Origin of the sequence: Photorhabdus sp. S10-54 (assembly GCF_963878145.1) — a bacterium.
GTDB classification, from domain to species: domain Bacteria; phylum Pseudomonadota; class Gammaproteobacteria; order Enterobacterales; family Enterobacteriaceae; genus Photorhabdus; species Photorhabdus kayaii.
Map to the genome: position 1 here is coordinate 1 of NZ_CAWNXG010000011.1, position 57671 is coordinate 57671.

47 protein-coding genes and 5 pseudogenes (1 of these 52 running past the window's edge) are annotated in these 57671 nt (G+C 43.3%); 34 read left to right on the forward strand and 18 right to left on the reverse strand.

Features of this window, described 5'->3' with window-relative positions; translation table 11 throughout:
• The 7 genes and pseudogenes from AACQ83_RS08165 to AACQ83_RS08195 all read left to right on the forward strand — a co-directional run.
• Window positions 1-378 (forward strand): annotated as a pseudogene (locus AACQ83_RS08165) (transposase); the annotation flags it as partial.
• 1133 nt (window positions 379-1511) lie between these two features.
• Window positions 1512-2660, forward strand: coding sequence for an ATP-grasp domain-containing protein (locus tag AACQ83_RS08170; protein ID WP_240000739.1), 1149 nt, complete (start codon window positions 1512-1514; stop codon window positions 2658-2660).
• An 18-nt stretch (window positions 2661-2678) separates the two neighbouring features.
• Window positions 2679-3698, forward strand: a complete 1020-nt coding sequence (locus tag AACQ83_RS08175; protein WP_112878123.1) for an ATP-binding cassette domain-containing protein — start codon at window positions 2679-2681, stop codon at window positions 3696-3698.
• Complete coding sequence (locus AACQ83_RS08180) at window positions 3673-4506, forward strand: ABC-2 family transporter protein (protein ID WP_240000740.1); 834 nt, start codon at window positions 3673-3675, stop codon at window positions 4504-4506. The genes AACQ83_RS08175 and AACQ83_RS08180 overlap by 26 nt, the downstream gene beginning before the upstream one ends.
• Window position 4507: 1 nt before the next feature.
• The gene (locus AACQ83_RS08185; RefSeq protein ID WP_112878124.1) at window positions 4508-5278 is read left to right on the forward strand and encodes an ABC-2 family transporter protein; all 771 of its coding nucleotides are present in this window, start codon (window positions 4508-4510) and stop codon (window positions 5276-5278) included.
• A 1-nt stretch (window position 5279) separates the two neighbouring features.
• Entirely contained in the window at window positions 5280-5723 is a 444-nt protein-coding gene (locus AACQ83_RS08190) for a fatty acid desaturase (RefSeq protein ID WP_112878125.1), read from the forward strand.
• 71 nt (window positions 5724-5794) lie between these two features.
• Window positions 5795-6666, forward strand: a pseudogene (locus tag AACQ83_RS08195) (IS982 family transposase).
• A 7-nt stretch (window positions 6667-6673) separates the two neighbouring features.
• On the opposite strand, the gene AACQ83_RS08200 reads toward AACQ83_RS08195, so the two are convergent.
• On the reverse strand, window positions 6674-7282 hold the full coding sequence (locus tag AACQ83_RS08200; RefSeq protein WP_112878126.1) for a LysE family translocator: 609 nt from the start codon (window positions 7280-7282) through the stop codon (window positions 6674-6676).
• A 104-nt stretch (window positions 7283-7386) separates the two neighbouring features.
• On the opposite strand from AACQ83_RS08200, the gene AACQ83_RS08205 reads away from it, so the two are divergent.
• From AACQ83_RS08205 to AACQ83_RS08215, 3 genes are read left to right on the forward strand one after another with little or no spacing between them, the layout of a single operon-like run.
• Window positions 7387-8367, forward strand: a complete 981-nt coding sequence (locus AACQ83_RS08205) for a hydrolase (protein ID WP_112878127.1) — start codon at window positions 7387-7389, stop codon at window positions 8365-8367.
• Window positions 8364-8582, forward strand: coding sequence for a YheU family protein (locus AACQ83_RS08210; RefSeq protein WP_112878128.1), 219 nt, complete (start codon window positions 8364-8366; stop codon window positions 8580-8582). Before AACQ83_RS08205 ends, AACQ83_RS08210 begins: the two co-directional genes overlap by 4 nt.
• An 18-nt stretch (window positions 8583-8600) precedes the next feature.
• Entirely contained in the window at window positions 8601-9470 is an 870-nt protein-coding gene (locus AACQ83_RS08215; RefSeq protein WP_112878129.1) for a phosphoribulokinase, read from the forward strand.
• 125 nt (window positions 9471-9595) lie between these two features.
• On the opposite strand, the gene AACQ83_RS08220 is transcribed toward AACQ83_RS08215, so the two are convergent.
• On the reverse strand, window positions 9596-10003 hold the full coding sequence (locus tag AACQ83_RS08220) for an OsmC family protein (protein ID WP_112878130.1): 408 nt from the start codon (window positions 10001-10003) through the stop codon (window positions 9596-9598).
• A 319-nt stretch (window positions 10004-10322) separates the two neighbouring features.
• Between AACQ83_RS08220 and crp the strand changes: the two genes are divergently transcribed.
• Window positions 10323-10955 (forward strand): cAMP-activated global transcriptional regulator CRP, encoded by a 633-nt coding sequence (gene crp / locus AACQ83_RS08225; protein ID WP_010848517.1) that lies wholly within the window; start codon window positions 10323-10325, stop codon window positions 10953-10955.
• Window positions 10956-11004: 49 nt separating this feature from the next.
• On the opposite strand, the gene argD is transcribed toward crp, so the two are convergent.
• The gene (argD, locus tag AACQ83_RS08230; protein ID WP_112878131.1) at window positions 11005-12216 is read right to left on the reverse strand and encodes a bifunctional acetylornithine/succinyldiaminopimelate transaminase; all 1212 of its coding nucleotides are present in this window, start codon (window positions 12214-12216) and stop codon (window positions 11005-11007) included.
• A 123-nt stretch (window positions 12217-12339) separates the two neighbouring features.
• On the reverse strand, window positions 12340-12915 hold the full coding sequence (locus AACQ83_RS08235) for an aminodeoxychorismate synthase component II (protein ID WP_112878132.1): 576 nt from the start codon (window positions 12913-12915) through the stop codon (window positions 12340-12342).
• Between the two features lie 243 nt (window positions 12916-13158).
• Here AACQ83_RS08235 and AACQ83_RS08240 point away from each other — a divergent pair, with 243 nt between their 5' ends.
• Window positions 13159-13509: a YcgJ family protein gene (locus AACQ83_RS08240; protein WP_112878133.1), complete on the forward strand. Its 351-nt coding sequence runs from the start codon at window positions 13159-13161 to the stop codon at window positions 13507-13509.
• Window positions 13510-13607: 98 nt separating this feature from the next.
• On the opposite strand, the gene ppiA is transcribed toward AACQ83_RS08240, so the two are convergent.
• A complete protein-coding gene (ppiA, locus tag AACQ83_RS08245) occupies window positions 13608-14177 on the reverse strand; it encodes a peptidylprolyl isomerase A (RefSeq protein WP_112878134.1) in 570 nt (189 codons plus the stop codon).
• Between the two features lie 306 nt (window positions 14178-14483).
• On the opposite strand from ppiA, the gene yihA reads away from it, so the two are divergent.
• On the forward strand, window positions 14484-15116 hold the full coding sequence (gene yihA / locus AACQ83_RS08250; RefSeq protein ID WP_112878135.1) for a ribosome biogenesis GTP-binding protein YihA/YsxC: 633 nt from the start codon (window positions 14484-14486) through the stop codon (window positions 15114-15116).
• A 78-nt stretch (window positions 15117-15194) separates the two neighbouring features.
• Here yihA and AACQ83_RS24595 read toward each other — a convergent pair whose 3' ends face one another.
• Window positions 15195-15242: a hypothetical protein gene (locus AACQ83_RS24595; protein ID WP_438361642.1), complete on the reverse strand. Its 48-nt coding sequence runs from the start codon at window positions 15240-15242 to the stop codon at window positions 15195-15197.
• A gap of 340 nt (window positions 15243-15582) precedes the next feature.
• Here AACQ83_RS24595 and AACQ83_RS08255 point away from each other — a divergent pair, with 340 nt between their 5' ends.
• Window positions 15583-16875, forward strand: coding sequence for a hypothetical protein (locus tag AACQ83_RS08255; RefSeq protein WP_112878136.1), 1293 nt, complete (start codon window positions 15583-15585; stop codon window positions 16873-16875).
• A 161-nt stretch (window positions 16876-17036) separates the two neighbouring features.
• Here AACQ83_RS08255 and polA read toward each other — a convergent pair whose 3' ends face one another.
• Window positions 17037-19826, reverse strand: a complete 2790-nt coding sequence (gene polA, locus AACQ83_RS08260) for a DNA polymerase I (protein ID WP_112878137.1) — start codon at window positions 19824-19826, stop codon at window positions 17037-17039.
• Window positions 19827-20545: 719 nt separating this feature from the next.
• Here polA and AACQ83_RS08265 point away from each other — a divergent pair.
• Genes AACQ83_RS08265 through AACQ83_RS08275 form a run of 3 tightly spaced genes read left to right on the forward strand, consistent with a single transcriptional unit; the run spans window position 20546 to window position 24581 of the window.
• On the forward strand, window positions 20546-20785 hold the full coding sequence (locus AACQ83_RS08265) for an HTH-like domain-containing protein (RefSeq protein WP_112878139.1): 240 nt from the start codon (window positions 20546-20548) through the stop codon (window positions 20783-20785).
• Window positions 20786-20811: 26 nt separating this feature from the next.
• On the forward strand, window positions 20812-23439 hold the full coding sequence (locus AACQ83_RS08270; protein WP_112878140.1) for a TrlF family AAA-like ATPase: 2628 nt from the start codon (window positions 20812-20814) through the stop codon (window positions 23437-23439).
• Window positions 23418-24581 carry an RNA-binding domain-containing protein gene (locus AACQ83_RS08275; protein ID WP_112878141.1) on the forward strand — a complete coding sequence of 388 codons (1164 nt, stop codon included), beginning with the start codon at window positions 23418-23420 and terminating at the stop codon, window positions 24579-24581. The genes AACQ83_RS08270 and AACQ83_RS08275 overlap by 22 nt, the downstream gene beginning before the upstream one ends.
• 167 nt (window positions 24582-24748) lie before the next feature.
• Here AACQ83_RS08275 and dsbA read toward each other — a convergent pair whose 3' ends face one another.
• Both dsbA and AACQ83_RS08285 read right to left on the reverse strand, forming a co-directional pair.
• Window positions 24749-25372 carry a thiol:disulfide interchange protein DsbA gene (gene dsbA / locus AACQ83_RS08280; protein ID WP_112878142.1) on the reverse strand — a complete coding sequence of 208 codons (624 nt, stop codon included), beginning with the start codon at window positions 25370-25372 and terminating at the stop codon, window positions 24749-24751.
• 20 nt (window positions 25373-25392) lie between these two features.
• The gene (locus AACQ83_RS08285) at window positions 25393-26385 is read right to left on the reverse strand and encodes a serine/threonine protein kinase (RefSeq protein ID WP_112878143.1); all 993 of its coding nucleotides are present in this window, start codon (window positions 26383-26385) and stop codon (window positions 25393-25395) included.
• A gap of 220 nt (window positions 26386-26605) precedes the next feature.
• Between AACQ83_RS08285 and mobA the strand changes: the two genes are divergently transcribed.
• Both mobA and mobB read left to right on the forward strand, forming a co-directional pair.
• Complete coding sequence (gene mobA, locus AACQ83_RS08290; protein ID WP_192881026.1) at window positions 26606-27196, forward strand: molybdenum cofactor guanylyltransferase MobA; 591 nt, start codon at window positions 26606-26608, stop codon at window positions 27194-27196.
• Window positions 27193-27711: a molybdopterin-guanine dinucleotide biosynthesis protein MobB gene (gene mobB, locus AACQ83_RS08295; RefSeq protein WP_112878144.1), complete on the forward strand. Its 519-nt coding sequence runs from the start codon at window positions 27193-27195 to the stop codon at window positions 27709-27711. The genes mobA and mobB overlap by 4 nt, the downstream gene beginning before the upstream one ends.
• A 106-nt stretch (window positions 27712-27817) precedes the next feature.
• Here mobB and AACQ83_RS08300 read toward each other — a convergent pair.
• The 6 genes and pseudogenes from AACQ83_RS08300 to AACQ83_RS08325 all read right to left on the reverse strand — a co-directional run bounded on the left by AACQ83_RS08300 (window position 27818) and on the right by AACQ83_RS08325 (window position 36250).
• A pseudogene (locus AACQ83_RS08300) lies at window positions 27818-29213 on the reverse strand (amidohydrolase family protein).
• A 587-nt stretch (window positions 29214-29800) separates the two neighbouring features.
• Window positions 29801-29959: pseudogene (locus AACQ83_RS08305) on the reverse strand (IS982 family transposase); the annotation flags it as partial.
• Window positions 29960-30047: 88 nt separating this feature from the next.
• On the reverse strand, window positions 30048-31208 hold the full coding sequence (gene ltrA, locus AACQ83_RS08310) for a group II intron reverse transcriptase/maturase (protein ID WP_240000741.1): 1161 nt from the start codon (window positions 31206-31208) through the stop codon (window positions 30048-30050).
• Between the two features lie 631 nt (window positions 31209-31839).
• Window positions 31840-32574 (reverse strand): annotated as a pseudogene (locus tag AACQ83_RS08315) (IS982 family transposase); the annotation flags it as partial.
• 346 nt (window positions 32575-32920) lie between these two features.
• Complete coding sequence (locus AACQ83_RS08320; RefSeq protein ID WP_112878146.1) at window positions 32921-35125, reverse strand: S8 family peptidase; 2205 nt, start codon at window positions 35123-35125, stop codon at window positions 32921-32923.
• Window positions 35126-35146: 21 nt separating this feature from the next.
• Complete coding sequence (locus AACQ83_RS08325; protein WP_112878147.1) at window positions 35147-36250, reverse strand: AAA family ATPase; 1104 nt, start codon at window positions 36248-36250, stop codon at window positions 35147-35149.
• A gap of 396 nt (window positions 36251-36646) precedes the next feature.
• Between AACQ83_RS08325 and AACQ83_RS08330 the strand changes: the two genes are divergently transcribed.
• Window positions 36647-36808 (forward strand): hypothetical protein, encoded by a 162-nt coding sequence (locus AACQ83_RS08330; RefSeq protein WP_205068647.1) that lies wholly within the window; start codon window positions 36647-36649, stop codon window positions 36806-36808.
• 664 nt (window positions 36809-37472) lie between these two features.
• Here the strand turns inward: AACQ83_RS08330 and gorA are convergent.
• The 3 genes from gorA to AACQ83_RS08345 form a co-directional block, all read right to left on the reverse strand.
• Window positions 37473-38828, reverse strand: coding sequence for a glutathione-disulfide reductase (gene gorA, locus AACQ83_RS08335; protein ID WP_112878148.1), 1356 nt, complete (start codon window positions 38826-38828; stop codon window positions 37473-37475).
• A 110-nt stretch (window positions 38829-38938) separates the two neighbouring features.
• Entirely contained in the window at window positions 38939-39781 is an 843-nt protein-coding gene (locus AACQ83_RS08340) for a 23S rRNA (adenine(2030)-N(6))-methyltransferase RlmJ (RefSeq protein ID WP_112878149.1), read from the reverse strand.
• Window positions 39782-40421: 640 nt separating this feature from the next.
• Window positions 40422-40940, reverse strand: coding sequence for an Hcp family type VI secretion system effector (locus AACQ83_RS08345; protein WP_112878150.1), 519 nt, complete (start codon window positions 40938-40940; stop codon window positions 40422-40424).
• A gap of 934 nt (window positions 40941-41874) precedes the next feature.
• On the opposite strand from AACQ83_RS08345, the gene tssB reads away from it, so the two are divergent.
• The 14 genes in view from tssB to tssM are tightly spaced (at most 23 nt apart) and all read left to right on the forward strand, a layout consistent with a single transcriptional unit that may run on beyond the window.
• On the forward strand, window positions 41875-42372 hold the full coding sequence (gene tssB, locus AACQ83_RS08350; RefSeq protein WP_112878151.1) for a type VI secretion system contractile sheath small subunit: 498 nt from the start codon (window positions 41875-41877) through the stop codon (window positions 42370-42372).
• A 23-nt stretch (window positions 42373-42395) separates the two neighbouring features.
• Window positions 42396-43874: a type VI secretion system contractile sheath large subunit gene (gene tssC / locus AACQ83_RS08355; protein WP_112878152.1), complete on the forward strand. Its 1479-nt coding sequence runs from the start codon at window positions 42396-42398 to the stop codon at window positions 43872-43874.
• A gap of 6 nt (window positions 43875-43880) precedes the next feature.
• Entirely contained in the window at window positions 43881-44321 is a 441-nt protein-coding gene (gene tssE, locus AACQ83_RS08360) for a type VI secretion system baseplate subunit TssE (protein WP_112878153.1), read from the forward strand.
• A 1-nt stretch (window position 44322) separates the two neighbouring features.
• Window positions 44323-46167: a type VI secretion system baseplate subunit TssF gene (gene tssF / locus AACQ83_RS08365; RefSeq protein WP_112878154.1), complete on the forward strand. Its 1845-nt coding sequence runs from the start codon at window positions 44323-44325 to the stop codon at window positions 46165-46167.
• Window positions 46131-47183 (forward strand): type VI secretion system baseplate subunit TssG, encoded by a 1053-nt coding sequence (gene tssG / locus AACQ83_RS08370; RefSeq protein WP_112878155.1) that lies wholly within the window; start codon window positions 46131-46133, stop codon window positions 47181-47183. Before tssF ends, tssG begins: the two co-directional genes overlap by 37 nt.
• Window positions 47184-47188: 5 nt before the next feature.
• On the forward strand, window positions 47189-48475 hold the full coding sequence (tagH, locus tag AACQ83_RS08375; RefSeq protein WP_112878156.1) for a type VI secretion system-associated FHA domain protein TagH: 1287 nt from the start codon (window positions 47189-47191) through the stop codon (window positions 48473-48475).
• Window positions 48475-49041: a type VI secretion system lipoprotein TssJ gene (gene tssJ, locus AACQ83_RS08380; protein WP_112878157.1), complete on the forward strand. Its 567-nt coding sequence runs from the start codon at window positions 48475-48477 to the stop codon at window positions 49039-49041. The genes tagH and tssJ overlap by 1 nt, the downstream gene beginning before the upstream one ends.
• Window positions 49042-49043: 2 nt before the next feature.
• Window positions 49044-50396 (forward strand): type VI secretion system baseplate subunit TssK, encoded by a 1353-nt coding sequence (gene tssK / locus AACQ83_RS08385; RefSeq protein WP_112878158.1) that lies wholly within the window; start codon window positions 49044-49046, stop codon window positions 50394-50396.
• Complete coding sequence (icmH, locus tag AACQ83_RS08390) at window positions 50396-51166, forward strand: type IVB secretion system protein IcmH/DotU (protein ID WP_112878159.1); 771 nt, start codon at window positions 50396-50398, stop codon at window positions 51164-51166. The genes tssK and icmH overlap by 1 nt, the downstream gene beginning before the upstream one ends.
• Window positions 51167-51176: 10 nt before the next feature.
• On the forward strand, window positions 51177-53804 hold the full coding sequence (gene tssH / locus AACQ83_RS08395) for a type VI secretion system ATPase TssH (protein WP_112878160.1): 2628 nt from the start codon (window positions 51177-51179) through the stop codon (window positions 53802-53804).
• Entirely contained in the window at window positions 53801-54601 is an 801-nt protein-coding gene (locus tag AACQ83_RS08400) for a helix-turn-helix domain-containing protein (RefSeq protein WP_112878161.1), read from the forward strand. The genes tssH and AACQ83_RS08400 overlap by 4 nt, the downstream gene beginning before the upstream one ends.
• Window positions 54598-55245 carry a type VI secretion system-associated protein VasI gene (gene vasI / locus AACQ83_RS08405; RefSeq protein ID WP_112878162.1) on the forward strand — a complete coding sequence of 216 codons (648 nt, stop codon included), beginning with the start codon at window positions 54598-54600 and terminating at the stop codon, window positions 55243-55245. Before AACQ83_RS08400 ends, vasI begins: the two co-directional genes overlap by 4 nt.
• Window positions 55246-55250: 5 nt before the next feature.
• Window positions 55251-56684 (forward strand): type VI secretion system protein TssA, encoded by a 1434-nt coding sequence (gene tssA, locus AACQ83_RS08410; RefSeq protein WP_112878163.1) that lies wholly within the window; start codon window positions 55251-55253, stop codon window positions 56682-56684.
• Window positions 56681-57671, forward strand: partial view of a type VI secretion system membrane subunit TssM gene (gene tssM / locus AACQ83_RS08415; RefSeq protein ID WP_112878164.1) — the start only. 2549 nt of this gene lie beyond the right edge of the window; the window shows 991 of its 3540 coding nt (coding positions 1-991); it begins with the start codon at window positions 56681-56683; the stop codon falls past the right edge of the window. Before tssA ends, tssM begins: the two co-directional genes overlap by 4 nt.

The following is a 57671-nucleotide window of genomic DNA, read 5'->3' on the forward strand; positions in this document are numbered from 1 at the left end:
TTAACGCCGGGAAATACAGATGATCGCCATCCGGTTAAGGAATGGGTAAAAGGATTAACAGGACATCTGTATGGCGACAAAGGGTATTTATCACAAGCTTTAAGTGATGAACTGGAGGCAGAAGGGAGAACACTTATCACAAGTGTTCGTCGCAATATGAAAGCCAAGTTTTTATCGCTTTGGGATAAAATTATGTTAAGAAAGCGTTTTTTGATAGAGACCGTGAATGACAAATTGAAAAATATTTCTCAGATAGAACATTCACGACATCGGAGTATAGTCGGCTTTTTGTTGGAGGTAGTATCGGGCTTAATTGCATATACATTCCAACCGAAAAAACCGAGCTTAAATTTACGTGATTCTGAAATCGCTATCCTTAGGTTAATTAATAATTTTCCGCTGGGTATGCCTTCTCAGCGGTATGATCCGAAAAAATGCCGCTGGATGAGCAGTTCTGGCTCGTCAGGAAAACAGGTGCAAATCATCTTGCCGCAAAAGCGCGCGAATTTGGACATATTATTCAAGTACCGTATGTTTGAGTTTATGTCTGGTAAGAAAATTGATCCAGCTCGCTGGATTTATAATATTCATTATTGCATGTGGTGGCATAGCTCGGTTCTTGGCGAATACCGTGTTTTTACTTTAAGTCAAGACTGTCCGGAATTTTATGCTTTGAATCATATAAAAGCTATGCGTCCTCAGATTATATCATCCATTGGCAGCTATCTTGGGAAATTGGCAGCACTGGGTGAACGATTAGATATATATGGTGTAGAACTAATTTCGACAAATTCAGAAACAACTACTCAGGAAGAGCGCTATCGCTATGAGGCGATCTTCAAAGTACCAGTACGCGACGAGTATTCTTCTGAAGAGCTTGATATTATGGCGATGCAATGTGTGGATAAGCATTATCATCTCGTTGAGGACGACGTGCACCTTGAGGTGATTAACCGCGATGCTCAAGGTGTCGGCGATATTATAGGTACCGATTTGTGGAACGATGCTATGCCGATGATCCGTTATCAGCAAGGTGACTTATGTGAGCTTGATGATAGTCGAGAAGTATGTTCATGCGGCAGTCATTTTAGGAAAATCAGAAAGCTACATGGCCGTGCTGATCAGGGATTAACCACCTTATATGGGAATACAATATCTCCCGGAAGTATTCTGGACGCAGTAGAGCGTTTTTTCTGTCGGGATGAAACTAACATTGCTGAGTTTCGCGTGGTACAGCTAGCTCCAGATCGTATAAATGTACTTTATGTGATCAAAAACGACGCCGTACAGCATGATGTCGGAGTTTTTGACGCATTTCAGCACCATTTGAGCAATTTATTTTCCCATAAAGTTTATGTTCATCCGATCCGAATGAAGCAGATCCCTAGGGAAAAAAGCTATAAAAGAAGGACGGTTATCAACAAATGCAAGACGTAAAGTTAAATACAATCCTGATTGTTTCCTGTGAACCGGATATAACGGAGAAAACTACCGAGTTAGCAGAACAATTTGTGCTGTCAGATATCCGTTTTATTTTTCTTATAGAGGATTTTACTCAAACTACACCTAATTATCGAAGTGAAGAACACTATATAGTGCGTGATTTTTCCGTACATTCTGATGTTATGGATGCTATTGATAAGATTATTATTCGTCATAAAATATCAGCCGTAATTTCCAGCGATGAATTCTCCGTTTTTGTCGCCGCCAGTGCTAGGGAGAAGATGAAAATACCTGGAATGACATGTACCCAAGCCAGGAGATTTCGTGATAAAAAAATGATGAAGCAAGTGGCTGAACAGGGTGGGATCTCTACTCCAAAGGAGTTTACTCTCGATAATATCAGGGATGACAGCACGATTTTCCCTATAGTGATAAAACCGCGCTCTCTGGCGGGGTCGGTTGGTGTTGAAATTATTGCTACTGCTGAATGCCTTGTCAACTTAACACACCCTTGGAATGACAGCTACCATGATATGGATGCGGGGCAGTTTATTATTGAGAAATACAACCCACAGGATATTTTCCATATTGACTGTATAGTTTTATCCGGCTGCATTAACTTCATTTCGGTAAGCGAATATCAAGGCAAACCTATTGACTTTCTACAAGGACAACCACTAGGAAGTTTCTCGGTAGAAGAAAGTTACATAGAGAAATATTGGCACCCTTTTACAGAGAGAGTGCTTTCAGCATTTGTTGCTCCAGATGGAGTTTATCACATTGAGGCTTTTGGCAATTCAGGTAATGTCCCTGAATTGCTTGAAATAGCATATAGGCCCGGAGGAGCAGGGATTGTTGACATTATTCAGAAAGTTTATGGATTGGATCTTCGTCTGATTCATTTAGCTGCTCAACTTGGGATTATTAACGGGATAAATTACCAGTCAAGAGCAGATGCGTTTGCATACCTTATTTTCCCTAAAGAACACACAGCTGTAGAGACTAAATTTGTGACTCGCCTTATTTTGCCTAACTTGGAAAGTTTACCGACTCTGATTAAATATATGATCCCCTCAGTGGGCGATGTTGCCACAGGAGAATTCTATTGCCACAAAGATTGCCTAGGTATGTTCATTTTTAGTGGGGATCGGGAAATGGTCTATCAAGATTTTCAATGTGTGATTAATAATTACACAGTACAAACAGGATTTAAATGACAAACAGGATTTAAATGAATGAATAGCCTTCTTATCGAAGTTAATAACGTTTCGAAAATATATCGGTCAAAAGAAAGTGGCTATGGTGTAAAGGAGAAATTAATTGGGATTTTTAAACCAACTTTTAGTGATTATCAAGCATTAAGCGACATTAGCTTTACCCTATTAGCGGGGAAATCGTTGGCTATACTTGGTCCAAATGGTGCTGGTAAATCAAGCTTGATAAAAATTCTTGCCGGAGTACAGGCTCCTGATCAAGGAAAAGTTAGCGTATTGGGAGTGGATCCTTATAAAGTAAAAGGAAAATTATTTAGGCAACTGGGTGTTGTCTTTGGTCATAAGAATTGTTTGTGGTGGGATTTACCATTAATAAATAGCTTAGATATGGTTAGTAAAATTTACCGTATTGAAAGTTCTTCATTCAAAAAAGAACAAGCCAAGATTTTTGAGTTGCTAAACATCCACCATATCATTAATAAGCCTGTTCGTCTTTTAAGTTTGGGGGAAAGAGTTAAGGGTGAGTTGGCTTTTAATCTGCTTTTTAAACCTCGTGTTCTCTTTCTTGATGAACCAACCATTGGGTTAGATATCAATGCTAAACATGAGATCCGCGAATTGTTGAGCACACTCAAAAGTGAAGATAATATAGGCTTTATTATCACTAGCCATGATATGGGAGATATTGAGGGATATGTGGATAACATCTCCTTGTTACACCGAGGAAAACAAAAATTTTACGGGGATCTTGCTTCACTTAAAACAATTTCTACTCCATTAATAAAAGTGAATATTAACTGTGATAGTAAAACACAGGCTAAAGCTCTGATTGAAAAAGTAACATCACTCTCTATAAGATCAGGAGTTTTAATTGAGCACATCCGATTCAATGAAGAAGCAGAAAATGTTGAGATCTCAGTTTCGCAAGATCAATATACCATATTTATTAAAGCATTAGTTGTAGATGTTCAGTGTGCTTTTTCGGTTTCAACCCCATCATTGGAGGAGATACTACGTGCACGATTTAAAGAATTTTCATAATTATCTTTTGGCGATGATCCCATTTTCTAAGAATGGTATGCTAACTATAATTAATGATAGATCGATGTTTTTTACTGATTTTGTAATGGGAACTCTGTCGCCATTTATTATTCAATATCTTTTATGGAGTAATATTTTTTCGCAACAATCTGAAAGTATTAATGGGTTTACTTTAAACGACATGATGTATTACTACGGTTTTGCGCTAGTTATTTCAAGGCTTAATAATGGATATGATTTAATCCAAACTTTTTCACGACATGTACAAAATGGTGAGCTTGAAGTATATATAACAAAACCTTATAGCTATCTTTCACAAAGATTATTTACATTTTTCGGCGAGAGTATTTTATATCTTCTTCCATTGTTTATTGTTTTCTTAATTAAATTTATAACAGATTACCCGGTTGAAAAAGGTCTGTCCGTATTTATTATATCTGTGTTGATGATCATATCAGTTATTGTTCTTTCTCAATTGCTATGTTTTTTTCTTTCATTCAGTATTGCAATTATGAGTTTTTGGGTTATTGAATATAATATCCTGCTTTCATTTATCATTCTTAGCTCATCATTGTTTGGCGGAGTTCTTTTACCCCCCTCATTTTGGCCTGATTGGATACTACCACTTATGAAATATAATCCATTTCGCTTTATTATATCTGCCCCAGCAGAGTTTTTTGTGAAAATGAATTCTTCCCTTTTCAAAGAGATAATCATTGGTGGAGTATGCTACCTTTTATTTTTTTATGCGTTTATTAATTCAATGTGGAAAAAAGGTATAAAGAATTATAACGGAGCAGGAGGATAATATGAAAACTATTTCTCTTTTTATTAAAATGAATATCAAGCGGCAACTTGCCTATAAAAAAAACCTTTTTGGGGAATTTATACTTTCATCATCATATTACTTAATCCAATTCATATTTATTGATCAAATTTCCTCTCTATCTGAAGGTATTGGAGGCTATAAAAACGAAGATTTTCATCTCATATTCTTGGTTTTTATCCTACTTGGAGTTGCAATAAGTATATTTACTCATTCTATTGAGGAGTTTTTCAACAAGGTAGCCAGTGGAAGAATAGAGCCTTATTTAGTTAAACCTATATCTATCTGGGTATTGATATTGTTTGGTTGGTCAAAACCCTTAAATATAATTATGTTTGTTTTCTTGGCATTTTTTGCATTATCTTTCTCTTCCTTACCTATGGTAACAAAAGATGCTATTCAATGGGCAGAGTTCATTGTCTCTATTATATGCATGTTCATCATTAACTTATCCTTTTTCATTATTTTTAATTTTTTTACATTCATAAGTCATAGGAAAATGCCAGTGGATTATTTTCATGAGATGATATATGAACTTTCCATTGTTCCTGTCAATTTTTTTCCTCATGGTTTAGTTAAATACTTCCTTTTTGCATTGCCGATGGCATTCTCTGCTTCATTGCCGGTGTCATTCTTCTTGGGAAGGAACGACTGGAATATAGGTTATTTAATTATTAGTACAGTTTTTTTTATGTTGGGAACTTTGTTTTTTTATCGATGGGGAATTAGAAAGTTCAATGGATTAGGAGGGTAACATGAACACTTATTTGATTTCTAAAATCAAGGAAGAAAACAGTCGGAAAGGTTTTCTTAGGGCTTTATTGGTTTTTTTTAATAATATTGTTTTTCCATGGATTTTAGTTTTTATCTTTACTTGGTTAGTTTCCATTAGCATTTGGTTCTTTATTACTTTTCCTTTACTATCTTTTTTTATTGGCACTAGGTTCAGAGCAGTGAATAACATGTCGCATGAGTGTTTTCATTATTCATTTTGTCGTTCAAAAAAGGTGAATGACATTTTTGGGGAGTTATTTTCCATAATTGAGTTTTCAAAATTTAAATCAATAAGGAAGGAACATCTTAGTCACCATAAATTTTTAGGTGATATGGATAAAGATCTTGATTTTATTGGCATAAGAAATTATGGATTACATAAAAAACTTTGTCGCAAGAGATTAATTAACCTGAGGTTTGCTTAAGAAGGGAACTAAGTGCCTGAGGCACGATCAAATTTTTTGTTAAAGAAAAAAAATCGTGGAGATCCTCAGGCATGTTTAATTTAGAAGAACTTTACTGCTGCGTCGATGACTTTTGCCAAAAATTTATTCCTCTCTGGCATCAACAGTTAATTGAAAATGGTTTGTTCAAACGTCGCCGCGAAGCTTCCCTTTCTCTCAGTGAAGTGATGACGCTCCTCATTTTATTCCACATGAGCCGTTATCGTGATTTTAAAACGTTTTATATTCAGCATATTAAACACTATCTTCAGGCCGATTTTCCCCGGTTGGTCAGCTACACCCGGATGTTAACCTTAAAGCAAAGGGAGCTCATTCCTCTCTGTGCTTTTCTTTCGTCACGCAAGGCTGAAACCCAGAGGAGCGCTTTTATTGATTCAACTAAAATTGCCGTTTGTCACAACCTCCGTATTCTCCGTCATCGCGTATTTCAGGGCGTCGCACAGCGAGGGAAAACCCGTACCGGCTGGTTTTATGGCTTTAAACTTCATCTGGTTATTAATGATTGTGGTGAACTTTTGGCGGTTAAGTTGACCTCAGGAAATAAAGATGATCGTCATCCCGTCAAAGCGCGGGTACAAAGGTTAACAGGGTGTTTGTGGCGATAAAGGGTATTTGTCACAGGCCTCTGGAAGCAGAAGGAATAACGTTAATCACTCATGTCCGTAGTAACATGAAGGCAAAAGCGTTATCTCTCTGGGATAAGCTGATGTTAAGAAGGCGATTTTTGATAGAAACGGTCGTGGATCAGCTCAAAAATATTTCTCAGATAGCGCATTCAAGACACCGCAGTCAGCTCGGTTTTTTATTGGAAATCGTCGCTGGCTTAATTGTTTATACATTCCAACCTAAAAAACCGAGCTTGAATTTACGGGATTGTGATATCGCTATTTTTAAACGAAGCTGAGGTTAAATTACCCAATCCAGATTAATGGCACACAAGTTGCCGTTAATACGCCCATCGTAATATTGAACAGAAACCAAGCATTGCGACTACGGAGTAACGTCCCTATCAGCGAACCAAAACCCGCCCACACCAGGCCGCACAAGAAATTAATAAACATCACCACGACACTGATCACGATGATGGAATAGAGGTAATGATCACCAGCAATACTGTAGCTGCCAACCGCACCCAACCCCATCAGCCAGGCCTTCGGATTCAAAAACTGCAATAACCAACCTTGATACCACCGCACTGGCTTAATAACAGCGCTATCTTTGGTATCCAGACGTCGGTAACTGGCTGTTGCTGTTTTCCATGCCAACCACAGCAAATAGAGGCTACCTGCAATTTTCATAACCGTGTGAATAGCAGGATAGACCAACAGCAACGCCGCTATTCCGAAAGCAGCCAGATATAAAATCGTCTGCATGCCCAGAACAACGCCAAAGAGCAATCCCAAAGAGCGGATAAAGCCGAAGTTAGCGCCTGATGACGTCAGCAACATGTTGTTTGGCCCCGGCGTAATGGAAGAAATAAACAAAAAAGCTGTTAATGAAAAAATTAGGCTTGCTGTCATGAAGAGTTACCTTTCATCCTGAATAATGGCGTTTCCCTTTCACAGAAAATATCAGTATGTTATTCACCATACAAGATAACTAATCAATTTAACTCGAAACCATTATGACTGATATCTTTCGTCCTCTCACCGGAGCCAGTAATCCGCATTTGCAGACACTACTCCCGCGTCTGGTGCGGCGGTATCCTGAACTGCAACCCTATTGGCAACGACTTAATTTACCGGATAACGATTTTGTTGATCTGGCGTGGAGTGAAGATCCCGCCACCGCAGCACATAAGCCACGACTGATCCTGTTTCATGGTCTGGAAGGCAGTTTTCACAGCCCTTATGCCCACGGTTTACTTCATGTCTGCCAGAAAAAAGGCTGGCTTGGTGTTGTCATGCATTTCCGCGGATGCAGTGGCGAACCAAACCGCCAAAAACGCCTCTATCATTCTGGCGAAACAAGCGATGCCCGTTATTTTCTAAGCTGGTTAAAACAGACCTACGGTGATGCCCCCACATCAGCCGTAGGTTATTCAGTCGGCGGTAATATGCTGGCCTGCTATCTGGCAGAAGAAAAAACAGATGCTCAGATCAATGCTGCCGTTATTGTTTCTGCTCCTCTGATGCTGGCAGCCTGTTCCCTGCGGATAGAAAAAGGATTTTCTCAGGTTTATGAACGCTATTTACTTAATAGCCTGAAACGTAATGCCACCCGTAAATTGTTACGCTACCCCGGTTCACTCCCCATTAATCTGTCTCAGGTAAAAAGATTGAAACATATTCGAGAATTTGATGAAATTGTAACCGCAAAAATCCACGGCTTTAAAAATGCAGCGGACTACTACCGCCAGTGCAGTGCTCTGCCGCGTCTGCCTGATATTACTGTGCCACTGCTGATTATTCATGCTAAAGATGATCCTTTTATGGCGCCGGAAGTTGTCCCTGATCTCAAAATGTTACCCAAAAATATTGAATATCAAATGACAGAATATGGTGGACATGTCGGCTTTGTCAGTGGTTCGTTGAAGAAACCACAAATGTGGCTGGAACAACGCATCCCAAATTGGCTGTCATCTTATCTGGAGCAACCACAATGATTATTCCGTGGCAACAACTGGAACCAGAAACTCTGCTAAATTTGATAGAGAGTTTTATCTTGCGGGAAGGCACTGATTATGGCGAAGATGAAAAATCGCTGGAGCAGAAGGTCGCTGACATTCGCCGTCAGTTGAAACGGGGAGATGTTATGCTGGTGTGGTCTGAACTGCATGAGAGCATCAATATTGTGCCAAAAGAAATGTTCCATTCTTAACATTATGGAGTTTACTGAATGTCTGTCAAACATCCGATTATTGCAATCACCGGCTCCAGCGGTGCCGGAACAACAACCACCAGTTTAGCTTTCCGTAAGATTTTCCAGCAACTTAACATCAGTGCCGCGCAGATAGAAGGAGATAGTTTCCACCGTTACACCCGCCCTGAAATGGATGCCGCAATCCGTAAAGCCAAAGAGCAAGGCAGGCATATCAGTTATTTTGGGCCAGAAGCCAATGATTTTGGCATGCTGGAAAAAACCATGATCGATTATGGTGAAATCGGTGAAGGCCGCCGTCGGAAATATCTTCATACCTATGACGATGCCGTCCCTTACAACCAGCTCCCCGGTACCTTTACGCCGTGGGAATCCTTACCCAAGCAGACTGATGTGCTGTTTTATGAAGGTCTGCACGGTGGCGTTGTCACACCACAACATAATGTTGCCAGTCATGTTGATCTGCTCGTGGGCGTCGTGCCGATTGTCAACCTTGAATGGATACAGAAACTTGTCCGCGATACCGGAGAACGAGGACACTCGCAGGAAGCTGTGATGGATTCCGTCGTGCGTTCTATGGATGATTATATTAACTACATTACGCCACAATTCTCGCGAACACATATCAACTTCCAACGTGTCCCTACCGTTGATACATCCAATCCATTCTCAGCCAAAGCCATTCCATCACTGGATGAAAGTTTTATTGTCATCCGCTTCCGTGATCTGACTCAAATTGATTTCCCATACTTGTTAGCAATGTTACAAGGCTCATTCGTTTCAAGCATTAATACCATCGTGGTCCCCGGTGGAAAAATGGGATTAGCAATGGAATTAATTATGACGCCATTGGTACAGCGATTACTGGAAGGGGAAAAGATTTGTTAATCAGCGCCTGAGGTCAATTTAACAAATCCAGTACTTAAAATTTGCATCTTATATTATTCAGTTAAAAAAACAGGTAACTGAGATAATTAGTTACCTGTTGTTATTTTTTAATCAAAAATAATTTCTCAATCTATCTCTTTAATTTCAAAACTGTGGGTAATTTCAACTGATTTCCCCAACATCAACGAAACAGAGCAATATTTTTCCGCGGAAAGCATGACTGCACGTTCAACCGCTTTATCTATTAAATCCTTACCCGTAACAATAAAATGCAGATTAATATGAGTAAACAAGCGTGGCACCTCTTCACGACGGCGGGAAGTTAATTTTACTTCACAATCTCTGATGTCATACCTGCCTTTCTGCAAAATAGAAACTACATCAACCGTACTGCAACCACCGGCTGCTATTAATACCATTTCCATTGGACTCGGTGCCTTATCGCCGGCATTACCATCCATCATGATCTGATGACCGGAAGATGACTCCCCCAAAAGAGACAATCCTTCAACCCATTTTACCCGCGCTTGCATAAATACCTCTTAAGTCGTTCTTTGCATCCAAGCCTACTCTTTCAGTATTAAGCTAGCAATCTAATGAGCGGTTTATTATGCTGAAACAATACAAGACAAGACAGAAGCCTTTTCCTGTGTTAAAAACAGAAGTGGGCTAGGTATATATAGGTTAAGATCAATACCCTAGGGTTCAAATTTCAGATAACCTATATAAAACCCTTACCTGTCGGTTTTTCAACAAACTAATGTTAAGCTAGTGTCTTTATAAGCCAGCCTGACGAGAAACTTTTAGATTCTCGTGTTATTTAGGCAGCGATAACAACAGAGGATGAAACGAATGGTTCTCGGCAAGCCACAAACAGACCCCACTCTTGAATGGTTTTTGTCACACTGCCATATTCATAAATATCCATCTAAAAGTACGCTTATTCATCAAGGCGAAAAAGCAGAGACGCTTTACTACATCGTAAAAGGCTCTGTTGCGGTTTTGATTAAAGATGAAGAAGGCAAAGAGATGATCCTCTCCTATTTAAATCAGGGGGATTTCATTGGTGAACTTGGATTATTTGAAGAGGGGCAAGAGCGTACAGCCTGGGTACGGGCCAAAAGCGCCTGTGAAGTAGCTGAAATCTCCTATAAAAAATTCCGTCAACTGATTCAGGTAAACCCGGATATTTTGATGCGTTTATCTGCCCAAATGGCAAACCGTTTGCAAACAACTTCAGAGAAAGTCGGTAATCTGGCTTTCCTGGATGTTACCGGCCGGATTGCCCAAACTTTATTGAATCTGGCGAAACAACCAGATGCAATGACCCACCCGGACGGAATGCAAATCAAAATCACGCGTCAGGAAATTGGCCAGATTGTTGGCTGTTCCCGCGAAACGGTTGGTCGCATTCTGAAAATGCTAGAAGATCAAAACTTGATCTCCGCACACGGTAAAACTATTGTTGTTTACGGTACACGTTAACGCCTGATTAATCAGCGCATAATCCTGCGCTGATTTCTCTTATATTTAATTACACCAACTGGTTAATTGCCTGCTCTAACCGCTCCATTCCTTGAGCAATCTCTTCTTCACTAATAATCAACGAAGGCGTGAAACGCAATACATCACCACCCGCACTCAACAACATTAAGCCATTTTCAGCCGCCAGTTGCAGAATATCTTTGGCTTTTCCTTGATATGGTGCTTTGAGTTCTGCACCAATCAGCAAACCCTTTCCTCGGATTTCACCAAATATCGAATGTTTCTGATTGATATCATTCAGAAAATTCATCATCAAATTATGACGTTTCTCAACTCCCTCCAGAACTGTTGGTGTATTAATAATATCAAAAGCAGCATTTGCAACTGCACAAGCCAACGGATTACCGCCGTAAGTTGTACCGTGAGTTCCCGGCGTCATCACTGAAGCAATATTCTCTGTCGTCAGCATAGCGCTAATAGGGAAGCCATTTCCCAATGCTTTTGCTGTGGTAATGATGTCCGGCGTAACATCATAATACATATAAGAAAATAGCTTACCGGTACGTCCCATCCCACTTTGCACTTCATCAAACACCAACAGCACCTGATGCTTATCGCAAAGCTCACGCAACCCACGAATAAATGCCGGTGCTGCCGGCGTGACTCCCCCTTCTCCCTGTACAGGCTCCAATACAACAGCACAAGTATGGTCATCTATGACAGCCTTCACTGCATCTAAGTCATTAAAAGGCACATGAATAATATCCGCGGGTTTTGGCCCAAAACCATCAGCATATTTTGGCTGACCACCCACGGAGACAGTAAATAAGGTGCGACCATGAAAACCCTGATGAAATGCGATAATTTTGGTTTTATAGGGACTGTGACGCGTAATGGCATAGTGGCGAGCCAGTTTAAATGCCGCTTCATTCGCTTCTGCTCCTGAGTTGGCAAAAAATACCCGCTCAGCAAAAGTCGCATCAATCAGTTTCTGCGCCAAAATCAAAGCCGGTTCATTGGTAAAAATGTTACTGATATGCCAAAGTTTCTCCCCCTGCTGCTTCAAAACATCCACTAACGCAGGATGACAATGGCCCAAAGCTACAACAGCAATCCCTCCCGCAAAATCAATATACTCTTTCCCTTGCTGATCCCATACACGACTACCTTGCCCTGTCACCGGAATAAACTGCGCTGGTGAATAAATTGGCAACATAACTTGATCGTATGCGTTTCTATCTACTGCGGTATGCTCCTTCATTTTCCCACCCGTTTTCTATATACACGCCATTCAAAAGTGAAATTATAATCACTGAATATGCATAAAAAATCAAAGATGGGCAAATGAAAAAGATGGATAAATGAAGAAATTATCGGTATCTGGTTAATATCTCAGAAAGTTGCTCAGCAACTGGTGACCTTGCTCACTGAGAATACTTTCAGGGTGGAACTGCACCCCTTCCAGCGGTAGAGTGCGATGACGAATGCCCATAATTTCATCGACATTGCCGTTATGCTGGCTCCATGCGGTGACTTCAAATGAGGCTGGTAATGTCTCTGCGGCAATCACCAATGAATGGTAACGAGTCGCGGTTAATGGCCGGTTAAGCCCTTTGAACACACCTTGCTGATTATGGTGAATAGCAGAAGTTTTTCCATGCATCACTTCCCTGGCTTTTACCACGCTGGCACCAAACGCCTGCCCAATTGCCTGATGTCCAAGACAAACACCAAGAATCGGCAACTTATCCGAAAAATGAGAAATCGCAGCCAGAGAAATTCCTGCTTCATTTGGGGTACAAGAGCCAGGGGAAATCACCAGATGAGTAGGCATCAATCTCTCAATATCTTCAAGTTGCAGTTCATCATTACGCTTAACTAAAACATCTGTACCCAATTCACAAAAATATTGATATAAGTTATATGTAAAAGAATCATAGTTATCTATTATTAGTAACATAGGAGTCTATCCTACTCATTTTTATCGCTGTATTTGTTGCCCTGCCACTCCTGCAATTTGTTTATCCTGCACAACTGGCTCCAGATAAAACGGCCTCGCGACAACGGGGCGGCTATCATAGCACATCAATATTTGTAGCATAGTACAACAAAATCAATGGCTGTTTTTTCCTTAATCAACTTACTCTCATACCCTACAAAACATATGCTCTATTTTGATATTCAATAAGTAAAGGTAATTGTTATGAAGACAAAACTGATTATAGCATCTCTTTTTTTACTGTCCTTCTCCACGCTGGCTGTTACTAAAACTGCTAACATTTTCTTCCCGGAAAAAGGGGTGGTTTGTGATAAAAAAGGAAAATATTGCTCTGATCAAAAAGGGCTATCGCTAAAATTAACCGAAAGGTATTTAGGGAAAAGAGCGGCAAAACACCTGAAAAAAGAGTTTGGTGATGGAAAAGATATCGACTTTTCATCTTACACTTTAAGTAACGGCATACATTGTGAGAGTAAAGAGAAGAAATGTTACAAAGACAGATATTATCCACGAACCGAAGTAAATAAAGAATTTACCCAAAAGATGTATGAATGACAGTGAAACTGGCCTGCATTTAATGCAGGCCAGTTTGTTAATCTGATGAGAGTTAACCGGAAGACCAGAAACTGCCACAGCCAAAGTAATAGAAAAAATTAAAGAATAATCTCCGCAGACAGAATAGCAACAGGTTTAACCGGTACATTCTGATATGGACCAACATTTTCCGTTTTGACTTGAGAAATTTTATCCACAACATCCATACCTTTTACGACTTTACCAAATACTGCATAGCCAAAGTCACGCTGACCGTGATCAAGGAAAGCATTATCCGCTACATTAATAAAAAATTGGCTGGTGGCGCTGTCTTTATCAGCTGTACGTGCCATAGAGATAGTTCCGCGTAAATTACGCAGTCCATTATCTGCCTCATTTTTAATAGCAGCTTTAGTCGCTTTTTGCTGCAAATCTTTGGTAAAACCACCACCCTGCACCATAAATCCAGGGATTACCCGATGGAAGATTGTATTGTTGTAATAACCCTCATTGACGTATTCAATAAAGTTTTTCGTTGTAATTGGAGCTTTCTGATTATTTAATTCCAGTTCAATATTACCCTCCGTTGTTGTCAGCTTCACGTGGATTTCTCCCACCGCCAAAGCCAGAGGCGCCATTGCGCTCAGAGAGCATGCAGTTACAAGTGCTACTAAAATACGTTTAAACATTCTGGGTTCCTATATTATTAAGGTCAACAACACAAACTGAATTAATTCTAATAATCTCTTCAACATCGTGCTTAATATTTACCTACATTTACGCTATCAATCGACTGGTGCTTTGAAGAAAAATGTATCCTTTCAATAACAGGTTAGATTTTATTTCATAAACCGAGCGTCATCAGTAACAAAATAGCAAGCTTAGTTCAACCCATCAGAAATATGTCATTATTTTTAATCCTGTCAACCAACAGTGGCTATCGGTATAATCTTCTTTGCCATATATTCGGCGCATTTCTCAGGGAGATAATCATTTTGACCATCAAAAACCACAACTATCATATGACCCGTTTTATCACGAGCGCACCTGATATTCGCCATCTGCCTCAAGATATGGGCATTGAAGTCGCGTTTGCCGGTCGCTCAAATGCAGGTAAATCTAGCGCTCTGAATGCTCTGACGAAACAGAAAAGCCTCGCCCGTACCAGTAAAACGCCTGGCCGAACTCAACTCATCAATTTATTCGAAGTAGAAGAAGGTATTAGCCTGGTTGACTTACCGGGTTATGGCTATGCCGAAGTACCAGAAGAGATGAAACGCAAATGGCAAAAAGCATTGGGTGAATATCTACAAAAACGTGAATGCCTGATCGGGCTGGTCGTACTGATGGATATCCGTCACCCATTGAAAGATCTTGATCAGCAGATGATCCAATGGGCAGTCGCAATGCAAGTACCGGTTATGGTGTTATTGACTAAAGCCGACAAACTGGCATCTGGCGCCCGTAAAAGTCAACTGAATAAGGTTCGTGACACCTTACTCGCGCTGAATGGGGATATTCAAGTGGAATATTTCTCAGCCCCGAAAAAAATCGGTATCGATAAACTACAACAAAAACTGGATATATGGTTCAGCCAGAAAGCCGTTCAAGTTGAAAACCATAGTTAATACAGTCTTTTTCATTCCCACCAATTAAATTCAGATGAAAAAAATGCCCCAGTCAAAATTGACTGGGGCAGCTAATATTCAGCTAAATCCGATTACGTGAAGTAAAAGGTCTGAAAGATAGAACATCTTACCTCTGTACCCTACGCCAATAACTCTACCCTATTTTATTTATTAGAAAAAGCCTTTTTGTAATTTATTTTCAGAAATTATCTCGATTCAGCCAAGAATTTTGCTCATTTTGACAACATTAAATGTAGTTTAATTACATATTTATGCGATCTGGATCTAATATGCATTACATGGACAACAAATCGGTACAAGTGAATACAAAAAATTTATTTAACTAATAATATTACTTAGTAAGAGTAAAATAACTGTTACACACCCTCTCAATGGGCATGGTTTTTCGTATAAGCGCCTTATGAATAAGAATAAATCCGATACGACCTTAACCAGGAGAATAATAATGAACCAGCATGATAATGCTTCATTAGGTATAAGTAACAATAGTAACTCTCTATTAGAATGGGAAGAAAATGTCTATTGCAGCAATAATATAGCCCTCGCATCCACCATTGGAGCAACCGCTATGTTATTGCAGAATGGCAGTGTAATTACCTGGGGACTTCCACATCTTGGCGGTCAAGTTCCACCTGACATTGCTGTATTACGAGATATCGTTAGCCTGAGTTCAACACAATATGCATTCGCGGCTTTACGAGCAGATCGCAGCGTGGTTGCCTGGGGAAATTCAGTTAACGGTGGACAACTTCCTCCCGACATTGCTCAACTAAAGGATATTGTTAGCCTGAGTTCAACGGCTAACGCCTTCTCAGCTCTGCGAGCAAATGGTAGCGTAGTTGCTTGGGGAGATAATCGCTATGGTGGCCAAGTTACACCAGAAGTTGCCCAATTACAGGACATTGTCAGTATAACTGCATCAGGTAATGCTTTCTTGGCTCTGCGGGCAAACCGCAGCATAGTTGCTTGGGGGCGTTTAGCTGGAGTACTTCCACCAGAGATTACCCAACTACAAGATATCATCAGTGTGCTTGGCAAAAACGATATGTACTCGACCTTCGCAGCCTTACGGGCAAACCGCAGCGTTGTCGCTTGGGGATACTCGCTGTTTGGCGGTCAGGTTCCACCAGCCATTGCTCAATTACAAGATATCGTTAGCCTGAGTCAAACAAGCTTTGCATTCGCAGCCATACGCGCAAACCGCAGCGTCGTTGCCTGGGGAAATGCAAGTACCAGCGGCACGATTCCACCAGCCATTGCACAACTACAGGATATTATTAGCTTGACTGCTTCGGGCGGCGCATTCACGGCTCTGCGGGCAAACCACAGTGTTGTCGCCTGGGGAGACACACCAATCCCACCAGAAATTGCTGCATTAAACGATATCATTGACCTCACTTCAACAGGCTCAGCTTTCACTGCCCTACGAACAAATCGTAGCGCGGTCACTTGGGGAGTAATAGCGAGTATTGAACGAGTTGAATATGACGCAGCTAAGGTACAGAATGTCACCAGCCTAAGTTCATCAAGTGATGCCTTTGCAGCCCTACGAGCAGACCGTAGCGTGGTCACCTGGGGAGATATATACAATGGCGGCAAACTTCCACCCGAAATTGCGAACTTAAAAGACGTTATCAGCCTGACGTCAACATCCCGTAGTTTTTCAGCCTTGCGAGCAAACGGTAAGAGAGTAGGCTGGGGAGGAGGAGATTTTGTAGCGCATGGTGAATATGACTAATGGATCATTGCACATGGCTTATAGTCACTTAACATGTTAGGTCGTCAAAAAGAGGAAAGCCTTAACATACTGCGTTGGCATCAGGAAGAACCCATGTCCCAACGCAGTTACTGATGTTTTTAACTGTATTAACTCAGCCCATCGCTTATTAAGCTGGCATATCAGTGTGCCTGATCCCAATTGTCACCGATACCTACATCCACTTTCAACGGGACATCAAACACCATACTCTTCTCCATTAATTCACGAATTTTCTGTTCTGCATATTCAAGTTGTGATTCATGGACTTCAAATACCAGCTCATCGTGAACCTGCATAATCATACGAACTTTCGGTTCTTCACTGACAATCCAATCATCCACCGCAATCATTGCTTTTTTGATGATATCCGCCGCGGTTCCCTGCATTGGCGCATTAATAGCTTCACGTTCTGCTGCCTTACGGCGCATGGCATTGCGAGATTTGATATCTGACAGATAAAGACGACGGCCATCCAGCGTTTCAACGTAACCCTGTTCTTCCGCTTGTTTACGAGTACGCTCCATATACGCCAATACCCCCGGATAGCGCTCAAAATAGAGATCCATATAGCGTTGAGCTTCACCGCGAGGAATACCTAACTGACGGGAAAGACCAAATGCACTCATACCATAGATCAAACCAAAGTTAATCGCCTTAGCACTACGGCGCTGCTCACTGGTTACCTGTTCCAGTGGCAAACCAAAGACTTCCGCCGCCGTTGCCCGGTGAATGTCTTGCCCCTCAGCAAAAGCTTTCAACAACCCTTGATCTTGAGATAAATGGGCCATAATCCGCAACTCAATCTGAGAATAGTCAGCGGCCATAATCCGGTAACTTTCAGGTGCCACAAATGCCTGACGAATGCGGCGGCCCTCTTCATTACGGACAGGAATATTTTGCAAATTAGGATCACGTGAAGAGAGACGCCCGGTTGCCGTTACCGCTTGGTGATAAGAAGTATGCACCCGTTTGGTCAGCGGATGGACCATCTGTGGTAATTTATCGGTGTAAGTGGATTTCAATTTTGCCAGCCCACGATGCTCTAAGATCACTTTCGGCAATGCATGGGTATCTGCCAACTCTTCCAATACTTCTTCATTAGTGGATGGCGCACCATTTGGCGTTTTCTTTACCACCGGCAATTGCAATTTTTCAAACAATATCGTCTGTAACTGTTTTGGCGAAGCCAGATTGAAAACCTCACCTGCCAATTCGTGTGCTTCTTTTTCCAACTCATCCAGACGGGCGGTGATCTCTTTTGAATGCTCAGCCAAAATATTTGCATCAATTAGCACACCTGTACGTTCCATACGGGAAAGCACCATGACCAGTGGCATTTCTGTATTCAGAAATACCTTTTCTAGCGTCGGCGCTTTCTCCAATTGCGGCCACATAACCTGATGCAGCAATAAAGTGACATCTGCATCTTCTGCGGCGTACATTGCGGCCTGCTCTACCGGGACCTGATTAAAAGTGAGTTGATTTTTACCTTTACCAGCAATCTCTTCAAAAGTCGTGGTCTTATGATTCAGATGACGCTCAGCCAAACTATCCATATCATGCCGACCCATACCTGCAACGCTATTTAGTACGTAAGATTCCAGCATGGTATCGTAAGCAATGCCTTGCAGTTCAATGCCGTAACGCGCCAATACGCCACGATCAAACTTAATATTCTGACCAATTTTCAACAGGTTACTATCTTCAAGTAGCGGTTTTAATGCAGCCAACACAACTTCTCTGTCAAGTTGTTCAGGCGCCCCCAGATAGTCATGGCCTAGAGGTAGATAAGCCGCATCGCCGGCAGAAATTGCAAATGACACCCCCACCAAATTAGCAGTCAAAGTATCAAGGCTGTCAGTTTCGGTATCAAAAGCAAAAACAGGCGCTTTTTTCAACTTTTCAATCCACTCATCAAAGCTTTGCTGATCAAGAATAGTCTGATAATTATCAGAAGAGAGTGTGGCCGCAACAGATTTATCTTCCGTCGGAGATGATTCATCATTACCAGTGGATACCGATTTTTTGCCTTTCTCTGCCAGCCAATCGCCGTTTGCCACATCACTTAACCAGCGTTTGAACTCATAACGAGAAAACAACTGATGCAGTTTCTCCGTATCAGGCTCTTTGACTGACAAAGCAACACAGGTTTTATCCAACTCAACATCTGTTTTGATAGTTGCCAGTTTATAGGAGAGATAAGCGACATCTTTATGCTGCACCATCTTATCCGCCAGCGTTTTCGCCCCACGGAAACTGAGCCCGGCAATTTTATCCAAATTGGCAAAGATATCATCCATGCCACCAATCCCTTGCAGTAATCCCAGTGCGGTTTTTTCTCCCACCCCAGGTACGCCAGGAATATTGTCAGAAGAGTCTCCCATCAATGCCAGAAAATCGATAATCAGAGCTGGCGGCACACCATACTTTTCAACGACGTCTTCCGGCCCCAAAATGGTGTTATTCATGGTATTAATAAGCGTGATATTTGGCGTGACCAGTTGCGCCATATCTTTATCGCCAGTGCTGATAAGTACCGTACGCCCCTCTTTTTCTGCCTGTAACGCCAAAGTCCCGATAACATCATCAGCTTCTACTCCTGGCACCACCAGCAATGGTAATCCCATAGCTTCAACCATCTGATGTAGCGGTTCTATTTGAGTACGGAGATCATCCGGCATAGGAGGACGATGAGACTTATACTCAGCGAACAACTCATCACGAAAAGTTTTGCCTTTAGCATCAAATATCACCGCTACATGGCTTGGTTTGTACTGCATTATCAAGCTGCGTAGCATATTCAATACACCATACATTGCTCCGGTCGGCTCTCCTGCGCTATTCGTCAGCGGAGGGAAAGCATGATAAGCACGATAAAGGTATGAGGAGCCATCAACCAAAATCAGGGGATTGTCTGCTATCTGAGCCATAAATCTTCTTTATTATCTGTATCTGTTACGGGTGTGATAAGGAAATAGGATGCCACAGCAAGCAGTAGGAAACGAATTTTATGTGAATTTTCTTTGCTGAAACCCGATTCAGATATTCACATCCTGCTATAAATTCTGTGGATAACTTTGTGTATAGATATTACAAGTTTTATTTAGGTATCGATCGTTGATAAAAAAAACTTATCAACCTCAGGTAAAAAATCAATGACTTATAATCTTAGTCATTAAACTGTCATATTGCCTTATAGATCACAGAGTTGTGGATATAACCCGAGTTTGTCTTACAAAAAAGTCTTTCTGACACGCATTATGCCAAAGGTTCTCACTCCGGCACATGCTTATGTCATTCTATTTCAGTGTCATCTTTTCTTCCAAGGGAAGGGGGATTCCCGCCGACAGTTGTAATGTGTTTAGCAACAGTGATAAGCCCGCCAGAATGGCCGGTGTGCTTTCTCGTTTTCGTTTCTGCTGACGTCCTGAATGATCATTCCACTACAATCGGCCTGGTTTTGATGACTCAACCTGAGGCTGGAAAGACAGTATCTTATGATTTCAGTTTCTATGCTCATTTGTGTAATAGTTGGTGGGTAGGCCGTTTGTGATGTAACTTACTTTATGTCTTACCAGAAGTTGTTCGATTTCAATGTCAATTCTTGCTTTTTTATGTCCTTTATATAAGCACATTAGTAGTGTTAAATATGAATGAAAACGAGATTTACAGACGCATAAAGCTTGCTTTTGACAAAGCGCCAAGAAACCAGTTTACGGTTGAGTTACATTTGCAAATGCTCAAGCATGCCGACGAATTAAAACACATTACAGCGAGGGAGTTTTGTGAAGGTGTAAGTCTTCACCCAAGCTTCGGCGCGGAGTTTAGTAAAATGCGTAATCTGATCCCTCATCTTAAAGCTGCTGGTTTTGACACGAATCTTCTTTAACAAAATATTTTTGGAAGGGGGTATTAATGAGTGACGACACTTTTGAATATGGCAGCCGGTGGCTCAAGACGGATTTTCACCTCCATACCCGTACGGATAAAGAGTTCAAATACACGGGTGCAGATAACGACTACGTAAATCAATACGTACATTCGCTAAAAGATGCCGGTATTGGCCTTGGTATGATTACCAACCATAACAAATTCGATATGCTCGAATTTCAGAGTTTGCGCAAAAAGGCCAAAAAATCCGGCATTGGTCTGCTGCCCGGTATCGAGCTTTCGGTAAAAGATGGGCTAGCGGGTGTGCATACCCTAGTAGTGTTTTCCGATAAATGGATAAGCAACAAGGAGCAAAAAAACTATATTCAGGACTTTCTCAATATGGTCTTTGCCGGGAAAGCTAATTTTGAGCAGGAAAATGCACGTTCGAATCACGATATTCTTAAAACCATCCAAATTTTGGATGATTATCACAAAGACTACTTTTTAGTTTTTGCTCATGTGGAAGCACCCAACGGTTTATGGGGTGGTTTATCGCCGGGTCGGATAAAAGAACTTTTCGACAATACTTCTGTTCGATGCAGAGCTTTGGCATTCCAAAAGGTTCGCACCCGAGATGAGCGCTCTAAAATCCAACAAGCATTGGGTGACTTATATCCTGCCGAAGTGGAAGGTTGCGATGCCAAGAACCTTGCCGATATGTCGGCCAGAAATGAAGCCAGTTATCTCAAACTCGGTGCGTTCAGCTTTGAGGCTGTAAAATTTGCCCTGCGGGATAAGAGATCCCGCGTACAAGCTAAGCTACCTAACTATCGCCATTCGTTTATTCGTAAAATCAGTTTTGAAGGTGTGGGTACCTTGGGTGGCACTGAAATCTGTCTATCTCCGGAACTGAATACTCTGATTGGCATTCGTGGCAGTGGCAAATCTTCCGTATTGGAAGGCATTCGCTATGCCCTGAATATCCCGTTTGGCGATAAGTCCTCTGACGTTGAATACAAAGAAGGTTTAGTAAAGCACCTACTATGTAGTGGCGGGAAGATCACTATCGACGCGATTGACCGGCGAGGCCAGCCTTACCAGATACGCCGTATATTAGGTGAACGCCCTGATGTATATGTTAACGGGCAATTACAGCCGGGTGTGTCGATTCGAGAAACCGTCCTACATCAACCCATTTACTTTGGTCAAAAAGACTTGTCGAGCACTGGCGCTGGATTTGAAAAAGATCTAATTGAAAAGCTGGTTGGGGAAGCTTTAATTTCTGTTCGCCAAAAGATAGAGCAAGGTCGTCAGCGCGTAGTAGATATTATTGGTCAGATGAAACGTTTAACCCGTGCTGCCTTGCAGAAACAAGAGTGGCAGCAAAAAAAGCAGGATGTTGAATTTAAGTTAAGGTTTTACCAGCAACACGGCGTAGAAGCCAAACTGCAAAAGCAGATTGACTTTGATCGAGATGAGCGCAAAGCGCAGCAGGTGATCCAAGGGGCGCAGCATTATCTGACTGAGCTAAATAGCTTTATTGCCAGCTTTGAAGATGAACTGAAAAACCAAATTCTGTATAAGTCAGCACAGAATCAGCCTTTTTTTGATGACTTTTTTGCGGTCTATCAACAGTTGCTCACTGGCTTTAATGGAATTAAGCAAGTGGCTGGAAGTGACCAAGCGACAGTTCAGCAATTGCAGCAAAAGTTGACGGGCTTTCAACAACAAAAACAAGCGCTGAAAGAAGAATTTGCGGAAATCGAGCGCAAGTTAGCCAGTGAATTTCAACAAGCGGGTGCACAAGCAATCAGTCCGCAAGAGTTTAAGCAGCTTAAAAGTCTGCTCGATCAGGCTGAGCAAATGCTGTCTGTATTGGACAAGAGTGAGCAGCAATATGCGGAGTTGAATCAAGGAGTTGAGCGGGAGTTGGTTCAACTGAATGGCCTTTGGCTTGAAGAATACTGCGCTATTGAGCAAGTGCTGAATAAAATCAATCGAGTGGATTCGCCGTTAAAAATTGTGCCGAAATTTAAAGATAACAAAGCGGCTATGCTCAAGCATATTCAGGATTTGTACCGCGGCAGCCGTATTCGAGAAGCTACATTGCAAACAGTGGTGGATGAATTCAGCGATTTTGGTGCGGCATGGCGAGAAAAGGATAAGTTGAAATTGCTGGTTGGTGGTTCATTCGATACCTTCTGGCAGTATTTTGAAGATAATCTAGACGCTTTGCTGACTTGGCAGGTGCCGAATGTTTTCACTATTGAATACCATGGTAAGGCTCTGGCTCATCATTCATTAGGGCAGCGCGCATCTGCATTAATACTGTTTGTTCTAAGCCAACAAGAAAATGATGTTGTGATCATCGATCAGCCAGAAGACGACTTGGATAACCAGACTATCTATGACGATGTTATCAAGCTCATTCGTGAGTTAAAGCCAAAAACGCAGTTCGTCTTTGCCACTCATAACGCCAACATTCCAGTGTTAGGCGATGCTGAGCAGGTCATCGCCTGTGAATATCAGGATGATCATATTGATATTGTCAGTGGCAGCATTGACTGCGCGGATGTTCAGCAGCGTATAGTCGGTATTATGGAAGGTGGCGCAGAAGCCTTCGAGAAACGTAAACAGGTATATGAAGCATGGAAACCCAAGAGCTCTTAGCAATAATTGCACGTGATGAAGATAGCCGTCATCAATTTAAAGCAGACGTCAACAATGCATCTTCGTTGGGTGCCGAAATGGTAGCGTTTTCCAATGGTACTGGAGGCTTAATTCTCATTGGTGTTAACAATGGCGATGGGTCTCGATCTGGATTGACGAGAGAAGATATCGGTCGAATTAATCAAGTCATAGCGAATGCTGCTACAAATAATGTTCGCCCCCCAATAAATCCTGTTACGGAAAACATTCAACTCCCCGATGGCCTAGTCATTGCAGTACATATAGAGCAAGGCATTAGTAAACCTTATATGGATACTCAGGGCTATGTTTGGGTGAAAAATGGTTCTGATAAGCGAAGGATGACCGCTCGCGAAGAGTTGCAGCGAATGTTTCAGGAGGCGGCACTGATTCATGCAGATGAGACACCGGTAAGTGGTACGTCAGTAGCCGACATCGATCAAGAGTTCTTTGATTCGTTTTTTGAGGGGGAATACGGCGAGAGGGTTGAGGAACAAGGTGTATCTCGCTCTCAGCTTTTAGAGAATATGAATTTGGCTAAAAATGGTCAGTTGAATATTTGTGGTACTTTGTTGTTTGCATCGCGGCCTCAGATTCGCCTTCCTGTTTTTATCGTAAAGGCTGTTGCCTTCCCCGGCGTGGATATTGAAGATGAGCACTATATTGATAGTCAAGATATCAATGGCAAGCTGTCGGATGTGTTCCAAAAGGTGCTGGGGTTTGTATTGGCAAATATCCGACATATTCAAAATAAGCAAAGCTTTAACTCACTTGGCGAGCCTGAAATCCCGAGGATTGTTTTAGAAGAACTGATTTCCAATGCGCTTATTCATCGCGATTACTTTGTGTCAGCCCCCGTTAAAGTGCTGGTTTTTGCAGATCGGATTGAAATTATTAGCCCCGGCCATTTACCCAATAATTTAACCATTGAGAACATCAAGATGGGGAACTCAAATATTCGCAACCCAATCTTGGCTTCATTTGCTTCTAAGGTATTGCCATATAGAGGCTTGGGAAGTGGTATTAAACGTGCAATCAAAGCATACCCAGATATTGAATTGATTGATAATAGGGAGGGGAATACATTCAAAGCTATCATTAGCCGAATGTTACCTAATGAGTGACTCCAAATCACTTCACTGAATATTTTCCGCCTGTATTTTGTGACGAAAACTGGCAAAAGCAGGAATTCAGCACCTGAGCAATCAGACTGTCGCCCACTAAGGGGAATCCCCCCTCCCGAGTCACGAAGTGCGAAGATGGGGGAGATACCCTCTTAGATGTCAAAGTATTACTTCTGGTTTAACAAGAAGTTAACAACGTCTGAGTAGGATTTCGCATAGTTATCAGCAGAAGTGGCATCAATACCGTCATTTTTCACCATATACTTGCCGTTAACAAACATTGCCGGTACACCTCGCAGTTGCAAATCCTGAGCGGCTTTTTGCTGCTTAACAACTAAGGATTTCACCACAAAACTACTCATGGCAGCATCATAATCCTCAGCCGTCACCCCGGCTTTGATAAAAGCATTGCGAATATCATTCGGAGTCTTAATAGCCAGTGTTTTCTGAATACCCTCAAACAGTACCGGGGTCACTTTGTCTTCAACACCCATTGCCATTGCCGCAGCCCAAGCAGTAGTCAATTCTTTACCCAGTGGCCCTAAAAAATCCACATGATAACGAACAAGTTTTGTCCCTTCCGGTAAATGCTGCTTCACCGTCTGAGGAACTTTAAAAGTCTCTTCAAACTGATAACAATGGGGACAATAGAAAGAGAAGAATTCTAGCACCGACGGTTGATCCGCTACCGGCGATTTCAATTCAACATACTGTTTTCCTTCGGTAAAATTGGCAGCAGATACGCTAAATGCCATCACCATTCCGACTAAAGCTAACCAAAACTTCTTCATAACTATCTCCATGATAAACATTAATACATTGGGTTAAGCTGCAAAGGTGATCCCTGTAACAGCTTAATCTGTTCAGAAAAAAGCGACGTCTGTTTTAACCAAAAATCGGTATCTGTCATCCAAGGAAATGCTTTAGGGAAAGCAGGATCCTGCCAACGTCGGGTAACCCATGCCAAATAGTAGATCATTCGCATAGCACGCAATGGTTCTATCAATGGCAATTCCTTCGGATCAAAATCTGCAAATTCACTATAGGCTTCCAGCAGTGTATCTAACTGCAATAGCTGTTCCTGACGAGAGCCATGAAGCAACATCCATAAATCCTGAATTGCTGGGCCGTTACGCGCATCATCAAGGTCAACAAACCAAGCTTCGTCACGCCACAAGATATTACCCGGATGGCAGTCACCATGAAGCCTCAATATTTGCCAATCATCGCGCCAATTTGATACTACGGCATTTATCAAATCATCCAATACCGCCAAAAATTGCCTTCTCTGTCCCGCAGGAACCAACTCACATACAGCCAAATCCTGTCGTGGTTGATGCAGATACTCATTTAACCCGATAGTTGGGCGAGAAGTGAATTTCTGCCGGCGGCCAATCTGATGAATTCTCCCTAGCAAACGCCCTACATCTTCTAATTGAAAGAGATTATCGGATTCATACTGACGCCCACCGATGCTTGGAAAAACGGCAAAAAAGAAATCTTTAAAAGTCAGTAAAGTTTGCTTATTAAATACCAAAGGTGCCGCAACAGGTAAATCAGCTTGTTGTAGCGCCAAAGCAAAATCATGCTCTTCCTGAATCTGCTGCTGATCCCAACGTAGTGGCCGGTAAAACTTCACAACATAACGTTTACGATCTTCATCTATAAACTGATAAACACGGTTCTCATAACTGTTTAACTCTGTCAGCCCGGAATCGACATACAGCCCGGTCTGCACCAATGCATCCATAATCAAATCCGGTGTTAATTCCCGGAAATTAAAAGCAGACTGGTTTGTTAGCACATTCTATTCTCTTGATTAATCTGTAATAACGGCTATACAAATTAACAGGGATGACCACATAGAGAAAGGATTGCTCTGTCAATAAGCGTAAAGATGACCCTTTTATCAGCAAATTATCTGGTGAGCTTATTTTAAAAATGCTCAGTTGAACCCAAATAACCAAGCTGAAAAGAAGTTATTATTAGTGGTAATAACTACCTCAGTTGATAACTTGAACATTATGCAACCAAAAATAAGCGGCGCAATCCTTGCTGGAGGCCGCGCCACCCGTATGGGCGGCAATGATAAAGGGTTAATTTTTTTAAATAAAAAACCACTGTACCAACATATTGCGGATAAGCTATTTCCACAAGTAGATGAATTAATTATCAACGCGAACCGCAATCTGGATATTTACCGACAAAGTGGTTATCAAATTGTTCCAGATTTAACACCAGACTTCTCTGGCCCCCTTTCAGGCATACTGACAGTCCTAAAATCAGCTAGTTACGATTGGGTTATATTTGTTCCTTGTGATGTACCAGATCTCCCTACTGATTTAGTCATTCGCTTATGGCAGGGAAAACAGCAAGCATTGGCAGCCTATGTAAATGATGGCTACCGGGCTCACCCTACCATCGCTTTACTACACCGCAGTCTGACTTCTCAATTAGAGAATTATTTGGCTAACGGTGATCGCAAATTAATACTGTTTATGCATAAGATCAGAGCGATAGCCGTTCAATTTGATGATAATCCCATCGTCTTTACTAATCTGAATACACCGGAAGATTGCCGACATTGGGAGCATATACAGGAGATCAAAAAATGAGTACCAAATCGCTTCCGCTACTAGGTATTACAGCCTATAGCGGAACAGGAAAAACCACACTGCTCAAACAAGTGATTCCACTATTACGTCAACGGCAAATCCGGGTTGGTCTGATAAAACACACCCATCACGATGTGGATGTGGATAAACCGGGCAAAGACAGTTATGAACTGCGCAAAGCCGGTGCAGAGCAAACTCTGGTTGCCAACCAGCAACGCTGGGCGTTAATGACAGAAACGCCAGATTTGATGAAAGTAGATTTGAACTATCTTGCCAGCCGTTTTGATCTAAATTTACTGGATTTGATTCTAGTGGAAGGTTTTAAAGATGAGCCAATCAACAAGATCGTTCTATACCACAACACTCTTAACCACCGATTAAGCGATCTTCTTGATCAACATGTGATTGCTGTTGCCAGTGATGAAAAATTGGAGACTATTTTGCCACAATTGAATATCAATCAACCTGAACAGGTAGCTGATTTTATTGTCGAATGGCTGAATATGGAACGTTAAGTCACTTCCGCCTGCGCTCAGTCATGTGAAAACTCCCGAAACATAGGCAGAAGACCAAAAACAACTATTGATAAGGGAATAATTAACCGATTGTACTTCTTTTGGATCAAGACCTGATTACAGCACCGGCCACCAAACGCCCCTGATGGAACGTCGCCTGACGGGCAGGCAAACGTGCCACGGCCTCAGCAGAGCAACTAGCTGCCACCAAGACAAATTCCGCCTTATCACCTACCCGCGGCCAAATACGCTGCCCCTGGTCATTAAGCGGCAACACACCGCCAGTAGCAATAGCCATAGCGCGGGAAAGATGAAATTCATCTGAGCCACGGTACAACTGCGCGTAAAAATTAGCCTTTTCCAACATATCACCCGTGCCAAACGGCGACCAGTGATCAATCACACTATCAGTACCCGTCATAATAAATACCCCTTTAGCCATGAGTTGCGGCAACGGCATCATCAAGCTACCAATAGGCACGGTGGAAGCTATCGTGATTTGCTGCTCCGCCAAACGGGAAGCGGTTTCTGTTAGTTTCTCCTCATCCAATGTGGTCAGGGCGAAGGCGTGGCTGATAGTGACCTTACCACGCAAAGCAGATATCTTCTCCACCGTATCAATCATATAGTTGATAGCAGCAACACCCGCTGGGCTTACCTCATGCAGATGAATATCCACACCAGCGTTATTATCGAGTGCAATCTGGAACATAGTATCCAGTGATTTTTCCATCGCAGCATCCACGCTAGTAGGGTCCAACCCACCAACATACTGTACCCCCATTTGCATCGCCTCACGCATCAGTCCCTCCACTTTGGAGTGCAGCAAACCGTGCTGAGGAAAAGCAACAATTTCACAACTGAAATCATCACGGTGATTATCTAACGCATACTGCAAATGCTCCAGACTCTTCAAACCACTAACCGGATCAATATTACAATGGCTACGGGCTTACCGTACTGCCCTTGGATTGCAACAGAGCGATCAAACCCTCCGCTCGTTGCTGTGAAGTAGGCAGTAGTTTGGGGATCAGAGTTTGTTCCTGAGCGATCATATCTATAATGGTTTTACCCTGGCGGGGTAACGGTGCCTGCCACGGACCACCGTAGTAAGTCTTATCTAGATGAATGTGCATATCACGGAAAGTAGGCAACAACAGCTGTCCCTGCGCTTGATAGCATGGCAAATGCGTATTTAGTAGCACACTCGCAGCATGGATTGCAGCAATCCGACCATCTTTGATTTCCAATGTATATAATGCGGTACGTGTGCCAATCACAATATCGCCATTATATTCAAACCCATCCTCCAATAGCACATCTCTCAGATAGTAATGGCTATCAATAAGGGTAGTCTGCATCAATGATGTATTAGCGGCAGTGGTTGTTGATGGTATAGCCTGCACGATCCCCCCGGTCAAGGAAACCGCCGCACAAGCGGTAGTGAATTTACCCGTTTGGCTGAGAAAAGCTCTTCGGCTTTGCTGTTGAGGTTTGTCCACATTTAAGTCCTTATTTGAATCCTTAAAAAAGCTCACTAAATTTGATTCTCTGAAGGATATTTTCCAGAATTTAAAACTACATATAAGCAGATTTTCAACAACATCACCGTATTATCATAGCCTACTCCCACAGAATCATTGTATAGAAAGCAAGCATATTGTGATCTTTCGTCAATTTTTGCTAAGGAGTTGATAGAGTTTTTCTAATATCCATCGAGGTAAATCCCAGGCAAGTCTTTGAACATCTATTACGTTGGTAGTTTGCTTACTCATCTGAACGATCAGTAAGCAATATGCGTTTGTGCACAAATCCTTACACCTACCTCTGATGAGAGAGATTGATAAGAGAAAGGCCGAATGAAATCGGCCTTTAGAAAAATGTTATAGATAGGGTTCAATAACATCACTGCATCGTTACTCCTACACCTTAAATCTGGAATTTTTCTGGAAAAGCTGAATTCACCTCACTTGTGAACACTTTCCAGAGTTTTCATTAATTACTGATAAAAGAGCACCTTTTGTAGTTTTTAAGGAGTGTTTTCCAGAAAACAGAAGTTAGAAGTTAATAGTGCAAATTGTAAATAACCTCAGCTTCGTTTAAAAATGGCGATATCACAATCCCGTAAATTCAAGCTCAGTTTTTTAGGTTGGAATGTATAAGCAATTAAGCCCGCGACGATTTCCAATAAAAAACCGAGCTGACTGCGGTGTCTTGAATGCGCTATCTGAGAAATATTTTTGAGCTGATCCACAACCGGTTGAGTAGGCCACGGGAACTGCCCCCGCAGCCTCTCGCAGAACGGTACGTGAGCCTCTCGACTCATACCGCTCCCATCAGGCAAACACGCCTGTCATTCCTGCCCGCCAATGGGCAAACAACCCCTTATGCTGCTTTGCGATCCTTTGAAGCAGTTTTGAGGCTTGGGTTTTGTGTCTGCTCAGTGCCTTGAACTTTCGCCTGGCCCAGCGCACCAGCGCTTTGTTGAGTTGCCTGAAGACCTTATACAGTTCCCACCGGCAAAATTGCCCATAATAATTCAACCAGCCATTGATTATGGGGTTTAGCCAGTTTGCCAGTTGTATCAGGTTCAGTTCTGTCCGCATTCGGATTTTCAACTTGCGAATTTTGAATCTCATGGCTTTTTGGGCCGCTTTGCTGACTGCCGGTGTAAAACTCACAAACAAACTGTTTCTTTTACGGTTCTTGACCCACCTTGGTCTGAATGTATATCCCAGAAAATCAAAACGGGTATATTCATATTTTCCTTTTCGTTCGACATCCTTACAGTAAGCAATCCGGGTTTTGTCCGGATGCAGTACCAGTCCACATTCCCTGAAACGGTGTTCCAACATTTGCCAGATTTCTCTGGCCTGAGCTTCACTCTGGCAATGAACCCGTCCATCATCTGCATAGAGACACCATTTCATCCGGGGATAATATTTCTGCATCCACTTGTCGAAAACGTAGTGCAGAAATAAATTTGCCAGTATAGGGCTAATCACACCGCCCTGTGGGGTGCCTTTCTCCCGGAATAACACCTCACCATTGCATTTCATCGGTGCCGTTAGCCAGCGTTCGATGTACAGGCAGATCCACGGACTGTTTGTGTGTTTCCTCACGGCTTTCATGAGTAAATCATGAGGAATATTGTCAAACAACCCCTTGATATCGAACTCCAGTACCCAATCCTGCTGCCAGCATCGCTGCCTTGTGACTCGGATGGCATCAATCGCCGATTTATTCGGGCGGTAGCCATAAGAATCCGGCAGAAAATGAGGCTCAACAAGCGGTTCGAAATGAAGCCTGACCACCATTTGTACCACACGATCCGCTACAGTAGGAATACCCAGCAGGCGTTCACCTCCCGATTTCTTGGGAATGGCGACACCTTTTACTGGGGGCGGATAATAACTGCCCGATGATAAGCGGTTCCAGAGTTTATACAAATTCCCTTTTAAGTTTGATTCAAAATCCGCGAGGGTTTGACCCTCCACGCCTGCCGCACCTTGATTGGCCTTAACCAATAACCAAGCACGGTACACCTCCCTTTTATCAATGACAAACGGCTTTGCCTTAACCTCCGTTCTCCTCCTGCCTGACAGTTGGATACCGGGTAAGGCTGCCTGACGTGACCCCTTCGCTCCACATTCATTACAAATATTTCCTCACTACTACGAGTCACTCCGCCCCTGTATCACGCTTCGGTACTCTCATACTTGTCAATTTAGTGACTTGCATTTCTTCCTTAACATCGTGATGACAGGTTCCCGCAGTTCCCAGAAAGAACCCGATACAAAGTCACGCCCACTCTACGCCGGACACCACCTGCGCAGCATTCGGATCCACTCACAGATTTATCCCGGAAGATAGAAACGCCCCCGGTTTTGATGTCAACTCTCTTCTTTACGACGCGTCCACATAGGTTCGGTTTTACTCGTCTCTCTGTACCCTACCTGCCGAACTTTTTTTTGTTCGCGCTTTGACCTCAACGCTCACGACCCCCGCTCTTTACGGCAGCCGCTTGAGGTAGTTTGAAGCCGGCTTCCGACAGCAGACTTCGGTGGGCCTGCCACCATCTCCTCCTGAGCTTACGCTACATACTGGCTGCATTTCCTATGCGGCTAGTTTGTATGCCTGCGGCACACTTTCTATTAAAAATCGCCTTCTTAACATCAGGTTATCCCACAGAGATAACGCTTTTGCCTTCATGTTACTGCGGACATGAGTGATTAACGTTATTTCTTCTGCTTCCAGTTCATCACACAAGGCCTGTGACAAATACCCTTTATCGCCATACAAACACCCTGTTAACCCTTGTACCAGCGCTTTGACGGGATGACGATCATCTTTATTTCCTGAGGTCAGCTTAACCGCTAAAAGTTCACCACAATCATTGATAACCAGATGAAGTTTACAGCCATAAAACCAGCCTGTACTCGTTTTCCCTCGCTGTGCGACACCCTCAAATACGCGATGACGGGGAATACGGAGATTGTGACAAACAGCAATTTTGGTTGAATCAATAAAGGCGATACCCTGGGTTTGGGCCTTGCGTGACGAAAGAAAAGCACAGAGAGGAATGAGCGCCCTTTGTTTCAAGGTTAACATCCGGGTGTAGCTGACCAACCGGGGAAAATCGGCCTGAAGATAGTGTTTAACATGCTGAATATAAAACGTTTTAAAATCACGATAATGGCTCATGTGGAATAAAATGAGTATCGTCATCACTTCACTGAGAGAAAGGGAAGCGTCGCGGCGACGTTTGAGCAAGCCATTTTCAATTAACTGTTGATGCCAGAGAGGAATAAATTTTTGGCAAAAGTCATCGACGCCACAGTAAAGCTCTTCTAAATTAGACATGCCTGAGGATCTCACGATTTTGTTTTCTTTGACAAAAACTTTGATCGTGCCTCAGGCACTTAGTTCCCTTCTTAAGCAAACCTCAGGTTAAATACCTTTAAGCTGAGGACGTCTGAGAAAATAGTAAGGACTAAAGTTACCTTGTGTGCTTTGTCTGAACTCCGTTTGGATGAGTACACAAAAATTTGTAAACATAGGCAGTTTGTACAATCAGCTAGCAAAGATGACTCAACAATATCAGTACAAATTACCGGACTGAAGTCAAATACAGTGTTCAATATAAAGCATCTAGACCAGCGATTTAGCATAGGAAGCAGTAGGGCTAGATTTTAACCTACTGAAAGCATTAAATTTGAACTTGTGGAATGATTGATACCCTTGGCTGTATCTCTGTCAGAATATCAGCATAGGATTGCAAAATATCGGTGAATAATTGCTTATGTTTTGGAGCTTCCAAAGTTACAACAAATGCATATTTGATTATCGGTGCTTTGGCGCCATCAATAGCCCCGCCACCATCTCTAGCCATATAATGAAGCTCGAAAGCGGGTTTCTCTAGTTTGTTACCAAATTTAGATTTTTGAGCGTGCAAAACAGATTCCCATTTCGCCGCATCACGCCTTAGCTCTGCTTCTGTCGCAATCTTTACTTGTTGAAAAAAAGACTCCTTCAGTTTTCCATCCTTCGGAATCCAACTAATTTCAACGCCAGCTTCTGTATACATAGAGGAATCTTGAGGATCTACAGGAGTAGAAAAACAGCATGTTGCTTTGATGGTAACTTTTCCATTAATCCCAGAATCTGGAATAGGCAACGGTACCCGCAAATACTTTCCAGGGCTCAACTCACCTTGATACAAAATACGCGCAACACCATCCGGCGATTCTATTAACTGTTCTACATTATCAGGTGCTTTCCCCCAACCAACTTCTGACACATCATGACCTTGACTATCGGCAGAGTTAACCAAGAGAGCTTTAATAGCTAACGGAGATAACTCATGCCCCATCACGGCTCTTATTCCGACTGCATTGCGAAGAACGTAAGGAGAAGCAAAACTGGTTCCTTGTACTGGAACTGTTCTAGGCTGAGAACTTGAGGCTAATACATGAAAATAATCTTTCGGGGATCCCCCAAAACCCAGTAAATCAGGTTTTACTCTGCCTGGTGCCCTACCTGGCCCAATAGCACTATATGGAGCTCTAGCCCATTCAGGTCGCAATGTATCAGCAGCACCAACAGCTACAGCATTTACACAATCAGAAGGTACTTGGATTCTATTGAGTTGGGTTGCATGATCTGCTTCTCCATTATTACCAGCAGCAACGGTAAAGAAAGTTTCTCCATCAGCAAGGTAGCTGTCTAGCAAGGAAGTCCATGCATGAACTTCATCATCATCAATAGCTAAATCAGGTCCTAAACTTAAGTTTATAAACTCGTATTGTCGGGAAAGAAGAATGTCTTCAATATGCCCAAGTGTCCGATAAAGCTCAAAAGGATCTTCTTTATCAATATATGAATCCAAGATTCTATGATGATCAATATATGAGTATGGTCGTGCAGGAGTTTTACCAGGTTCAATAGGTCCGAAAAGGAAAGCGGACGAAACACCAATTCCATGTTCTGGCCCACCTTCGCAGTCAGATGCTTGAGCGTCAGATAATTTATAATCTCGAACCCAAGGGTGCAGAGGGTGACTTACTGGCAATCCTCCATCTAATATGGCAACTCTTACATCATTTGCTAATGGTGGCTCTGAAGGTAATTGAACCGGAGAAGGTACGGACATAGAGCGAACCATTGGCTGAAATGCCCTTAGCATAGGCATCGGCCTTACAACACGCACAAATGGATGTTTCGCTAACTGCCTGAGATGTTGTTCTGAGCCCATCATTGGCACAAACCATAAGTTTGATACCATTATTGATATATCTTCATCTGGTACAAAGCCTATTGAACGGGAATAAGTTAGTACAGAAGCCTTAATAAAGTCACTTGAGCTACCAGGAATTAACTGGACACCTACTTCAAACTCTACAGGTTTCTCTACTAGACCTGGTTTAACTTTCGAGTCTGGTTCTATAGTTTCGATACTCCATATTTTCTGCAAATCATCAGAACCAGGAGTTTCATTTGTAAAATCTTTTAGTTTCTGGCCGAATTGTTTAAGCTGCTCACGTTTTCCGGCAATATAAAGAGCCGTCGATGGCGATATTTTAGGTTGACCTTTTTTTGTCCAGCGATCCGGTCTTACTTCAGTAGCACGACTCCCAATAGAGTGTACGCCTATTTCTCTCAACAAACGTTTAGGAAAGTGGCCTTTTGCTATATATGACGGGTGTAAAGTAAGCTTTGTAACAACATAATCTCGCGGACATATCGAGCTTTCATATTGTTTAAGCTCTTCAACCACATGCTCAAATTGTGGTACTAACCGTGTAATTGACTCCTCAATAGTATATAGCCCTCTACTTGAAGGGGGAATTCTAGGAGGTGGCGTCAAACTTGTTAGCTCTTCAGCCTTACCAATAATATAGTTTTTCTTCGGCATTTACTTTCCTTACGAGTCCTTTTAGTTCAATCGCTTCCGGATCGTGTCTCGACTACATCCAAATACTTTTGCTGCTTTTTGCTGTGACATTCCTATTTCTGAAACAGCCTTAACTGCTAGCTCAATCCTTTCTGCTCTAGTTTTCATTTCAATATCCGGCAGAACATAACTCAGTATGTTTTGCTCAAAATCCTTAGGATTTAGAATCTTCATCTTCCGAAGTTTATAAATGACCCTACGAATATTGCTATATGAAGTTCCAACCAAGCTTAATTGAATTAAATCGATCCAAGGTAAAAACTCATCTTTATCCTGTCCTAGGAATTTATAAATAGCTTCAGTTACAAAGGATTCGCTAGGATTTTCAAAGAAAATCTCAACATCAAATCTTCTCCATAAGGCAAGGTCGACTAACTCTGGGTGATTTGTTGCAGCAATTAAAAGACCACCTGTTGGCCAATCTTCTAATTCTTGTAGCATTACAGTCACTAAACGCTTTAGTTCTCCAACATCACCTTCATCACTTCGACGTTTGGCAATTGCATCAATTTCATCTAACAACAGAACACAGGGGTGTGACTTAGCAAAATCGATAACTTTACGTAAGTTGCTACCAGTTTTACCTAAGTAACTACTCATTACTGCGGTTAAGTCAAGAGCATAGAATGGGAGATTTAGTTTTCCTGCTAACCACCTAGCAGTCATGGTCTTACCAACGCCAGGAGGACCTTGAAAAATTATAGAACTTGTAGGAAATAGGCCACTTTCATTTAATAGCTCACTAGATTGTCTTTCTTTAAGTATATTCGTTAAGGTTTGCTTTAACTTTTTATCAAGTAAAGGCTCTTCCCCAGAAATAGAGCAATCAAATGACTTTAGTAAGGGAATAGCATTGTCTATGTTGGGTTCAAACAACCCTGTCTCTTCTTCAGAACGCTGTTTGCGACGAAAAACACTGTTAGACCTGGCAGGTTGAGATTTGAGTAGACCTTCTATTTCAGTGCCTAATTGTGGCTCCGTTTTTCTTAATTTACGTACCAATTTCGCAAGATAAAGCCTTACATCAGACTCTTTGCCGGATAAAGCTAATCTAGACAACGCTACTAGTTCATTTGAACTAATCATTGTTTTTCACCATTATATCAACCAACGCATTGCAGTGACTAAAAAAATAATATTTTAATAATATTAGTCACAGAAAAGCAAAAAGTCCATATTTATAGGTTAATAATTATGACTAATTTTTTGAAAATACTTACCATGTAGTCACCCCCTAAGCCCCCACTCTAAACAGGAGTGAAAATGTTACCTAAAATGGGAAAATTGCTTCATCAAAACGACATCAATCAACTACCTGCTTACTTAGCTATACACTTAAGTCAAGTTCCTAACTAATACTATTACGAACGTTATTTTATTCTAACAATTTGATTTCGCCGTGGTTCTGCTAGCTCTAACTGCTCAAGCAGTTAATTTTCAAATTAAGACTGATTGATCCAGACTCACCAAAGGTAAATCGACATGACTAAAAGTACAGGAACAGGTCGTATACTACACGAGATAAGTGCTTACACAGCTCTCGAAGAAGAATACGACACAAATGTTGCAAATACTGTAACAGCAACAGCTATTAACAAAGCTCATAAAAATGCACTCGTGACCCCAACTGATGTTGGCTCATGAGCCAACATCAATAAAATAGTTCTTCAAGGAAAAGTTGATATAGATCAAGAAGCACTAAGATTAAACGAGCAAGCAAAAGAGGCGGCAGATCAGATGATTGCAGACATTATGAACACCTCCGAAACCGAAGATACTGATGAATGACTATAGATTTCCACTTGCAAACAAGGGAGTTCATTATTGGACTCCTTTTTTGATATTTAGCGCTTCCTATACGGCTATAAGACATGTTTTTCCCTCAGATAGTGACAGCTTTCACTTTCCCCTTTTCGTATAATTAAAATACTCATATTTTCAGATAGTTATATATCTAGAAAAAACTAAATTGCAAAGTGCCGACTAATTCCCTGATTAGCTCATAATCGCAGTTAAGCGGGCGTTTACGCACAGGATTTCAGATAACTTCTGGTAGGGAAAAATCATATGTGCAGAAAATGCATGAGCAATAGGGTCTAACCAATCATGGAACACTTTCGTGCTTAGAAAGACTACATCGCTAGTCTATCACCGCCATTCTTAAATCAGACTTTATTACTCTATCTGCTGAAAGTAACTCCGATAAAATCTAGGAGGTTGGTGAATGGGCATAAAAAAGGCCAGAACTAATCCTGGCCTAATTCAGCATCTTCCAGAGGATGGAAGGTGTGCAGGTGGGATTCCTACACTAACGTGTCATAGTAACAAACTCTTCCGCCGCAGTGGGATGAATTGCAACCGTGTTATCAAAGTCTTTCTTCGTTGCCCCCATCTTCAATGCAACAGCGAAACCTTGCAGCATTTCATCCATTCCGAAGCCGATACCATGAATGCCAACAATCTTCTCTTCCGGCCCGACACATACCAATTTCATCCGGCACGGCTGGCGATGTTGAGTGACAGCGGTATACATCGCAGTAAAAGAAGATTGATAAGTTTTCACCTGCTCTTCACCAAATTGCGCTTTCGCCTGAGGTTCAGTCAGCCCCACAGTACCAATAGGCGGATGGCTGAATACGACAGTTGGAATATTGGTGTAATCCAGATGTTCTTCTGGTTTATTGTTAAACAAGCGCTCAGACAAACGACGACCTGCTGCAACCGCTACGGGGGTTAATTCCACTGCACCGGTGTTATCACCTACTGCATAAATACCTTTCACATTCGTATTCTGGTATTCATCAACTCTGATGTAGCCTTTTTCATTCAACTCAACACCGGCTACAGACAAATTCAGATTATCCGTTGCGGGCTCACGGCCAATAGCCCAGATTAGGGTATCAACGGTTTGTTCTTTGCCATTTTGCAGTTGCAAGGTCAGGCTACCATCCGCATTTTTACTTACTGATTTTGGCACCGATTCTGTATGCAAAGTAGGTCCTTCGGTATTGATGACTTCCAAGAGTGTTTCAACAATCATCGGATCAAAAGAACGCAACGGTGCATGTTGACGCACAAATAGATGAGTTTCACTACCAAGAGCATGCAATACACCAGCAATTTCTACGGCAATATAACCTGCGCCAACAACCGCAACCCGCTTTGGCATCTCTTCCAATGCAAAAAAACCATCAGAATCAATACCATATTCTGATCCTGGTATATCAGGCCGCACAGGGCGGCCACCTGTCGCAATCAGAATATGATCTGCGGTGATTTTTTCACCATTCACTTCAACCGTATGTGCATCAACAAAATGGGCAAACCCCTGGATCACATCAACTTTATTGTTACCCAAGCCACGCCCATAAGACTGGTGGATACGATCGATATAAGCAGTGCGACTGGCAATGAGTGTCTTCCAGTTAAAGCGGTTGATTGTCGTATCAAAGCCATAATCTGGCCCATATTGGTGGATAGATTCAGCAATTTGCGCCGCATGCCACATCACTTTCTTCGGAACACAGCCCACATTGACACACGTTCCACCCAATGCCTTAGCTTCAATTAGGGCACATTTCTGCCCGTACATAGCCGCACGGTTAATTGATGCTATGCCACCACTGCCACCACCAATCGCTATATAGTCGTAATGTTTGCTCATCCGGATTGTTTCCATCTAATCAATTCAAGGGAGTTAATACCCAAAGCCTATTATGGCAAAAAATATCAAGCAGTCGCGATGGTTTTGGCTCTCGCTGCCATTGTTAAAAGCTATTCTGGCACCACCCATTTAACCAAAGTGTGACCCATTCCTTCCGGCACCAGAACCTGATGTAACCACGGCAACACCGATTTCATCTGCTGTTCCAGTTTCCAAGGTGGGTTAATCACTATCATGCCAGAGGCGGTCATGCCTCGCTGATCGCTATCAGGCCGGACAGCCAACTCAATTTGTAGAATACGGCGAATGCCAGTTGCTTCCAGCTCTTTAACCAGCCGTTTGATTTGCTGGCGTAACACCACTGGATACCACAATGCATAAACACCAGTTGCAAAACGTTTATAGCCTTCCTGAACAGCCTGTACAACCGCTTGGTAATCCGATTTCAGTTCATAAGGTGGATCAATAAGAATGAATCCGCGGCGACTCAGTGGTGGCAATTGTGATTTTAATTGCTGATAACCATCTTCACGCACAACTCTGGCGCGGTTATCACGGGAGAATTCATTACGTATTAGAGGAAAGTCACTCGGATGCAGTTCTGTCAGATTGAACTTATCATTCTGTCGTAACAAATGGCGGGCGATTAAAGGCGATCCTGGATAGTAACGTAAGTTGCCACTCTGATTCAGTGCAGCTACTGCACTCATATAAGCGTTCAACTCCTGCGGTAAATCTTCACGCTGCCAGACGCGGGCAATCCCTTCCAGATATTCACTGGTACGTTCAGCATGTTCACTACTGAGTTGATAGCGGCCCGCACCGGCATGCGTATCCAGATAGAGAAAAGGTTTCTCTTTTTCTTTAAGAGATTCAATGATCAAGCTTTGTACAGTGTGTTTCAGTACATCAGCATGATTACCGGCATGAAAACTGTGACGATAACTTAGCATTAATTTCAGACCCCAGAGCAGAGAATAGGTTGATTGCCAGATAGAGTACCTGACAACTAAAAACCCATCCCAGTAGATGGGACAGATGGTAAGGCCCTATTATAGCCCTATTAGCGACAAAAATGTCAGACTCCTTACCTTTACTCCTAGCGATCTCTTTAGTCATATTAATTAAAATTTAGGATAAGTGAAAAATTCTGACCGGACCTAATGTAATATTTAATGAGTAATGTTATCTGCATTTTCACTGAAAATCATAAGTAGTATTTACGTAATTACAAACAACAAGAATTGTGCAATTAAAAAAACAAGACATTAAACGAACAATTAAATATACAAGATCTTATGTTGATGTTCACAAAATCACCAATCAGGAACAGAGATTGAAAAATGTTAACACTCACTATATGGAAAAATAATCAAAAGAAAAGCCAGAAAAAATGACCGAATGTTATCGAGATCATTAAGTAATATCGTTAAATAGTACGTGTAAAAAATGAAAGGGAGAGAAAGAAAAAAAATCAAAAAAGCTGAAAGAAGTTGAAGACAGTTATTAAAAATCTTCAACTTAAAATAAAGAAAAATTAAGCTTTTCAGCCAATGAAGAGATATTTCATTGGCTGAATGATTACATTACCTATCAAGCAACAATAGGTGCACGCCAATCATCTGCGCCGGAAGTACCTGCGGTTGTATGCTCCCAATTAATCTTACGATAAGACAGAGAAACACGAACCAGCTGAGTAAATTCAGATTTTGTTGGGTCCTGACAATGAGGCATTTGGCAATCAATGTCGATAATAGTGGCATCTTCCAACTGCGTCGTGAAGAAATGCTCTTGTTTCCCTTCAACAGAAGTGCGATACCATTTCAATACTACACTCGTCAGCATTTCACCCGAAGCCAACGCGTTATAAAGCAATGGAACAGATTTATTTAATGCAACTGTAAAACGGAATGGTTTATGAGCACGCTGACCTGAAGGCTGACCTGATTGAGGATCAGTTGGTACGGTGACGACATGATCAAATGCTTGAACCAGCATTTCATCTTCGTGGCCCTGAACGTAAATATTGCCTACTGATTCAGCAGTGAATGAACCCGCAGTAATATTGCCCTGTGTTTTTCCGGTGATGGAAATATAACATGGAGTTGGCATAGAAATATCCTTTATAGAGATTGTGTCAACATTAAGGTAGCGATCATATTAATTTCAATAGTGATTATTTCATGTTGGGAAAAATCACTGACAAATGTATTGAACGCTGAAATGGATAATAAATACCAACCGGCTCGTTTCAAAATAAAATATAAATTGCAAAATCATTGAACCATCACTAACAAATAAAAATATTATAATTAATACCATTTTAAGATAATAAATCTATTATTTTATTTATTTTCAGGAAAATAAACTATAAATGCCAGTTTGATTGTTAGCTATAATTTCATATCTATATGAAATTAAAGTATTTTTGTGATTTTGGTCTAAATTATATTTTGTTCAATTAAAAATTGATAACTGGATCAAAAAATTAAACTTTTCCACTTAGTTAATAATGGAAATAATATTTCCATTATTAACTTAACTTACAAAATATAAACAAAAATACACTTAGAAATACTTTGTTACATAATGAAACAAAAAATCATAAAATGTCATAAATATAAAAAAACGCATGCTGTTCTATACCTATTATAGAGTACTTCAAACAAGGGAGTGATTAAGAAAGAACCAAGATGTAACTTATTGCTAAATAAAATAAAATCATCAAAATGCCAAATAGAGAGGTATATCTACATATATTTTAGCTTTACAATAAAAAAACAAAATGCGAAACTCTGCTTTGCAGAGCACATCTATATTGATGCTATTGCTCGATGAGTAAGAATATTCTGAATTCCGTATTTATCTATATGCTCATAAAAGTCAGCTTACTATCCAACTCAATGCAGTGAATCTCCCGTTTTTTAGTCAGGGGGAATTTTATGTTCTCCGTCACATATAGGTAGGTATCAAGGTCAGCTCTCTCATCAATATTGTTATCAGATAATTCCTAATTGACTAATTGTATTACCCAAAGGATTCAAATATGAGTAAAAATGGTTCAGGTAGCGTAGCGCCGAAAGAAAGAATTAATATCAAATACGTTCCGAATACTGGTGATCAAGTCGCCGAAATTGAATTACCCCTTAACCTACTTATCGTTGGTGACCTCAAAGGAACAAAAGAAGATACGCCAATTGAAGAACGGCAAGCTGTTTCTGTGAACAAGAATAACTTTAATGCCGTGATGAATGAGGCCAATATCAATCTCACTTTTAGTGTCCCCAATCGTCTTAATGATAATAACGGAGATGACCTGCCAGTTAACCTAGAAATAAAATCACTCAATGATTTTTCACCCGATAACGTGGCGAAGAAAGTGCCTGAATTAAATAAACTTTTAGAACTGCGTGAGGCGCTCGTCGCACTAAAAGGGCCACTAGGAAATATTCCGGCATTTCGCACCCGCCTACAGGAATTATTGGGTGATGAAAAAGTCCGCGAACAACTTCTAAAAGAGCTTGAAATCGTCAATCAAAAGTAATTGACTGAAAAGGAGTTTTTAACATGTCCTTGCATGAAGAGAGCAGTACAACATTAACCCCAGGGTCCACGACTTCTTTGCTTGACGAGATCATGTCTCAAGCAAGAATGACGCCGGAAAATGATGGCTACCACATCGCGAAACAGGGTGTAGCCGCTTTTATCAGCAGTATTTTGGATACCGGTACTAGCGAAGAGCCTGTCAACAAGCTTGTCGTTGATAGAATGATTGTTGAGCTTGATAAAACACTCAGCACTCAAGTCGATGAAATTATGCACGCTAAAGAGTTCCAAGAACTGGAATCATCCTGGCGTTCGCTGAAATTGCTGGTTGATCGCACAGATTTCCGTGAAAACATCAAAATAAACATCATCCATGCAACCAAAGAAGAGTTACTGGAAGATTTCGAATTTTCACCAGAAATCATTCAGTCAGGCTTATACAAGCATGTTTATTCAACAGGTTATGGCCAGTTTGGTGGTGAACCGGTCGCTGCGGTCATCGGTAACTATGCATTCAGCAATAGCTCACCCGATATCAAACTAATGCAATACGTCAGTGCGGTTGGCGCAATGGCTCACGCGCCATTCCTCTCTTCCGTTTCACCTGATTTCTTTGGTATCAGCAGTTTTACCGAGTTACCAGCGATTAAGGATCTGAAATCTGTCTTCGAAGGCCCGGCACACACTAAATGGCGTTCGCTGCGCGAATCGGAGGATGCACGTTACCTTGGTCTGACTGCACCGCGCTTCTTGTTGCGTCTACCTTATTCAACGATTGAAAACCCAATCAAAAACTTTAACTATCAGGAAGATGTCAGCAAAGATCATGAGCATTTCCTGTGGGGTAATACCGCTTATCTACTGGCAGCCTGTTTGACTGACAGCTTCGCCAAATATCGCTGGTGTCCGAACATTATCGGACCACAAAGCGGGGGGACTGTCAGTGATCTGCCGGTTCACCTATTCGAAGCAATGGGACAGATCCAGGCTAAGATCCCAACAGAAGTTTTAGTTACCGATCGCCGTGAATTCGAATTGGCGGAAGAGGGCTTTATCACCCTGACAATGCGTAAAGGCAGTGACAACGCTGCATTCTTCTCTGCTAACTCAGTTCAGAAGCCAAAAGTTTTCCCAAATACTCGCGAAGGGAAAATGGCTGAAACCAACTACAAACTGGGTACTCAACTGCCCTATATGTTCATCATCAACCGTCTTGCACACTACATCAAAGTGTTGCAGCGCGAGCAGATTGGTTCCTGGAAAGAGCGTCAGGATTTGGAGCGTGAACTGAACACCTGGCTGAAACAGTACATTGCTGATCAGGAAAATCCACCAACGGATGTCCGTAGCCGTCGCCCTCTTCGTTCTGCCCAAATCCAAGTTTTGGATGTGGAAGGAGATCCAGGCTGGTATCAAGTGGCAATGCAAGTTCGCCCTCATTTTAAATATATGGGAGCTAGCTTTGAGTTGTCATTAGTAGGTCGCTTGGATAAGGAGTAATCAGTCATGGCTACGCTATACAGTTGGAATAGAGAAGGTTCTGCCAGCTTGTTCGAGCGTATTCAGGGGAAGAACTCCGGTTCTTCCCGCCAATCAAGAATGCGTGAACTGCTCAACTCCATAAAACGGCACCTGAATCATGTTCTCAATACTCATCCGGGTGCTTGTCAGAGTGCGGTTGATCTTGGCGTCATTGATCTCAATGATGCCACAACCACGGCAACTGACTTTAAACAGAGTATTGAGCAAGCAATAGTGCATTGCATCAGAAATTATGAACCAAGAATATCGTCAGTCACTGTCAGTGCAATCCATGATGATAGTGATCCGCTGCTGTTACGTTTTCACATCAGTGCGCAGGTATCCCTGGATGATATTCATGACGTTGTTGAATTTAACATTCAACTGGATAACAACCGGCGTTATTGCCTAGAGCGGACTCAATAAAATGTCACTTGAAAAATATTTTAGAGAGGAGTTGGATTACCTTAGGCAATTGGGGCGACAAGCCGCAATTGAACATCCTCACCTCGCCTCATTTTTGTCTGAACAAGGCTCTGACCCGGATGTTGAGCGTCTATTGGAAGGATTTGCCTTTCTCGCAGGTAATTTACGGGCAAAAATTGATGATGAATTCCCTGAACTCACTCATGGATTGTTGCATATGCTATGGCCAAATTACCTGCGGCCAACGCCTAGCATGACCATTATCCAATATACGCCTGATGATAGTGCCACCACACAAGCTACGCAGATCCAACGCGGAACTCAAATTAAGAGTCGTCTACTGGCGGATGCTAGCGAAGATGATGAGGATGAAGATACTTATTTAAGCAATACTAATACTCAAAAAACAGGTCAAGGCAATCGTTGTACTTTCACCTTATGTCGCGATGTCTGGCTGTTTCCAATGTCTATCCGGGACATTTCGGTCAATAATAGTAACGAGCAAGGTGTCATCGGCCTGAATTTCACCTCAAAAAAAGAACTTAACTTACAGGAACTGCAACTTGACAAGCTGCGTTTTTATCTAAGTGGCGATGATTACAGCAGTACACAACTCTATTTCTGGCTCAGTTATTACCTTGAAGATGCAAAACTTGTCGTAGGCGATACCACGATTCCATTGCCGGATTTCGACTTCGTTCCAGTAGGTTTTAATCGGGAAGATGCTCTATTGCCTTACCCGAAAAATGCCTATATGGGTTATCGCGTTTTACAAGAGTACTTCTGTTTTTCCGAAGGTTTTTTATTTTTCGATGTTACTGGTTTTCCTAAGTTACCGGCAGATCTTAAAGCCACAGATTTCACACTGAATCTCTATTTTTCAGAAGCACTGCCACCAGAAATTAAAATTCGTCAGGATACTTTTCGGCTGCATTGTGTTCCGGCAATCAATCTCTTTCCAATGGATGGTGAAGTTATTCAGCTAAATGGCAGTCAGTCTGAATATCCACTAAGAGCAAGTTATAGTAATCCTGATCGCTACGATATTTTCTCCATTGATAAAGTAGAAAGCTGGTTAGTCGGGCCTGATGGTAAACCTAAACTAGGGCTGGATGGTAGACGGTCCTATGTGCCATTTGAAAGTTTTCATCATCAAATCGAACACGAAAGCGAACTCAATACTCGCTATTTCCGGATCAGAATCAAGGAGTCCCCATTCCGCAAAGGGCTTGAACATTACATCTCTTTTGTTCGTGGTGATGAATCCCAACTTCTATTAAGTGAAGAAAATGTCTCGATTCGACTAACTTGTACCAACCGCGAACTGCCACTGCAACTACGGGTAGGTGATATTGATTACCCTTCCAAAGGAAGCCCGTCACTTGCCTCATTCCGCAACATAACCCGTCCGTCTGTTCCACTTTATCCACTGATGAGCGGTAAGTTCCACTGGTCACTTATTTCGAATATGTCACTGAATTATATGACATTACTGGATAAAGACGCACTGAAACAGGTATTACGTACTTATGATCTTCCTAGTCTGCATAACCGGCAGTCATCTCGGTCATCACAAAAACGGCTGGATGCAATCGAGCGGATTGAAACAAAACCAATAGATCGTCTGTTTAAAGGACTGCCAGTACGCGGACTAGAATCAACATTGTATATCCGGCAACAGGCTTTCAGCTCTGAAGGTGAACTCTATCTATTTTGCAACATACTGTCACGCTTCTTTGTCTTATATGCCAGTGTTAACTCCTTCCACATGTTGAAGGTAATCAATTTAGATAATCAGGAATGTTATCAATGGCTGGAACAGACAGGTCAACATGCGTTGATGTAACGAGTGAAAACTCGCCAGAAAATCAAACACTGGATATATCAAGATATAACTTTTATCAATTGGTCGAGCTACTCAACCAATTGGCGGTAGCGTGGGAAAAAACTGGGCAAACTAACCGCCCAGACCGTGAAGCAATCCGATTTAAATCCAGTGCCAGCCTGGCTTTCCCAACCAGAGATGTCATCTCTGTAAAACGTTCCAAGGAAGGGCGTTTCCAGATGGAAGTCTCTTTTCTTGGGCTACATGGCAGCCAATCGCCTATGCCAGGTTACTACCTTGATTCGTTAGCATGGGAAGATGCTCAGGATGAAAACCAACTAACTAATTTTCTTAATGTTTTCAATCACCGCTCAATCGTTATCCTTCATCAGATTTGGCGGAAATACCGTTATTACATCTGTTTTGACAAAAACGGACAAGACGATTTTTCTCAACGTATGTTTGCTCTGGTGGGACTTGGTAGTGATGTGAACCGTTCTCATTTGAAGATCAACCATAGCAAAATGCTGGCCTATGCCGGCCTGTTAGCTAGCCCCGGTCGATCACCAGAAGTAATGTGCAGCCTGGTTTCACATTGTTTTGATCTATCGGATGTTACGGTACATGGTTGGCAGCTCAGAAAAGTCGCTATCGAGCCGTCACAACAAAACCGCTTGGGTGGAATGCTGAAAATAAAAGGTCGGAAACCAAAGATTGAGCAGTCCGTAATAGGAAGAAATTTTTTTCTCGGTTCATGGGTGAGAAGCTGTAATAGTAAATTTACGTTATGTATCAATGACCTCTCACGTGAACATTTCTTGTCATTTCTCCCGGACGGCAAGAATTTCCTGCCACTAGTGATGTTTCTCTGTTTTGTCCTGCGTGATCAATTGGCTTGGGATCTGCGTCTTGGATTGGCCGAAAACCAAGCAGGCGGCATGGTACTTGGCACGAAATTAAACAATAACCTAGGGTGGACCAGCTTTCTCGGCGAGCCGGAAAAGAAACCCTTTATCACGATTTCAGTGAGTGAATAAAGACGATGGAAAAACAACAGCCAACTCTCTCATTACGAGTGATCAACAGCGATCAACTGGAAAGCGGCAAAGCGGCTAGCTGCCTATTCTCTACTCAAGGTGGCACAGTTGGCAGCAGTGAAAGCCATCTTTGGTCCGTTCAAGATCAACAGGGTAATATCAATCCATCACAATTTACTATCCAGTGGCGTGATGGCGCATTTTGCTTACAAATGATCGCGGGTCCCCTATTTGTGAATCAGTCACCCCTGATTGCTGGTGCCGGTTTCATCCGCCTGCAACAAGCGGATGAAATTACTATTGGTAAACTAGTGATCAAAAGTTATATCAGTTTTTCTGATGCAGATCGCATTGATCCCATGACAGTATCACCGGAATCACTGGTTTCCAGCTATAGCAATCCATTGGACGCAATGATGGAAAAAGATCCTGCTCAAGATACCGCTTTCACCGATCATGGTTCTTTGGCACCCACCATTAAACACGATTTCAGTCACGATCCGCTCAAGGTTCTCGATAGCGAAAATCTGACTACACTGGACCAAACACCAGTGAGTAACGAGGTAGACCGAAGCTTGCAACAAGACCACTACCGTACCCCATTATTTTTCTCTTCCCTCTCAGATAACAGAGGCAATGCTATGGATCAGGATTTTGTTGATTTACCCGGTATCTCTTCGCCTTTTAATGAACAGTTTCAAGATATGGAACAGCAACATGTTGCTATCACACCACTAATGCGAGGATTGAACACACAATTGCCTTTGCATAACAGCCAACAGGCTAATGACTTTCTGGAAGAAATGGGTAAGACCATGAAAGCAGCCATTGAAGGTCTACTGGTACTGCAACGTACACAGCATGGGCTGCGCGATAAGCAATTGCGCCCTATCGAAGATAATCCGCTACGGCTGAACATGGATTACAACACCACTATGCAGGTGATGTTTGCGGATCAAAAAAGCCCAGTACATCTCTCTGCCCCTTCCGCTGTCGCTGAAAGTTTACATAACTTGCAATTACATTATCAGGCTAACCGGATTGCGATCACTGCCGCCTTGAACACTATGCTGGATGCTTTCTCACCGGAACATCTACTGAGTCGTTTCTCCCAGTACCGCCGCAGTAATGAGACACAGGAAAAAGATGCAACCTGGGCATGGGAAATGTACACCAATTACTACCGCGAACTGGCTTCCAGCCGCCAACAGGGATTCGAAAAACTGTTCGGTGAAGTCTATGAACAAGCTTATGACCGTGCTTTGCGCCAAGGTTTAGAGGATAGCCAGTAATGAAGCTCTCCGGCGGTAATACCTCATGGTCCGGTTGCTATACCGTATGGTTTGTATTGCTGGCAGCGCTGATGTTAAGCGGTTGTAGCAGTGCATGGCAGGCAACGAAGAAAGTCGGACAGGTAGTCTGGGACCCATCGACTCCTGTTGGTCAACCTGCGAACTTACCTTCCACCGTCGCGATCACTTTGCTGGCAGAACCTGATATTAACCTCAATAAAAATGGGGAAGCCACTCCGGTTGAAATGCATCTGCTCTATCTCAGTGAAGATTCCCGTCTACTTGCTGCTGATTATGACCAACTAGCGAGTGACAAGCTGGATAAAGCGCTGGGGAAAAATTATATCGACCATCAGGATTACACCTTATTGCCGGGGCAGTACAAGCCACTGCCAGTCATCCCGCTGGAAAAAAATAGCCGTTACATCGGCGTTATCGTTCGCTATGCCGATATTAATCAATCCGAATGGAAAAAGGTTATCCGTGTGAAAGACACAGGACAGCAGTACCACATTCTGGTGCATATCAGAGCGAGCGAAGTTGAACTTAGAAAAGAGGAACAATAACTATGCCAGGTAAGAATCGGGTGATTTGGCGCGAAGGATTATTCATCAAGCCACAACACTTTCAGCAACAACAAAAACATAATGACTATCTAGCTCATAGCCGCCAGACGTTCTTAACTAGTTATAGTTATGGCTTCAGTTCTTTGACGCTGGACGAAGACCTTCTCGCTCTGGGACGCATCGGTATCATCGAGGCCAGTGGTATCATGCCAGACGGCACAGTGTTCTCGATTCCTCATCAGGATGCAACTCCTCAACCGCTTGATGTTGTGAATATTCACGAGAACAACAGTAAAGATATCTATCTGGCACTGCCAATAGCCAACGATATTCTCAATGAAATCTCTCATTCAGAATCCAATCATGCAGGAGCTGTGCGCTATCATGAACACATGGAAGATATCCGTGACTTGCATACAGATGGCGGTGATATCTGCCAAGTCATGCTGGCACAACTGACGCCGATTCTGAAACAAGGTTCAGAAGATCTCAGTGCTTTTTCCGTACTACCGCTATGCCAGATAATAGAAAAGCTTCCTACCGGAACTATCATATTGAATGATGATTTCGTACCAACCTGTACATCTATCAGGGTCTCCACTCAATTAAAAAAATATATGGATGAAGTGGATAGGGCAATGACAGAACGAGGCAGATCACTCGCTAACCGGATTGGTTCTCCCGGCCAGCAAGGAGTCGCTGATGTTGCTGAATTTATGATGCTCCAGTTAGTTAACCGAGTTCAGCCGTGGTTTAGCCACTACGCAGGACAAGCCATTTTGCATCCACAAGATTTTTTCATTCAGTTGATCCAAACCTGTGGTGAACTGAGAACATTTACTCATGAATCCCGTCAGGTCGGCAATGTACCGATTTACAAACACGACAACCTGACTGAAACATTCGAGGAAGTCATGCTCATCATGCGCGAAGCAATGGGTGTTGTGCTGACTCCGCGAGCGATTCCGATTAAGCTACAAACTCAAGCCAATGGTATCCGGGTGGCGCACATCCATGATCGCAATGTCTTGACGAACGCGGAATTCATTCTGGCAATCCGCGCTCAGGTTCCACATGACCAATTACTCCGCCAGTTTGCTCAACAGACTAAAGTTACATCGGCTGAAAGGATCCGAGAAATGGTCAGCATCCAGTTGCCTGCCGTAGCACTGGTTGCGCTTCCCTCTGCCCCTCGTCAATTGCCTTATCATGCTGGTTACACCTATTTCCGGCTTGACCAACAAGGCGACGCATGGAAAGACATTTTAAAAGGTAACTCCATCGCCTTTCACGTTTCGGGAGAGTTCCCAGGATTAGACATGCAATTCTGGGCGGTTAGGAACGGGAGTGCCTAATGAAAACCGAAGCCATGAATGACAACTCCATTTTGATGCAGATGGAAACCGATACGACGCTACATCGTCAGTATCAGTTACCGCTACGCGGAGAAAGCCTGAATCCGATGATCGATGCCGCCACACCGCTGCTTGGCATGGTCATGCGTTTAAAAGACATGGGTGATCAACCGCTGCCGGACCAGCTCTATCAACAAGTCGTTACCGATATCCAGGCAATCGAACAACTTCTACAAACCAAAGGTTATGAACCAGGTGCAATTGTCTCTTTCCGTTACATGCTCTGTACCTTCATTGATGAAACCGCACTAGGGCATGGTTGGAACAGTCAGAATGGCTGGTTACAACAATCACTGTTGGTGCAATTCCACAACGAAACCTGGGGTGGTGAAAAAGTCTTTCAGTTGTTAGATCGTTTGATGGGTGAACCTCAGCGCTATCAACATCTGCTAGAGTTTATCTATCTCTGTTTCTGCCTCGGTTACCGTGGTCGCTACAAAGTTGCTTCGCAGAAAAGTGATGACTTTGAACGTTTATTCCGTCGATTACACCAACAACTGCACGCGCTGCGGGGCGAAGCCCCACCCATCATTCTCCACAGTAACGCCAATGAGCGTAATGATCGCTATCGCTTGGGTAAGCGCCTGACCATTAAACATCTGTTCTGGAGCGGTATTACGCTGCTCGCTATCGTTTATGGCTTCTATGCTATCCGTCTGCACAACCAAACCCAGAACATCTTACAACAGCTAAATAACTTATTAAGCTAGGAAAGAACCGATGATTCAGATTGATCTACCTACATTAGTTAATCGCTTAAATCCGATGACTCGGCATGCTCTGGAAGCGGCAGCAGCGCAGTGTGTCAGCCAACAGCAACCTGAAATCACGGTTTCTCAGCTACTACTGCAAATGATCAACACGCCTCTTAGTGATGTCAGGGCGATCTTCAATCAAGCAGAAGTAGACAGCGATTTACTGAAAGAGCAACTTGATCAGATGATCCCTCACCATCAAGCAATGGTTCAGGCCTATCCTAGCTTCTCTCCAATGCTGGTGGAATGGTTACAGGATAGCTGGCTGTTAGCATCAACTGAGATGCAGCATCAGGAATTGCGCAGTGGTGTCATGCTGATGACCTTGCTGTTCAGCCCATTACGCTACCTGACACCACAATCCGCACGTCTTTTATCGGGCATAAACCGCGAATTGTTACGCCAGAATTTTACCCAATGGACCGCGGGTTCCGCCGAACAACCGGTTGTGGAAAACGACAAAAACGGGCAAGGCAAAGCTACCACCAGCAGTGACAACCTGCTCGCCCGTTTTACTCAAAATATGACGGAACAAGCTCGTCAGGGAAAACTCGATCCTGTTCTATGCCGTGACAGAGAAATCGACCTAATGATCGACATTCTCTGCCGTCGCCGTAAAAATAACCCGATTGTGGTGGGTGAAGCGGGCGTCGGTAAAAGTGCTCTCATTGAAGGGTTGGCTCTGCGCATTATCGATAACCGAGTACCGGAAAAACTGCGTAACAGTGAATTGATGACGCTGGATCTGGGAGCATTACAAGCGGGTGCGGCGATAAAAGGTGAATTTGAAAAACGTTTCAAAGGTATCATGAATGAAATAAATCAGTCATCCGTACCGATTATTCTGTTCATCGATGAAGCTCATACCCTGATTGGTGCCGGTAATCAACAAGGCGGACTGGATATCTCCAACCTGCTGAAACCCGCTCTGGCACGGGGTGAATTGAAAACAATTGCTGCAACCACGTGGGGCGAATACAAAAAATATTTCGAAAAAGATGCTGCCCTATCCCGCCGTTTTCAACTGGTTAAAGTGGCCGAACCGACCGCAGAAGAAGCCATCATTATTATGCGTGGCCTGCGGGCAATTTACGAACAATCTCATGGCGTATTAATCGATGATGAAGCACTAAAAGCCTCTGCGGTATTAAGTGACCGTTACCTCTCCGGGCGTCAATTACCGGACAAAGCTATCGATGTACTGGATACCGCTTGCGCTCGCGTTGCCATCAACCTGACTGCACCTCCGCGCCAAATTTCCGCCCTGAAAAACCAACTACATCAGCAGCAGATGGAATCAGACGTGCTGACAAGGGAACAGCGCCTGGGGCTAAACCAGCATATTGATAGGCTGGATGAATTACAGCAACAACAGCAGGAAACCACAGAGAAATTGGCTGAACTGGAAGCCAGTTGGCAACAACAGCAGCAATTGGTTCAGCAAATTATTGAACTACGCCGTCAGCTATTAACCGATGAGGCAAAAGAGAGCGAAGCCGCCGCCGAGATAACAACTGAAGAGTTGATTGCACAATTGGCTGAACTCAATGAACAGTTGGAACAATTACAGCAACAACAAACGCTCGTTTCTCCTCATGTGGATAAGAACCAGATTGCGACGGTCATCGCTGAATGGACTGGCGTACCACTTAATCGCCTGTCACAAAGTGAACTCTCCGTAGTGACTGAACTACCAACTCATTTGGGACAAAGCATCAAAGGACAAGATCTCGCTATTAAATGCCTGCATCAACATTTGTTGACTGCCAGGGCCGACCTGCGCCGCCCCGGCCGTCCATTGGGCGCCTTCTTGCTGGTAGGACCAAGTGGTGTCGGTAAAACCGAAACCGTTTTACAGATTGCAGAATTGATGTTTGGTGGACGTCAATATCTGACCACTATCAATATGTCGGAATTTCAGGAAAAACACACCGTTTCCCGCCTGATTGGTTCACCTCCGGGCTATGTTGGATATGGGGAAGGTGGTGTACTCACCGAAGCTATTCGCCAGAAACCTTATTCCGTCGTCCTACTTGATGAAGTGGAAAAAGCCCATCCTGATGTACTGAACCTGTTCTACCAAGCTTTTGACAAAGGTGAGCTGGCCGATGGGGAAGGCCGAGTGATTGACTGTAAAAATGTGGTCTTCTTTTTAACTTCCAACTTGGGCTATCAAACTATCGTCGATAATGCCGATAAACCGGAAGAGATGAATGACCTGCTTTATCCTGAACTGGCGGCGTTCTTCAAACCCGCATTACTGGCGCGAATGGAAGTGGTTCCTTATCTACCATTGGGACAAGACACCCTGAAAACCATTATTCAGGGCAAACTGGCACGCCTTGATAGCCTGTTGCGTCAACGCTTCAATGCCGAAGTCACCCTTAGTGATGACGTAGTTGAAGAGATACTGCAACGGGCAACCCGTGCTGAAAATGGCGCACGCATGCTGGAATCGATCATTGATGGCGCTTTGTTGCCACCATTATCTCTGCTGTTGTTGCAAAAAATGGCTGCCGGAAAGCAGATCAGCACTATCCAGCTAACTGTTAACAACCATCAATTCAACGCGGTGGTTGAGGAGATACCATGAAACAACGGCTGAGAAGCGCATTAGCGTTATTGGAAAATGACTCTATCGAGCAACTGGTTCATCACTTTCTTCAGGTGAATCACCAACGCCAGCGTTTTGATGCCTTGCTGGTCTCTCTGCTTAACGTGAATGAAAACCGTCTGGAATGCTACCGGCTGCCGGCACCAAACCAGATAAGCGCTCTGCAACTGGATGTCAATATCGGTGATATCAACCATCCACTGGTACAAATCCTGTACAAAGGTATCCCTACGACTTGGGAATCACTCAATCAAGGAGTACGAATAGACAATCGAAACTTTCGCATCTTCGTCGAAGAACTCCCTAATCGCTGCGGCCTACATGCTATCCCGTTGTTTAATTGCAACGGGCAAGCGTGTGGCGTGATTGCTGTTTTCGCCAAAGATGTCCGTCGTTTTGCTGACGATAGCAACATGTTTTACATCTACTGCCACGTCATGCAACACCGATTGAAAAAATTGCAGGAACTAGAACAACTGCGTGAACAATTACGCCAGATCCGCCAAGTTTTTCAGACACAGCGCCAGAAAGAAAAACAGCTTGATGAATTGCTGGCTTCGTTAAGTACTACAGCAGAAAACAAAACATCAGCTAGCGTCTCTCACGATTACAGCAAAATCGATGACTTATCTCAGGCACTCGAAGAGTTCGAATGTGCAGTACTGATACAACGCCAACATATTTACGGCAATAACACCAAACAGATTGCCGCAAGCTTAGGTATTGCACCACGTACACTGACTTACAAACTGGCGAAATACAGGTGTAAATTATGAGTTTTCTGTTACTGGTCAGTTCACTAATCGCCTCTCTGACAGGCAAACCCGATATTCAGCCAGATCAGGAAACCACAACAGCACCTTCACTACCCGCTTTGCTGCAATGCCGGGCAGAACCGTCACCGTTGGTCAGACTCGATTGCTACGACCGTCTATTGGATAAAGTCGATAATATTGCCGTTATCCCGTTAGAAAAAACTGGCCCTGTCTGGCGACAGGCAATGGAACAGGAGATGAAACGAACTGACCATTCAACCGGTTTTATCACCACCCAATCTGAAAGCATACCGACTCGCGTCATACTGACCACACCCGCAATTGGTGTTCCACCACCACGGCCAGTACTGATGCTGAGTTGTATCGATAGCATTACCCGAATACAAATTGCCCTGGCTAAACCACAAGATAGTGGCACTGTAATGATTTCGACAGAAATCACCCAATTCAGTGCTGACTGGTTCTTGCGTGAAAACGGCTACCTGCTGGAATCCAGCCGTGGATTACCGGGCATTGAAGAACTAAAACGACTGATGACAGGAAAAACCCTGACCATCAAAACCGGCAACGGAAACCGAATGACATTCAACATTTCTCAACTGGAACAGGCGGTGAAACCTTTACGCTCCGCCTGTCGCTGGTGATCCCAATGGATATCAGGAAACAATTTGACTGGCAGGACCTCCTGCTGACACCCCTGTCGGATGAACTTATCAGCCGAGAGCTGGATGAAAACGAACCCGCCTGGGAATATATCGATGGAGAGATGGTTAAGCTAGGATCACTGGCCCATTCCAGCATCAATATTGAAGAGATCCAGCGTCAGGCGCTGCAACTGTTCAGCGAAAAAAGCAAAGATTTCAGGCTGATGGTTCATTTACTGCGGACACTGCAACACGGCAGTAATCCCGCTGAACTCATCCTGGCAATGGAGCTGTTAGCCGATTACATCCAGCATTACTGGCAGACAGCCTGGCCCCAAAAACCGCTGCTCAAGCGCCGCCTGGCACAACAGGTGATTAAACGTTTTGACTCTGCGCAACCCGGCTTCTGCGAACAGGCTGATGAAACTCAGCGCGAAGAGGCACAGGGCGCACTAGCTCATCTGGCACAATGCTGGCATACCGATGAACCGGCACTGGCTAAAGAGATTGACCAGTTGCGTCCCCGTTATGCCCGTAAACCTGAGCCAAAACCGGTAGCCGCGCCTGTTGAATCGACAGAAACGACTGCACAATCTGCAAACACTTCAACACTGGCATCCATACCCATACCGGATGTCACCATAGACAGTTCCGGTGAAAAAGCCTGGAAACAGACGCTTCTGACCGTGGCCGACCTGCTATGCGAACGCCAGCCAGATTCCCCTGTGGGTTACCGTCTGCGTCGTTATGCGATCTGGCACACGCTGACCACGGCACCGATGGCGAATGGCGCAGGCAAAACACCGCTGGCACCGACATCGGCAGACCGCACCGCAGATTATCTGACGAAACTCCCGGCGGCGGACAAATCCCTGCTGCAACAGATAGAACAGAGTCTGACACTGGCCCCTTACTGGCTTGACGGGCACGCTATCGCGGCGCAGGCTGCCGAAAAACTGGGTTACCGCCCTGTCGCTGACGCTATCCGTGATGAACTCCGGGCCTTTCTCGACCGTCTGCCGGTTTTACAGCGCCTCTCTTTCTCTGATATGAGCCCCTTTATCTCAGAGGCCACCCTGAACTGGCTGCATCCTCCGGCAACCACCACCGTCAGCCACAGTGCCACGCAGGAACAGGACGCTATCTGGCACTGTTTCCAGCAACACGGCCTGGAAGCCGCCCTCAACGCCGCGGAGCAATATCAGCAACACCTGACCGAACCCCGGGATCAGTTCTACGGTCAGTTACTGACGGCACAGTTACTGGAGCAGGCGGGGATGAGCGCGCTGGCACAACAACATTACCGCCAGCTGCGCCAGGCAGGACAACACCTGTCACTCACCGACTGGGAACCCGGCCTGCTGGCGGCACTGGCAGAAAAAGCCTCAATCACCTCCCCCGCAAAGGAGACGACTGCAAACAGGAGCGTTAACCCATGAACTGGCTTTCTTTACTGCTGAAAAATATCAAAAAACCGGCGATGCCGCGTCTGCCGCCACTGAAAGCCGCCGCCTCGCTGATACTGGCCCTCCTGCCCTGTCTTGCCCTTATCTGGCTGTGGTGGTGGGGACCCGGCTGGCAGTTTAAACAGACCCACCCGCTGGAAACGCTTTCTGCCCGCTGGCTGGCGACGGTCATCCTCCTCCTGCTGGCCCTGAGTTTTGTCGGGATAAAAATCTGGCGCCGCCTGCGCCAGCTTGAAAAACTTAAGCTGGAGGTGGAACTGAACACCGTCGATCCGGTACAGGCCGATATCACCCGTCAGGACAGTTATCTCCATCACTGGAAAGCCCGGCTGCAACGCCATCTCGGCACCTGGGATTATCTCTACCAGCGCCCCTGGTACCTGGTGATGGGCAACACCGGCAGCGGCAAAACCGCCCTGATCCAGGAAGGCTGCCGGCTGACTGACATTGCCGCGCCGGACACCCTGACCGGGGAAGAGGCACTGCATCTGCGCTGCTGGCTGGGGGAAAAAGCGGTCATCATTGACCCGGACGGCTTCCTTATCGACCAGCTATCGCAGCCGGACGCCGGCAAACCTCAGCTGCCCACCCGCCTGTGGCAGGCCCTGCTCGCCTGGTTAACCGAAAACCGCCAGCGCCAGCCCCTTAACGGCATTATTCTGACCGTGGATATTCACCGCTTACTGACCGACAACAAAGCGCAGCGGGAACGGGTTATTGCCGCGCTTCACCTGCGCCTGCAGGATCTGCGCTTAACCCTGCATAACCACCTGCCCTGCTATCTGGTGCTGACCAAACTCGACCGGCTGCACGGTTTCAGCGCCGCTTTTCAGTCACTGGACCGATCGCAGCGCGACCAGATCCTGGGCGTCACTTTTAGTCTGAATGCGCAGGATGAGCAAAGCTGGCGCGCTGAGCTGGCACAGTTCTGGCGCCAGTGGATGCAGCAGCTCAACGCGG

Excerpts from the sequence above, each read along its gene's own strand:
- AACQ83_RS08175 (WP_112878123.1), top strand. The coding sequence starts at position 2,679 with ATGAATAGCCTTCTTATCGAAGTTAATAACGTTTCGAAAATATATCGG.
- AACQ83_RS08185 (WP_112878124.1), top strand. The coding sequence starts at position 4,508 with ATGAAAACTATTTCTCTTTTTATTAAAATGAATATCAAGCGGCAACTT.
- AACQ83_RS08190 (WP_112878125.1), top strand. The coding sequence starts at position 5,280 with ATGAACACTTATTTGATTTCTAAAATCAAGGAAGAAAACAGTCGGAAA.
- AACQ83_RS08200 (WP_112878126.1), bottom strand. The coding sequence starts at position 7,282 with ATGACAGCAAGCCTAATTTTTTCATTAACAGCTTTTTTGTTTATTTCT.
- AACQ83_RS08205 (WP_112878127.1), top strand. The coding sequence starts at position 7,387 with ATGACTGATATCTTTCGTCCTCTCACCGGAGCCAGTAATCCGCATTTG.
- AACQ83_RS08210 (WP_112878128.1), top strand. The coding sequence starts at position 8,364 with ATGATTATTCCGTGGCAACAACTGGAACCAGAAACTCTGCTAAATTTG.
- AACQ83_RS08215 (WP_112878129.1), top strand. The coding sequence starts at position 8,601 with ATGTCTGTCAAACATCCGATTATTGCAATCACCGGCTCCAGCGGTGCC.
- AACQ83_RS08220 (WP_112878130.1), bottom strand. The coding sequence starts at position 10,003 with ATGCAAGCGCGGGTAAAATGGGTTGAAGGATTGTCTCTTTTGGGGGAG.
- crp (WP_010848517.1), top strand. The coding sequence starts at position 10,323 with ATGGTTCTCGGCAAGCCACAAACAGACCCCACTCTTGAATGGTTTTTG.
- argD (WP_112878131.1), bottom strand. The coding sequence starts at position 12,216 with ATGAAGGAGCATACCGCAGTAGATAGAAACGCATACGATCAAGTTATG.
- AACQ83_RS08235 (WP_112878132.1), bottom strand. The coding sequence starts at position 12,915 with ATGTTACTAATAATAGATAACTATGATTCTTTTACATATAACTTATAT.
- AACQ83_RS08240 (WP_112878133.1), top strand. The coding sequence starts at position 13,159 with ATGAAGACAAAACTGATTATAGCATCTCTTTTTTTACTGTCCTTCTCC.
- ppiA (WP_112878134.1), bottom strand. The coding sequence starts at position 14,177 with ATGTTTAAACGTATTTTAGTAGCACTTGTAACTGCATGCTCTCTGAGC.
- AACQ83_RS08255 (WP_112878136.1), top strand. The coding sequence starts at position 15,583 with ATGAACCAGCATGATAATGCTTCATTAGGTATAAGTAACAATAGTAAC.
- polA (WP_112878137.1), bottom strand. The coding sequence starts at position 19,826 with ATGGCTCAGATAGCAGACAATCCCCTGATTTTGGTTGATGGCTCCTCA.
- AACQ83_RS08265 (WP_112878139.1), top strand. The coding sequence starts at position 20,546 with ATGAATGAAAACGAGATTTACAGACGCATAAAGCTTGCTTTTGACAAA.
- AACQ83_RS08270 (WP_112878140.1), top strand. The coding sequence starts at position 20,812 with ATGAGTGACGACACTTTTGAATATGGCAGCCGGTGGCTCAAGACGGAT.
- AACQ83_RS08275 (WP_112878141.1), top strand. The coding sequence starts at position 23,418 with ATGGAAACCCAAGAGCTCTTAGCAATAATTGCACGTGATGAAGATAGC.
- dsbA (WP_112878142.1), bottom strand. The coding sequence starts at position 25,372 with ATGAAGAAGTTTTGGTTAGCTTTAGTCGGAATGGTGATGGCATTTAGC.
- mobA (WP_192881026.1), top strand. The coding sequence starts at position 26,606 with ATGCAACCAAAAATAAGCGGCGCAATCCTTGCTGGAGGCCGCGCCACC.
- mobB (WP_112878144.1), top strand. The coding sequence starts at position 27,193 with ATGAGTACCAAATCGCTTCCGCTACTAGGTATTACAGCCTATAGCGGA.
- AACQ83_RS08320 (WP_112878146.1), bottom strand. The coding sequence starts at position 35,125 with ATGCCGAAGAAAAACTATATTATTGGTAAGGCTGAAGAGCTAACAAGT.
- AACQ83_RS08325 (WP_112878147.1), bottom strand. The coding sequence starts at position 36,250 with ATGATTAGTTCAAATGAACTAGTAGCGTTGTCTAGATTAGCTTTATCC.
- AACQ83_RS08330 (WP_205068647.1), top strand. The coding sequence starts at position 36,647 with ATGACTAAAAGTACAGGAACAGGTCGTATACTACACGAGATAAGTGCT.
- gorA (WP_112878148.1), bottom strand. The coding sequence starts at position 38,828 with ATGAGCAAACATTACGACTATATAGCGATTGGTGGTGGCAGTGGTGGC.
- AACQ83_RS08340 (WP_112878149.1), bottom strand. The coding sequence starts at position 39,781 with ATGCTAAGTTATCGTCACAGTTTTCATGCCGGTAATCATGCTGATGTA.
- AACQ83_RS08345 (WP_112878150.1), bottom strand. The coding sequence starts at position 40,940 with ATGCCAACTCCATGTTATATTTCCATCACCGGAAAAACACAGGGCAAT.
- tssB (WP_112878151.1), top strand. The coding sequence starts at position 41,875 with ATGAGTAAAAATGGTTCAGGTAGCGTAGCGCCGAAAGAAAGAATTAAT.
- tssC (WP_112878152.1), top strand. The coding sequence starts at position 42,396 with ATGTCCTTGCATGAAGAGAGCAGTACAACATTAACCCCAGGGTCCACG.
- tssE (WP_112878153.1), top strand. The coding sequence starts at position 43,881 with ATGGCTACGCTATACAGTTGGAATAGAGAAGGTTCTGCCAGCTTGTTC.
- tssF (WP_112878154.1), top strand. The coding sequence starts at position 44,323 with ATGTCACTTGAAAAATATTTTAGAGAGGAGTTGGATTACCTTAGGCAA.
- tssG (WP_112878155.1), top strand. The coding sequence starts at position 46,131 with ATGGCTGGAACAGACAGGTCAACATGCGTTGATGTAACGAGTGAAAAC.
- tagH (WP_112878156.1), top strand. The coding sequence starts at position 47,189 with ATGGAAAAACAACAGCCAACTCTCTCATTACGAGTGATCAACAGCGAT.
- tssJ (WP_112878157.1), top strand. The coding sequence starts at position 48,475 with ATGAAGCTCTCCGGCGGTAATACCTCATGGTCCGGTTGCTATACCGTA.
- tssK (WP_112878158.1), top strand. The coding sequence starts at position 49,044 with ATGCCAGGTAAGAATCGGGTGATTTGGCGCGAAGGATTATTCATCAAG.
- icmH (WP_112878159.1), top strand. The coding sequence starts at position 50,396 with ATGAAAACCGAAGCCATGAATGACAACTCCATTTTGATGCAGATGGAA.
- tssH (WP_112878160.1), top strand. The coding sequence starts at position 51,177 with ATGATTCAGATTGATCTACCTACATTAGTTAATCGCTTAAATCCGATG.
- AACQ83_RS08400 (WP_112878161.1), top strand. The coding sequence starts at position 53,801 with ATGAAACAACGGCTGAGAAGCGCATTAGCGTTATTGGAAAATGACTCT.
- vasI (WP_112878162.1), top strand. The coding sequence starts at position 54,598 with ATGAGTTTTCTGTTACTGGTCAGTTCACTAATCGCCTCTCTGACAGGC.
- tssA (WP_112878163.1), top strand. The coding sequence starts at position 55,251 with ATGGATATCAGGAAACAATTTGACTGGCAGGACCTCCTGCTGACACCC.